Source organism: Bifidobacterium sp. (assembly GCF_022647885.1).
GTDB lineage: Bacteria > Actinomycetota > Actinomycetes > Actinomycetales > Bifidobacteriaceae > Bombiscardovia.
This window is the reverse complement of sequence record NZ_JALCLM010000001.1, coordinates 346,030-403,700: the sequence shown is the minus strand read 5'-3', so window position 1 is coordinate 403,700 and position 57,671 is coordinate 346,030. Positions and strand designations below refer to the sequence as shown.

Below are 57,671 nucleotides of genomic sequence, written 5' to 3'. Positions count from 1 at the left end.
GACGAAATTTTATAGAATAAATCACCGAATATGGCATCTCGATTCAGATAGTATGCGGTCCTCATCAGATGTTTGTCATCTAGGCGCTCACCCCATGTGAAATCGTCGTTCAACACCGGCGCTTCAACGCAACGACTGTATACCCACCCAGGATTTACAAGATAAGCCACAGTTGCTATATCCCAAATCACTTTGCTCCATGCATAACGATCAGCATTGAATTCAACGTCGAAATCTTTGAGATCGAAGTCATCAATGCCACTAAGGTACTTATTAACAATCTCATTGTATGAATTGAAATCTTCAGCATCTCCCGAGAACCCTTCCACAGTGTGGGTGAGATAGGTGCCGATTTCATTCTTACCTTTCAGATGCACGGCGAGCTCAGTCGCAGTTGTCCCCAGAGCTGAAGCCACTGACATACATGGAATGGTTATCAGGGGAACGCCGCTATCGAAAAGGACCTTCGAACTGGGCATATCTTGCATCAGATTGAATTCCCAGGTTTGTGGCCAATACAGAGGGTGTCCTCCAAGCCACAGCACCACAATCTTTTCCGCAATTTCCGGATTGCTTAACAATGCCGAAGCGATGTTTGTTGGCGCACCGATAGCAATGATGTATAACGGTTCCCCATCTGGCATAGCGAGCGCCTGCTTCACAATATTTCGTGCTGCCTCGGAATCCACAGGGGAATCTGTTGACTCCATAAAGTGCTCAGAACCTCGGTAGGATGGGATCTCCTCGTGGTGAATGAGTTTGAGAATCGTTTGGATCTCTTGATAGCTTCGCTCCATACCCTCCTGCTCAGTCGCAACTCGTGCATTAAGGAATGGCGCAGCATTAACGCCAATCAGCTTGATTCGATCAGGAGAAGATGCCGCATAGGCCAGCGCAAATTGATCGTCCACCTCGTTATACGTGTCGGAATCCAATATTGCGGTAACCCGTCCTTTTGGCGGAGCCAGAAGTGAGCGCATCGTTTCATCGTTGAACATGATTTGCCTTTCTCGGGGCCCTTCAAACTCTTAGCCCCTAATGTGGTTGTTTAATTACACAGCTTGTATCTAGATATGAATACTTCTTATGCCGATTGTTTCTGGGATTTAACCGCAAATAGGGTATAACCGACAGCAATCAGCAATAGCACGATTGCATACAGCAAGAATGGAACGGTTAGGGAGTCGGAGCCCATAATCGCTGAAGATAGCTTTAATCCATAAGGAGCAAGGAACGCCCCAAGGTTGCAGCCAACAAGTACGACGGCTGTAGAGAGTGTGGATGAATCAGGCGCACAAACATCTGAAATTTTGTTGAACGTGTATGCCACCATCACTGGGTATGCAATGCCAGCAAGCAGCGCACCGATTGATAGGACGATGAATGACTGCGAACTGTAGACAAGTATGCTTCCAACTGCCATCAGCACAATGCCAACCGTCAGGGTATATTGCTTGAGCACTTTGTTAATAGCTCCAAACACGAATCCCATGAGCATTCCGCAGAAAGTCATAACGCTCAAGATTCTGCTGGATTGCTCCATTGATCCAAGACCATTGGTTGAAACAATTGACGAGAACCTCACAGTGATGCCAATGTAAGCCACGACTGCAATAAACAGGAAGCCAGCAATCAAGAGAATTGGAGCATTGATTTTTTGCTTAGCACTAGTTACAGGAGCCTCGCCCTCTGCAACTGGCTGAGTATGTGGCTTATGGACGAACACCATAAAGAGCACCAAAATAGGCACCGCGATGAGGTACACCAAGAATGTACCCTTCCAACTGAATACTAAGAGGAAACCTGCAACAAGCGTCATCAGCGATTGTCCCAAGGATTCAAAGGAACTTCTGAATCCCATCAGGGTAGCCTTTTTATCACCCGAGAAGAATTCACCGATTAGGCTTACGGCCAGCGAGTTGATTAAACCGAAACCGATACCAAGGCAGATTCGTGAACCCATAATGACCCAGAAATTCTCTGTGAAGAAGGGCACGATACCGAATACTGCAGCAATGGCCAGACCAAGAACGACGGTAGTTTTTTCGCCAATTTTCTTGGCAATAAAACCACTTGCTAACACCATAACCATTACCGAAAATGATGGAATTGTTGACAACAGCTCGACGTTGGCTCTGGATTGTTCCGGAAACGCACTCACCATCGCTGGTAGGGCAGGAGAAATCGCATACGCCGAAGTGAGAACTAATGATATTGAGAGCAGAGAGAATTTCATCATGAAACCTCTGTCTTTGGTGCCCATCTTTGCCACCTTTCATGTTGAGTCAGCTTCATTGCTTGAACTCGAGATACAGCTCCGAACAGTGTCGGAAGCCTCTTTGATAAATCGTTTAATCTATCATCAGGTAAAACGATACATCACTTCTGATTAGTGTGCAAGCTTGCTAAATGAAAACTATTAAACGAAATCGAGGCTCCCGACAATAACTTCGGTACGAATGCCCACGAACTGTAGAGCACACACCCCGTAACAAGCGCATACAAGTGCGACACACGAGCTCAACAAACAGTAAAAATGCCATGCCACAACTCCGTGACAACCACCAGCTCGGTTACAAATTCTTAAACGGCGCTGTGGGTCGACGTAAGCATTAACGTCGACCCACAGCGCCGTTTAAGACATACTTCTCAACTTCAACTACCTGCCGGAATCTGCTTTCCGATATGTTTGCCTCTGCCCGACTGTTGCAGAGCGCGTTTTAACCAGATGAGGTCCATCGCCACCACGGCAAGCAGCGCAAAGAGCCACCATGGAACACCAGGTACGTCTGGTGTATCTGTTGCTGCGGCAATGGCAGATTGCGGCGTAGGAGTGATACGTTCTCCCGTCACGAAAATTCGCTGCGTATTAATGCCCAAAGGAGTGCAGGTAACCAACGTCACCAAATCTTTTCCTTCAACGGCTTGTAAAGAACGAGTTTGATCAGGGTCAACTACTTGGATGCGAGTGACACGGTATGTCAGCACCTGTCCGAAAGTCGATACAGTAAAAAGATCCCCGTCCTTAACTTTATCCAAATTGGTAAACATAGTAGCTTGAGCAAGACCACGATGCCCTGTTAATACAGCATGCGTTCCTTTGCCACCAACTGGCAAAGATGTACCTTCAAGATGTCCCACTCCCTCAAGCAAGGTGTCATCAGCTGTGCCATGATAAATGGGCAAATCCAAGCCGATACTAGGTATCTGCACGCGGGCCATCAGGCCATTGCCAGCGTCTAAGGCTTGCTCATAGAGCGTGTGCAAATCTTTGCCTTGATTGCTGCTCGGTGTATTGGTATTAGCTCTGTATAAGGCGTCGGAAGTCAACTGCTCGTTATATTCGTGTGCCAGTGATAACGCCTTTGCATTCTTTTCAGCATCGGATTGACGCGTGTCTGGCACTCCATGCGCCACTATCGATGACTGATTGTATTGAGAGACCCAAGATGCCGCTGATGGATACAGTAATATTGCCGCGCCTGCTAATACCATCAGGGCAGTAAGTGCTGATAACAGCGTATTGCTTGTTCGGTTTTTCAGAACGTCCCCCTTATATCAAGACAGAGCTGGCCCCTCGCAACGAGGAGACCAGCTCTGCATGATCATTGTGTGAGCTACGAGTCACGAATGACCACTAGATACCACTTACTTATTCAGTGAGCGGCGACGTGAAACTGTCAAAGCTCCTGCGCCTGAAATCAACGCAAGTCCTACAACAACCATCACAGCAATGCCTGTTGAACCAGTCATAGGCAGGTTTGGTACATTCTGCTTAGTGTTCTTAACGGTGACATCGACACCGGCTGTCTGGCCAGTCTTCACAGTCACAGCGGTTAGGGCAGCATCTCCGTCAGGAAGAACAAAGCCCGCAGGAGCCTTGGTCTCCTTGATGACGTAGCAACGCTGTGAGGCATCAATTGGGGCATTCTTCGAATCTGAAACGAATAGGCCTGCAACGGTGATTTTTCCGTTCGCATCTGATGTGAAGGTGCTCTTCCCATCAACAGTGATTGGATCGCCTGTTGTTGCAGTTGCTGTGCAGCTATCCGCATATGCATCTTTGGCAGCATAAACTTCGAACTCAGCACCCGACAGACCCGCATTATCCTTGTCTGCATCAACCTTGCTAATGACCAAATCACCCCAATTTTGATGTACTTCAGGAGAGACAGGAGGCGTCACGGGAGGATTAACTGGGGGAACGACCGGCGGGACAGGAGGCTCATCAGAAACCTCAGTATCGGCGTAGAGACTGGCCTTGTTCGGAATGACACCATTACCGAGGGAGTTAACAGTACCCTTGAATGTGGTCACTACGCTCTTGTTTGGAATGGTTTTCAACCAAGCAAGACCATCTTTCGTGAAGGAAACGTCCACTGCTTGCCCTGTAACGGTGACGGTATAGAAGGACTTATCAACAGCCTGACCATCAACGGTCACAGACAGATCACTTGAAGGAGTTAAGCGCGAATCTAAATCATCATGAATGATGTAGTACTTATAGTTAGCGTTATCGGCAATCTTAGGAACGCGAGTAGTGACAGGGAATTGTGCTACAGAGCCGATTCCTAGACCTTCTTGGGAGAGCACAGTCTTGTCGACGGTGGTGCTACCGTTCTTTGGATAGACGTTAACGTCATACAACCAGCCCTTGGTGTTGTCATGGTCAGGGAATGGGATAGTGACAATGAAGGACTGTGCGATGTCTACCACAGTAGATGGGCGATTTGTCTCAACCACGACGTAAGCCGCAACAGGCAAGCTCGGAGCTGTAGCTTCACCTTGAGCATCGGTGGTAACCGAAGCGACTTTGGTGAAACCGTAGCTCTGCGAGCTCAAAGAAATAGTAGTGGTACCTGGTGTCACAGTCTGTGGTGCTTTAGCTTCAGACAAGCCGTTCCAAGAATCAGCGTTAGCAAGATCTAGACCGTCAATGCGATACACAGTAAATTCAACGCCTGCGATTCCAGGTGTGGTGATGTTAGAGGAGCCGTCAGGCTGAGCCGTTGCATCGGTTCCGTTCTGATGCTCGTGCTTATGAATAATAATCGATCCCTTTTTGGCAGTGTCAATATTGCCAAACTCGGGTGCAGTAGTAGCTGCATTTGCTACGACTCCGGTCATCCCCATCGCTAAAGCCCCAGCGAGGCCGACAGCAACTGAGAGAACCTTTTTGGTTCTATCCCAACTCATATTTCTCTCCTTATTAGTTGAAAATCCATACCGTATTGACGGTAAAAATTGCGCAATCCTGCTTCGAAGCCTTGTTTCAAACCTCAAAGCAGGGAGGTGTTATTGTTTGAGTTCTGAAGACTCTCGCATTCGTTTTCGAGTGGAAACGATGTGCCATGAACCAAGCGCAGCTGCAAGAATCAACACAACAGCGCCACTGATCATGAACAGGTCAGTGCTGGCCCCTCCAGTCATTGGCAGGTCAGGCACATGTTGTTTGTTGTTGACAACCGAACCAGACTGGGAATCAGCAACAGTGACACTCAAATGTGTGGCATCAATAGTGAAGGCGTGCTCAGTGCTATTTACCTGATAACCGGCGGGAGCTTCTTTCTCAACTAACTTGAATGCTCCCCACGGAAGATTTGCTACCGAGAAATGACCCTGATCATCTCCCGTGATGTCCTTCTTGCTTCCGTCCGGATACGTGAGGGTCCAGACTGAACCTTTCAAAGAATGGCCGTCATCAGCGGTCTTGCTCCATGACGCAGTGCCAGCAACTTGCTTATTGATCAAGTTGCAACGCACTGTGCTGCCTGGTGTAATACCCGCTACATCTCCCGATGTTCCCGCCAGTGGAATCGTTGTAGAAACGTTGCTTGTAGTAGTGACTACACAGGACCCTGAAGAAAATTCATATCCTTGTTGCTGAGTTTCTGCTACGGTCACGGCTGCGCTCTGTGAGGCATCAGTGAAAGTAATAGGCCATGCACTATCGACGGTACCGCTCGCATTAGTATTTTTTGTCAATGGTCCTTGGACTGCTGTGCCCAGAGGAGAGCGCGTAGATAGAGAGGCGCTCATCGCCCAACCAACACCAGGGGACTGATTGCCGGCGGTGCTGAGAATGGTCTTGCTGATAATCACCGATGCTTGTGGAATTGCTTTGTTGCTGATGGGCCCCACGCTAATTGTGGTCGCTTTGTTGACAGCCACTGGATACACCTGATCGCTAATCTCATACCCAGAAGGAGCAGATTTTTCCTTCAGCGTGTAGTTACCCCAGACCAATCCGTTAACGAGGAATTTGCCAGCAGCAGGGTCTTTATCGAGTCCTGTGCAATTCGCTGCAGCGGTGGCAACACAATCCTCAACCGTGCGTACAGATGAGTTGCCAGCTGTTGGGCCAGTCAGTTCCCATACAGAACCACCTAGCACTTTGCTTGAATCAGCACTGTCAACCTTTGACCACGAGATACTGCCGTTGCTTTTGGGCACATTAGTTATAGTGCAAGTCACAGCGGCGCCCTTCCCAGTAGTTTGTGGTATCAGAACCGTTCCAGATGAACCACTTCCTTGAGACACAGTGGAGCCGTCATTCGTATTTATACATTGCCAGCTCGCATCGTATCCACTCAGAGGAGTTCCTGAACCAGAAGCCATTGACTCACCAAACGAATAAGTTTGGTTAGACATCGCTGGGATTGGTCCAATTTGTGCAGATTGTATACCACTTGCTGAGCCGCTTGTAGATACAGTGGCAATTTGAGAATCTTGGGATAAAGTCAATGAAAATTGGTCACTGCTGGCAGCGCGCCCGTTCGGAATGTTTTTTCGCACGGTCACAGTCGAAGGCGAATTACAACTCGCCAAATCAGTACTTGAACCTAGCTGTTCCGATACAAGACCATTGTTAGAACCAATAGGTTCCCAACTGCTTGCTTTGTAGTGATAAAGACGAGTTCCAGTACCGAGATAAATGGTGCCATCCGTGTCAAAGGCAATACCGTTTACCGGGTTAGCGACACCAATATTACCCGTAATTTGAGATTGAGGACTGATTACGTGGCTTGTACTCGTTGCTTGCTGCGCTGTCAACAACTCCGCTGCAGAAATCGTAAAAAGAGTAGTATCTCCGCCTTGTACACTTCGAACAACATATAAATTACCTGCTGCATCGAATGCGATATCACCGTTGCTCGCGGTAGTGTCACCGTACGACGAAGCATTGAAATAACCCAGATTCACGTAGGTCTGAGACGAAACAATATATTCAAACATCATGAAGACAATGCGGTTATTCGATGTAGCATATGCGCCGAAAACGAAATTTCCGTTAGATAAATCCACGGCTCCTGCAACCTGCCCATTTGTTGTTGGCGGGTTGTTGGAAGAATTAGTAGCTGTCCAATTCGATGAAGAACCTGAATATTTGTAGAGGGTATCAAGGCTTGAATTACCTGTAGTTCCTCCCGACCTCGAATACGCAAATGCCGTGGCGCCATCTTGTCCTATTCCCAGCCCGTTGACATTTGAGTCTTGTATTGAATTCGAAAAACTTACGTTAGACGTAGTTCCAGCAGCATATTGCTTGATAGATCCATCTGATTGCTGCGAATACACATATCCAGGTGCACAAGTAAATGCGCTCGTGGAAGATGTTGCTGCGTTTGCAGAGTGGACTGCTAAACCACCGGTAACAATCAACACTGCACAAATGAGTAATGCTATGAGAGCACCATGTTTGCGAATACTAGCGGCAGACCCATCACTGCGGCCATGATTCTCCGTATAGTTCTGCAAGGAATCCCCCATCCCTGTCAAGACCGAATATCCGAAAGCTAATCAACGCATTCGCGAATCATCGCTAACCGAATTTCGGCCACTCCCCCAAAGCCCGCTCCCCAGCAGGCATAGCTCCGCTCCACCCTCTTAAGGGCTCAAACGAAACATTTCTGTGCGGCGGACTCTATCTGACCGCCAATGAAATCTAAAAACCTATTGTAACAAACATTTGGCTAAAATGTTGCACTGCTGTCTTTTTGTAATGATACTTTCAATATTCTCTTAGGTTTTCAAGGAACATTTCGCTGACAGCGGAATCTTTTATCTTTTCAGTGCTTTCTCGACTCCACTCCTGAGTGCTCCACACAACGGCAAGAACATTGCATGCGACTTTCCCTGAACAATCGTTAAGACGAAATTTTCTTGCATATACAACAGTTGTATATGCAAGCGTCTATACTATTCCCCTGATTCAACAGCAAAACAGCACACATCCGACGGTTCATAGCCTTGCGCAAAGCGTTACGAGCGGTCAGTCAGAGTCATGCGACAATGAGGTATCTCGGCCAATTAATCTTGGAATGGAAATTCGATCCCTAAACAATTTGATTAGCCGATATCTCGGTGCCACCATGCCAGAAAACGCACGAGCTGCAACAGGTGGAAATGCACGTATCATTATGTTTTTAGCGAAAAATGAGCATCGCGATATATTCCAATATGACATTGAAGAACGCTGCTCAATAACCCCATCAACTGCATCGCGTGTACTCAGCCTGATGGAGAAAAAAGGGTTGATTGAGCGTCAGGCAGTAGAACGTGATGCGCGATTACGCAGAATTGTTCTCACCGACGCAGCGCAAGAGATCGTTGATGCGCTAAGGCGAAATGCAGAAAAAATGGAAGATACCCTTTTCGCACAGTTCACGGAAGAAGATTTGGCACAGCTCTCGTCATATTTCGCGATGATGAGAAGCAACCTCACCAGCACAGGGCTCGTGGGCAATAACTGCGTCAATGCAAAAAACCTCGACAAATCATCAGGCAGTCCCTCGGACACTCCTGCAAACAACGGTTCCAGTAACACCAGCACCACAGACGGAAGAAGCAATTAATGACGGCGATCACCACGACTGCCTCTACAACAACTCAACAGCGCTCAGGAGGAAAACACACCATCAGGATACTTCTGCGAAGCTTGCGCGAATACCGCAAAGAAAGCTTGCTCGCACCTGCATTCGTAGCTGTTGAGAGTGTGTTAGAAATCGTAATCCCAACTATAATGGCTCTACTTATCGATAAGGGGATCTCAGGACGGAGCATTCCGAATATCTGGCGCTTCGGCCTAATTCTGCTTGCATGCTCAGCAGTTTCACTTATCTGCGGGTTTTTAGCTGGTAAATTTGCTGCGATTGCGTCATCTGGCATCGCAAAAAACCTTAGACATGATGTATTTGACAAAGTTCAATCATTCAGCTTTACCAATATTGATCGATTCTCGACCGGATCGATTATTACCAGGCTGACTACTGATGTAACGAATCTTCAGAATGCCTATCAAATGTTAATCCGTATGGGTGTTCGCGCTCCGATTATGGTCATCATCTCGTGGGTGTTTGCCTTCCGCATCAGCCCCTCGATTTCTATGGTCTTTGTGGCAACTATTCCTGTGCTAGGTATAGGTTTGTTCGCACTAACGGTTATCGTGCACCCAGTCTTTGAAAAAGTCTTTCACACCTACGACGAACTCAATAATGTTGTCGATGAAAACCTTCAAGGCATCCGCGTCGTAAAATCCTTTAACCGCGAGCAACATGAAGTTAGCAAATTCTCGGCAATCTCAGAACGTATCTACAAGTATTTTGTCAAGGCTGAGAAAACAATGAGCTTCAATATGCCCTTAATGCAACTATGCATGTATGTGTCAATGATTGCTATCGCTTGGTTTGGCGCTCAGCAAATCGTGGCATCCGGTAACAACAGCGCCAATGGACTCAGTACCGGCGATCTTACAGCCTTGGTGACTTATGCCATGCAAATTCTGATGAGCATGATGATGCTCTCAATGATTTTCGTCATGGTTATTATCTCAAGGGCATCAGCAGAACGTATTCGTGAAGTCCTCACCGAGGTCAGCACAGTCAGTAATCCGAGCTCCGCTTTAACTTCAGTCACTGATGGTTCCATCGACTTTGAAAATGTAAGCTTTCGCTACGCAGGCAGCTCAGAGAAGCCAGTGCTAGATGCAATATCACTCCACATTCAGTCCGGTCAGACCGTAGGTATCGTCGGCGGCACAGGGTCATCTAAATCTAGTCTCGTCCAACTCATACCGCGACTTTACGATGTCACTAGTGGCTCGTTACGAGTAGGGGGACATGACGTTCGTGAATATGATCTCGAAGTGTTACGAGACCAAGTAGCTATGGTTCTGCAAAAGAACGTGTTGTTCAGCGGAAGCATCAAAGACAATCTTCGTTGGGGTAACCCGCAAGCCAGTGATGCCGAGCTCATTCATGCTTGCAAGCTAGCTCAGGCCGACGGGTTTATTCGAGAATTCCCCGACGGATATGACACCTACATCGAGCAAGGCGGCAGCAATGTGTCTGGCGGGCAGCGTCAACGATTATGCATAGCGCGAGCATTACTCAAACGTCCACAAATATTAATTTTGGATGACTCCACTAGTGCTGTAGATACCAAAACTGATCAGCTCATCCGTGAAGCCTTCCATACCGAAATACCAGATACTACTAAGATCATCATCGCTCAGCGCATCGCCTCAGTTGAAGAGTCAGACGTCATCATCGTCATGCAAGAAGGGCGCATCCTTGATCACGGCACTCATCAAGAACTACTCGGCTCAAGCGAGGAATATCGAGAGATCTATGAATCGCAAACGCGAAACCCAGGAGATGAAGAGCGATGACCGACAGAAAACCACGACAAGCGCAGAAAGCTGCACCTGGAACTACCAAACGCATCTTCGCATATATCTTCACGTATAAATGGCGCGTGGCAGCCATCATTGTGTGCATATTACTGTCCGCAGCAGCACAGGCCGGATCTGCACTCTTCTTGCAGACTCTTATCGACACATATATTTTGCCTCTCGTTGGAGAACACAATCCAAATTGGGGGCCTCTGGTCGAAGCGTTGGTACTGATGGGCTGTTTGTATATCGTTGGAACCCTCAGTACTTGGTTGTATAACTGGCTATTAGTCGCTATTGAACAGGGCACACTGAAGCGTATTCGCGACGAAATGTTTGCACATCAACAACAACTATCAATTCGATACTTTGACACTCATGAACATGGCGATGTCATGAGCCGCTATACGAATGATACTGACACACTCCGTCAGGCTATTAGCCAATCCTTCCCACAAATGTTTTCCTCGGCAGTTTCAGCTTTGGCGGCTTTGGCCGCAATGCTCTGGCTCTCAATCCCATTCACCGTATTCACGTTGGTATTTACCGTGATCCTTATTGTGGTCGTTCGTGTCTTAGTTACCCGTAGCGGCATGTACTTCGTTCATCAACAACAATCGATCGGTGATGTCAACGGATTTGTGGAAGAAGCCGTAAATGGGCAGAAAGTCATCAAAATCTTTAACCATGAGCGGGCTTCAGCCACCACCTTTGCGCAGAAGAATGAAGAGCTCTTTGAAGCCAGCACACAGGCGAATATTTATGGCAATATCACCATGCCTGTTGTGGGCAATATGGGTTATCTGCTGTATGTGCTTCTGGCAATAGTCGGAGGTATCGCAGGAATATCAGGTTGGGGCAATGTTGGACTTTATGGCTCCGGAGCACTGACTCTGGGGGCCCTAATCTCCCTGCTCACACTCTCTCGCTCTTTTATCAACCCTATCGGCCAAGTCTCTATGCAGTTCAATATGGTCATGATGGCCCTCGCCGGCGCTTCACGCATCTTTGCTCTAATGGATGAGCCGATTGAGCAAGATAAAGGCACTGTCAGGTTGGTCAATGTCAGTATCGGTGCCAATGGAGAGCTCACCGAGTCCAACACCCCAACTCAACATTGGGCTTGGAAACGTGAAGCCAACGACGACGGCACCCGTTCTATGCAGGAAGCAGATAATCTCAGTCCTCGCGCTGCTGAGGTGGCGCTGAAGGCCAGAGAGAGTGCATTAACCTCATCAGATGGAAGACTGACATTATTGCGTGGTGATGTGCGTTTCACTGATGTCACTTTTGGCTACAATCCGGCAGAACCTGTGCTGCATGACATCACGTGGTTCGCTAAACCAGGTCAGAAGGTTGCTCTTGTCGGAGCAACAGGAGCAGGAAAGACCACAGTCACCAATCTCATCAATCGTTTCTATGACATTCAACAAGGTCAGATTCTTTATGATGGGATTGATGTCAGCCACATTCGTAAGCCCGATTTGAGGCATTCTTTAGGAATTGTCTTACAGGATGTCAATCTCTTCACAGGTAGTGTGATGGACAACATACGTTACGGACGCCTTGACGCAAGCGACGAAGAATGTATCGAAGCTGCCAAGCTCACCAATGCCGATGGATTCATCCGTATGTTGCCAGAGGGATATCAGACTGTTCTACAGGGGGACGGCAGCGGACTCTCTCAAGGTCAGCGTCAGCTAATTTCTATCGCACGAGCTGCTGTGGCAAATCCTCCTGCAATGATTCTCGACGAGGCAACGTCATCCATCGATACCCGCACCGAATCAGTGGTCCAACAGGGTATGGATGCTCTGATGAACAATCGCACCGTATTCGTGATTGCACACCGACTCTCAACAGTGCGCAACGCGGATGTCATTATGGTTCTCGACCACGGCAAAATCATTGAGCGTGGAACCCACGACGAACTCATCACACAACGCGGCCAGTACTACCAGCTGTACACAGGTGCTTTAGAGCTGGAATGATGTCGAACTTGCTTATCGCTGTTTCATCCCTCAAGCCTGCATTGCTGAGCTATCAGCACAGCAATGCAGGAGCACTTGATAACACTGATATGATGTAGCCGCAATGAGAGCACAATCAAGGGGGAGATTATGTTAGCTTTATTCATTATTCTTATGCTGCTGTGGATTATCGGTGGTATTGCAGGCCTAGCTGTTAAGGGTTTGGTTTGGTTGTTCTTCGTCTCACTCGTACTGTTCGTCATCACGGCAGTCTGGGGATTCGTAAAGGGTATTTTCTCCAAGAAGAGCTGAGCTTAATCTCTCAGATACGATAACTGCTTCAACGGGACAGCGTTTCACCATAATATTTGGTCAATAAGCTGTCCCTTTGAAGCAGTTATTGTATTTATAGAGAATTCAAAGCTTACAGATGCAGTGTGCGGTTGAAGAAATCAATAATGCCACCCACATAGCCAGACATCGCCGAATTAGGCATGCCAAAAAGCTCGTGTCTGCTGTTCTCAATATGCACGAGTTCTGCGTAGCAGCCACCCTCTTGTACCTGTTGCACAAATTGACTTTCTTGTCTCTCTAGCACGTAATCATCATTCGTTGCTTGGAAGAGCAGCAGTGGCGTCTCAATTCGATCGCATTGTGACTGTTTCAACACTGATCTAGACATACGAAGTGCTTCCCTCACCCACGCAAAAGTCGCTGCGCTGGTTTGATATTCCACATGATGCGAGCGCACAGACTGGAACCACTCAATACGCTGGGCACTGGCATGCCTGTAGTCACGCTCATTAATTTCTTGAACAAACGGCGCATGCCCTGGCACAATATGCCGAGCGAATCCAAATTTGCAAGCAGTCTCCACCACGGCAGGAGCAAGCCACAACGGCATTCCAGTTCGAGGAGCTATCATCGGCGAAGACAGCACGGCTTTGTCGAACAAGGTTGGGTAACGTTGTAACACAGCCGCACCAATTGCACCGCCCATTGAATGTCCAAACAGATACACGGGAAGTCCTCCTGCATATTCTTGAGCGACCTGCGAACAAAAGTGCGACAAGTCTTCAACGTAGCGGTGCCAATCGTCAATCCATACTAAATTGGGGTCAGATACATCTCTTACTGAGAAGCCATGCCCACGGTGCTCTAGAATGCAAACCGAGTAGCCAGCAAGCAAAAAATACCAAGCCATTTCATCATATTTCACCGCAAATTCAGTAAATCCGTGAGAGATTACCACCACACCGCGAAAGCGAGCAGACGCAGTGCTGCAATGCAAAGCATCGAATTGATCGGCACGATAACATACGTAATGCAACTTTCCTGGATTGACGTTTACCCGATTGTGGGTAGTGGGAGCGGCTTCCATCCATCCATCAACCCGACAGGATGATAAGGCAGGAAGAACGGATGTGCTCATGGTTTCGGCATAGTGGCGCTCATCGAGCAAATCAAATTGCATATGTCCAAACTACATCTGAGGGTGCTCTGGTGTGACTGCTACGACACTCTGAAGCCAGCGGAAGCCTGTATTCGTCCTTCGCACACACCATAAAGCAGAGCGTTACTTGACTTGTCTATTATCGCCATATACGCAAGCCAGGCATAAGTATTGTTCGTATGAGCCAATATCGACGTTGGAAGGGCAAGAGTGGGACAGCTACATCAATTTGGTGCTAGCTAAGTTCCTGTTTACCCAAGCATTGAAACGCACCATTGGTCGCCGTAAGACCAGTCCCAAGAACAGCGTAGGAATCAAAAACAGAGCGAGCATACCCATCGCCTGCCAATATTCAGAACCATAGGAATCCGTCATAGCGGCATGCATTGCGTCAATAGCATGCGGGAAAGGCAAAAATGGATAGACGGCCCTAAAGAAACCTGGAAGCATTTCAATTGGGAAGGTGCCGCCCGAACCGGCAACTTGCATAACCAGCAGCACTACACACAAGGCCTTACCTACGTCACCAAAGGAGAGCGTTAGGGTGTACATAATACTGGAAAATACCAATGCAGCAAGCCACGCAACGAGCATGAATTTGAATGCATGATTTGCTTGAACGCGTAGATAAAATAAATCTCCAAGTGCGGCTAAACCAGCCTGGAACAATGCAATGCTCAGAAATATCAGGTAACGGCCAAAGTATTGCTGATGTGCTTTGAGTGCCTTCTCTGGATTGCCACGGTGCGCTTTCTTGTCGTCAACGATGGTCTGCATGCCGAGTACAGCCGCACGCTGTCGATCCGAGATATTCACCGAAACCATTGCCACAAGAATGATGCTGCCCACCCATATGGAGAGCACCGTATAAAACGGGGTCATCGCTGAGCCATAATTCGCTATAGGGTATACAGCTGTGCGATGCAATGAGACAGGTGATGCCAACAATGTTGCGAGTGCATCCGGATCTGATGAGTTGAGCTCTTCGAGATTTTCTGGATTGCCATTGTTATAGGCCGCAGTCAGTTTATTCCCAAAATCTGTTAACTGATCGGAAGCGCTTTGTAATGAATCTGCCCCACTGCCAAGATCGCCACGGATCGCAGAGATATCGGTCAGTAAATTATCTGACAAGTGAGTTACTCCGCCGGCAGTTGTCCCAAGGTCTGAGAGGATTCCATCAGTTTGAGTAACCAGATCGCTCACTGAGCTATTAAGCGCCTGAAGTTTTGGTTTGAGGTTCTTGTCATAATCAGAGGATAGCGATGCTATTGATGACTGCGCATCAGCAATACGCTGCTTCACAGTTTGCTGCATCGTTGAAATTGAAGTATTTCCCTGTTTCACGCTTGAAGCTGCTTGGCCAAGACTGTTGGCAACGCTGCGTAGTGAACTTTCAGCGGAGGTAGCCCTACTCGCAGCATTCTCAAGCGCTTGCTTCAGATCTGCTTGGGATGCAGATTCAGCTTGCTCAGAGAGCTTATCGGCAAGATCCTTAAAACCATCTGCGTTTGTATTCACCTTCTTCTGTAATGCAGTCATCTGCCCAGCTGCAGCAGTGGATTGCTCTCCCACAGCAGAGAGAGCTTGATCGATTTGAGCAGATATCTGGTCGTATGCTTTACTGGCTTGTCCAAGTGCAGCACTCAGCGAATTGCTACTGGCGTTGAGCGTGCTTTCAAATGAATTCATGCCAGCAGAGCCCTGCTTAAGAGCAGCTGTCGCACCATCGGCACTCTTTGTACTTTGAAGCAACAAACTGTTGGTAGAGGTAATTATGGTTTGCGACGATTGCAACAAACTGGAATATGCGCGCAGCTGCTCACTCGCCGTATGGAGTTGGCTAGCCAAATCGCCGACGTGTCCTGTTGCCGTGGTCACATATTGCTTCATTTCAGGACTTTGAGCATATTTCAATAGGCTAGAAGCAATATCCAAACCAACTGTGCCAATGGTTTTCGCAAAGCTCTGATCGATAGTTGTAGTCAACGTGTCTGCGCCTTTACCTGTGATATGTGGCGCTATAGCATTCGTTTTTTCATTGATAACATATTCCAATTTAGCGTGAGTAACTTCGGACGAAAACAGAGTCATCATGTCGGCACTAAATTGCTTAGGAATGATAATGGCCGCGTAATACTCACCAGAGGACACGCCATCCATCGCTTCCTCTCTGTTGGTAAACTGCCAGTCCAAGGAATCATTGGCTCGTAATTTGTTGATTACAGTTTCTCCAACGTTGACACGAATCGGCATCAGATCTGATTTATAACCTGTATCTTGATTGGCGACAGCAACCTTTAACGACTTGGTATTGTCATATGGGTTCCAGCTGGCAGCAATATTGAACCAGGCGTAGAGAGCAGGCACCACAATCAGACCGATAAGAACGATAACGCCTATCACATTTTTGGTCAGGTTGCGCAAATCTCGGGTGTAAATTCTCCAAATATTGTTCATGCTGTGATGCCCCGCTGCTGAGTCGAATCATGTGCAGTCTGAGTGCTGTAATCCAGTTGCTTCGCGAAACTGTCTCGCATATATTCCACAACAATAAGATAAAAATCAATCAGGATAATAGATACAATCCACAAAATTAGCATCACAATTTTTGCTTCGACGCTGAACAGCAGCACCAGAAATACTAGCGGCAAAACCACCACCATCACCAAACCAGTACGAACCAATCTTGGGTATAACGATAGGAAACGGTGAGCTCGGTGAACAATGGTCTTGCGGTACTCCTGAGTATTGCCAAAGACCTGCAGCAGAGAACGCATGCCTATCGAATCACGCTCTGCATGACTTTGTTCAGTAATGAGCAAATCAGTGGCGGCAAGCCTTCGATCAAACACGGCGTTAAGGTTTACCAACATTTTGCGACCAACGATACCTATGAGTAATGCTAAGGGTAAGTACCAGAAGATAGCGAGCATATTGCCCCAGTAATGGCTGTGATACATGCCGCCAATGGTCTCCCTCATCGCATTAATGCCATAGGTGAATGGTAACCACGGGCTGAGATTGCGGAAGAATTGCGGCATGAGCTCAATCGGATACATACCCGATGAACCCGGAATCTGCAGAATGAGCACAATAACAGCAATGGCTTTCCCAATGTGTCTGAGAGCTGATGCCAAAGCATAAATAATATTCACGTACACCAGCGAGATAAATGTGCCAGCAAGTACGAAAAGCACTGGATGGTCATTTTGCACTCCGATAACCAAATCCCCCACTGTCACAATCACCGACTGCAATATGCCGATCAGTGTGAGTAGCAGCCCTCGACCAAGGTAAGCTTGCGCTGCATTCATCTTATCGAGGCCTTCTCGATCAACTTCAAGCTTGTATATAGCAATGATGACAAATCCGCCAACCCATAGAGCCAGATTCGTGTAAAACGGTGTGACCGCAGAACCATAATTGTTGATCGGATACACCACAGTGGTTTTCAACGACACAGGAGAAGCCATGAATTCTCCGATGCTAGCTGCATCCAAGTTAAGCAAACTCGACATTTTTTGTATTAACGCTGAGCTGTTCAATGCAGCAATGTCATCCCGCACTGAGATTAATCCAGTTGTTACCGATGACAGTGCTGCATCGGTTGAGGCCATTGTCGATCTGGTCTCATTGAAGGTGCTGATGAGCTGACCCATCAAGGCTTTGGATTGAGACACCGTGGAAGACAGAGCAGTGAGCGTGCCCGACAGCGTGCCCGTCATGGCCGAGAAGTTATCCATACCATTGAGCAGTCCGGGTATAACCGTCCCAGATAGAGTGGTGCTTGCAGTGTCGAGCGCAGCAATGCCACTATTCGTTGAAGTAGAAACCGCAGCACTAAGGCTGGTAGCTGCTGATTTTCCTGAATTGATGATTGTTGACGATGAGTTCCTAAAAGCATCTAACTGTTGCTGTTGCGTAGTATTAGCATCACGCAACTGCTGAATCTGCGCTTCTATCTGCTTATATAATTCGTCTTGAGAATCGAGTCCAGATTCATCCAAGGATGTTTGGAGCTTAGTAATCGCTTGATCATTAGCATCGATAACACTTCCTATCGCACTATTCACCCGATCGGTTGCTCGAGCAGCATCATTGAAACTGCCCACCACAGTTCCTGACAGTGCGTTCGCATCTACAGCGATCCCAGATAGTCCTGTTGACCCCTTGCTGAGTCCTGTAAGCAGGGAATTAGCAAATACCAGCGAGCTACTCCTGCTTTGTTGTAGTACAGCCTGTGTATCTTCTAGCGTTTGCTGCGCAGTGGCTATCTGTGATACGAGTTTGTCGGTATGTTGCTGAGCAGTACGAATATCTTGTTCTGCTTGTTGCATAGTTCCTGACACAGCAGAGAGCGTCGTTTGCACATGATTAATGTTGTCTATTGCGTCGTTGAGATCAGCAGCTACGGATGCCGTTGCACTGTGTTTCGAAGAATCAATCACTCCTGCGGCATTCACTATATGTTTGACCACAACATTGCTGACCGTCGAAACAAATGTGGAATCTATTTGCTCTTCGATTGCGCTGGCACCGGAGTCTGTAACTTTGGGAGCAACAGCATTCTTCTTCTCATTCACATAATATTGCAACGATGCTCGCGATGAGCTGCCATCAATAGAGTTAATCAGGCTACGGCTAAAATTCTTGGGAATCACGATTGCTGCATAATATTCACCAGAATCTACGCCTGTAATTGCATCATCGCGACTGACGAAGGTCCAACCTAAATCATGGTTGTTTTCAAGATTATCGACCACCTGCTTGCCAACATTGAGCTGTCCAGCGAGATCAGAGTCATATCCCTGATCCGCATTGGCCACAGCAACCTTGATGTTGCTGGTGTTGGAGTACGGGTCCCAATTAGCAATGATGTTGAACCACGCGTACAGCGAAGGAATAATAATAACGCCTAGAGTTATTACCACAGCCACAGGGTTGCGTAGCAGCCGGACGGCGTCACGAATGAAGATACAAAACACTGTCTTCACGCTTACGCCTCCTTATCCTGAGTCTGCTTAAGCCCAAAGCTGCTACCTGTTATTTCGTATAAGCCTCTGCCGTCACCGCATTCGCATCTGGGAGACCCTGACGAAACGACTCGCATAAGCCTCCCTCGATTGCTTTTCACGCGACAGCATAAGTTACTTTTCAGATGATGCAGGAGCACAGTTTAACGCCTGATACAGGAAATCGCGCTGTGCAATAAGCAGATTTTCCGCCACGGTCTCATCATTAGTCATATGCGTGATCCCATTGAGCGACAATACCACATGATCTTTGCCCGCAGCGAGCAATGCTTGCGAGAGGCGAAGCGTATTTGCCACCGATACATTATCGTCAGCAAATCCATGAATGAGCATGAGTGGACGCCGTAATCCAGCAGCGTCGTCTAGCAGTCCATTGGCCTTATAGATGTCAGGGTCAAGACCCAGATAGCGCTCGGTGTAATGAGTGTCATACAGCGTCCAGTCCGTTGGGGGAGCTCCTGCACACGCAGCATGCACTGAATCTGGTGCTCTGAGTACTGCGAGCGCCGAAAGAAAACCACCGTATGACCAGCCAATCATGGCTACGTGTTGTAGATCTGCTTCCTGAGCAAACTCTGGCAAGGCATGCAGTGCGTCAATCTGGTCACGGAGCGTTACCGCTGCCATATCTTTGAAAATTGCGCGATCCCATGCAGGCCCACGCCCTGTTGTTCCATGTCCGTCGGCAGTCAACACAATGAAGCCCTGATCTGCCCACCACTGCGATTCCCAATACATGGCTTGATTCGATGTCACCTGTTGAAATCCTGGTCCTCCATAGGGTTTAAGCAGCACTGGAAGGCTTTGCGCATGCTCATATGGACTACCTTGGGAAGGCCTGATAATAGCGGCTTGTAAGTGATTCTCACCAAGTTCCACAAACTGCACTCGAGGTACGAAACCGACCTCAGCAGCATTGTTTTCAATACTTGCTTGCCACACTTGGTCTCCGACAACCCAAGAATGGGTCATTTGACTGTGAGCAGAGTCCATATCTCTACCGCTAATTACTAAACCAGAACCCTTGCGTGAGGCTGTCCACACACCTGGATGATCGTTAAGCGTTCGCACGGAACCGTCAAAGCCGAGGATTACCACATCGAAACTTCGCGGATCTCGCGATACCACAGCAAGCACACCGGAATCATCGACATCAATCAACTCACGCAGCTGCAACCCTTCAGGAGAGAAAGCTTTACCATTGATTTCAAGACGATTAGTGTCACTATGCTGGTCAGACACAGCTGAAATTACCCGGCCGTCCGACGTTTTACAGGGGCAACCACCGAACAAATCAATCCACGCATCATTACTATGCTGCTGAAGAAGCTCAGCATCAATGTGTTGCATCGCTTTATCAGAATTCTTCTGTGGAATCTGTTGCGCTTCTAATGACTCCGAGGAGGAGAAAGGTATTGTCAGAATCTGTTCTTTATTTTGCAGTCGATTCTGAACTAATATGAGCGGATTATTGCCTTTCTGCCAATTTACAGCAGCTAAATATTCGAATTCCTTGTGATCCCATTGCACTGTTGCACGCGATTGGACCACGATGCCGCCGTTATCAGTATGCGTATCGAAATGTACAGCGATGAGGTCGACTTCCGCATTATTAGTGAGTGCGCGTGGGTACCTGCGACCTACAGCAGGGCGATCAGGATTCGCCGGATCACTGATATACCAGACTGTTTCTTGAGATTCATCAGCTCGTTCAACCAACATGGCATCAGAATCAGGAGACCACCAAAAACCGTCATAGCGGTCCATTTCTTCACCGGCTACGAATTCTGCTAGGCCAATAGTCGTATCTGGATATGCCGTAGGGTCTACATCCAGCACCACTTGCGCATCGCTGATTCTCTGCGAAGACACCACAACCATTTTGGTGCCTGTGCTATAGGCGATTTGGGAACCGTCAGGACTGATTCTCGGATTGAGTACTGGCCTCAAATCCGCTGTGCTCTGCTTTGATTCACCTGTCAGAGGCACTTCACGAGTCTGTATTTCGCCGCTTTCACTATTTAACTCACTCAGCCATAGACGCCCGTCAAGGGGGAACACAACGGTATCACCAGCGTCATCTACGCTGAACGACACAATGCCTTTAGCACCTTCGCGTGCGCGCTCGCGCCGTGCACGTTCTTCTGCTGGAATTTCTTCACGCTGATCACCAATAAGTAATGCCCGTGGGTCTGCTACTACACGTTCCTCATGGTTTCCCTGATTGTCAAACACGCTGAGCCACAAACTGGTACTCAAATCTTCTGGTCCGTCAGAACGCAGAAACAGTGCTCTGCTCCCGTCGCCGATCACCTGTGCAGATCGGGGTGCTCCGAGGCTAAAACGTAGCGTTCTGGCACGCTTTTTCGGAAAATCAGATATCACATCATTACTCACGGTATGCTTGGATTCGCCCATGTAACTCACGCTAGCACTATGTATGAAACGGTCAGAGAGCGACATCGCTTGAAGACTTTGCAAGTATTGCCTCCCCCAGCGATACCAAACGAGCGCACTGCGTAGGATGATGTGAGTATAAAGAAAGGGATGACTATGAGCGTTCTCGACCGTTTTGAGAAAAGCGTTGAAAGTGCCGTAAACGGCGTATTCTCAAAGTTCGGCTCAAAGGATCTTCAGCCTGTCGATCTGTCCAGCGCACTTGAGCGCGAAATCGACGCACAGGCGATGCCTATGGGTCGTGACCGCACAGTCGCACCCAACGAATATCGCTTCAAGCTGTCCACTCCGGACTTCGACCGTATTGAGCAGTGGGGTTCGGAAGCTCTGGCGAATGAGCTGGCTGATAACCTCACCAAATATGCCGAAAGCCAGCACTATGCGTTCGTCGGGCCCGTGGTCGTAATTTTTGAAGAGGATCTCAACCTCAGCAAGGGTGATTTCCATCTCACTTCAGAGTCTGTGCAAGGGAATGCGGCACCCGTAACTGCACCAAGCGAGACTAAAGATTGCCCCGTTCTGGAAATTAACGGTAGGCAGTACCTCCTAACAGCACCAAAAACAGTGTTAGGCAGAGGATCAAATAGCGATATTGTCATTGATGATCCAGGCATCTCTCGTAGACATCTTGAGATTGATATCACTGATAAAGGCGTGATTGCCCGCGATTTGGGTTCCACAAATGGCACCTATGTAGAAGGTCATCAGGTACCAGCTGCAACCCTGCTAGACGGCAACACTGTCACCATTGGACGTACCCGTATCCTGTACTGGGCTTCATCGCAGGAGCAGGGGTAGGTCCTGCATAGGCGTAAGGTCTAGAGTATGACGGAACTTACATTCGCCATCCTGAAGTATGGGTTTCTAGCCCTACTGTGGCTGTTCGTATGGCTAGCTATACGTTCACTACACAAGGAAATCACGGCCTTTTCGCCCCGCCCTTCACGGGCGCGAAGAAGGCGTGAAAAGGCGGCACGGGAAGCAGTATCGGTATCTGCACAGTCGGTACCAGCGCAAGATTCGGCACCTCGTAGCAGCTCTTCACAACACTCCGCACAGGATGCCGGCCCCACACTGTTGGTTGTTATTGACGGACCTATAGCAGGGGTATCAGTACCTCTTGGTCATCAGGCGATTACATTAGGCCGCGCAGCGTCAAACACTATGGTTCTTGATGATGAATTCGTCTCATCTCACCATGCCAGTGTGGCCCCTGACTCAAGTCGCGGCTGCTGGGTTATTCACGATTTACACAGCACCAACGGTACAGTTGTAGATGGCCAGCGCATTAGCGAACCTACTGTTTTGGAACCGAGAGTTCCTGTACGCATAGGCGCAACCACTTTCGAGTTGAGGTAACGCGGCATGAACGATAACCGGTCAGCTCCTTCACTCTTCCTCTATTCCACTGCAGTCTCAGATGTCGGCTATGTGCGCAGCAACAATCAAGATTCTGCATTTGCAGGAGAACGCTTAGTAGCAATCTGCGACGGTATGGGAGGCCATGCAGGGGGCGACACCGCATCGACTATTGCTATACGGTCTCTAGCGCATATTGAGCGTGATGATACTGATAACGACGTGCAAAATGTCGCAGAAATGATGGAAACCTCAGTTATGGCAGCTCATGATGCCATAGTGGGGAAAGCAAAACGTGAACGCAGACTGTCTGGAATGGGCACAACCGTTACCAGTGTGGCGTTAGTTGGCGGCTATTGGGTTCTTGCACATATAGGTGATTCTCGTGCATATTTGCTGCGTGATGGGCACATTATTCGCGTGACGCAAGACCACAGTTACGTTCAGCACCTGATTAATACCGGCAGAATTAGTGAAGCCGAAGCTAAAAATCATCCGCAACGCAATGTAGTAATGCGCGTCCTCGGCGATTTCGATATCGATCCGCATCCTGATATTTCTATTCGTGCTGCAAAACCGGCAGATCGTTGGCTATTATGCTCTGATGGTCTATGTGGAGTACTCGAGAGCTCCACAATAGAGGAAACCTTAGCTTCCATTTCAGATCAGGAAGAATGTGCACAACGTCTAGTAATGATGGCTTTGAAAGCTGGCAGTACTGACAACGTGACTGCCGTGGTAGCAGATGCCACATTGGCGTTGGACGCTAATGCCTTTGACATCCCGCATCAACATCCGATAATCGCCGGTGCTGCAAGCGCCAGCCTCGAACCTATAGCCGATATTGTTGGTACGCCCGTAACCACTGCTCCCAAACTACGAGAAGGTAATGGTTCGCCTGCCCAGCGAGCAGCTGCTCTTTCTGGTAATTCCAGCAAACCACGTTCACATCAACAAGGTGAAGAAGAAGGTGTCAGAACAGCACAGCCTTCATCCACACGCGAAGACCGTGGGGATCGCCAGGTTCCTGATACCGGCGAAATTCCTGTTGTTCACAAAAAGGACGGCAGCGCCAGTGCAGATCCCAATGATCCTGCCGTCGCCAGAGCCATACATCACAAGCATGTTGAACAACGTCAGCAGCACCGTTCTCGTAAACGTCGGATACAAATTATTCTTGCCTCATTCGTTGGCGTGGTCTTAGCAGTCGTCGCAATTGGGGTATTTGCTTCCTACCGTTGGAGCCAAACGCAATATTACTTAGGCGAGAGCGATAACGTCGTCACTATCTATCAGGGTGTGCCCACGAATGCCTTTGGGTTCAACCTCTCACATGAGGTCGAACGCACCACCATTACGGTAAGTTCTTTACCAAAGTCATGGCGAGAACAACTCAGTGAGGGCATCAGCGTGGAGAATCTGCAGGAGGCTCGTAAGCATGCTCGTTTGATTAAGAGCGAGGCAAGTAATCTCTCTGATGAAAACTCTTCGTCTTCAGCGAGCGCGTCAGCTTCATCCTCAACCTCTTCTTCAGGATCCGCTTCACCAAGCGGGGAGAAGACATCATGAGCATTCGGGTGAGACTGAGACAAATTGGATTATTACTATTTGCTATGGGTATTAGTGCAATAGGATTTTTCCAGTTATTGCGTAGAACTTCAGGAAATCTGTCATTCTCGTTCCTAGTGCTCTTACTCGTGGTTGCAGGGTTATTTGTGTTGTTGTGGGCACTTGCAGCGCGCTTCCAGCCCTATGCGAGTCAAACCATACTGCCTTGCGTGCTGTTACTGAGCTCAATAGGCATCATGCTGATCGCCAGAATTGATATAGCCAATACTGCCTTAGGTAAGGCCTCAGATGTAGCCACCAGACAGCTGGTTTGGCTTGCGATGGCTTTGATTCTAAGCTGTGTACTCATTGTCTGTTTACGCGATTACCGTGTGCTCAGACGCTTCTCTTATGTCAGCATGGTTATCGGCATCGCTTTACTGCTGTCTCCAATGTTGCCAGGCATCGGCAGAGAAATTGGTGGCGCTCGAATCTGGATTGGTATCGGTAGTCACAGTCTGCAGCCGGGGGAATTCGCAAAACTCTTCCTTGCATTCTTCTTCGCATCGTATCTCTTTGATCACCGTGACCAGCTTGCTGTTGGTGGGAGCAAATTCCTCGGTGTGCGATTGCCTCGAATCCGCGATCTCGGACCTATTATTGTGGTCTGGGTAGCTTCAATGGGTGTGTTGGTTCTTCAACACGACCTTGGTACTTCATTGATGTTCTTCGCTATGTTCGTGTCAATGCTGTATGTTGCAACCGGCCGCCGCAGCTGGATATTTCTCGGCGCGGTGTTCTTTGTCATTGGCGCAGTTGCTGCAACTGTGATGTTCAGCCATGTTAATGCCAGAGTTGATGCATGGCTCCATCCTTTCAGCGACGCTGAATACAACAAAGCATTTGGAGGATCAGGACAGCTAGTTCGTGGCGTGTTCGGTTTAGCAACTGGGGGCTTGCTAGGTACAGGTTTAGGCGAGGGACATCCGTGGTTCACTCCTCTGGCGAACTCAGATTTTATTTACTCTTCTGTTGGTGAGGAATTAGGTCTGGTTGGCTTGCTGGTGGTGTTGATGCTGTATCTTATTTTCATTGCTTCAGGAATGATTACTGCAATGAAAATTAAAGACGGTTTCGGCAAACTACTTGCCTCGGGTTTGGTTTTCACTATGGCTTTTCAGGTGTTCACTGTTGTCGGTGGTATCACGCTGGTCATACCACTAACAGGTCTGACGATGCCATTCATGGCAGCGGGCGGTTCGAGTATGGTGGCAAATTCTATACTTGCTTCACTATTAATTGTTATTTCCAACCAAGCCAATCGACCCGATCCCGAAGTGTCCTCCGAAACTTTTCAACACGAGGCATTGGCAGCGTTACGCGACCATGAGATAAAAAGCAGGCAGGCAGCCAAAAACTCCGAATCTGAGAGCCCAGACAATACATCACAATTCCCAGTAGCCAAAGAACACTCAGCAACAACACCAGCTCGCATCGCTAGAGGAGGGGCACAATGAATAAGTCTTTACGTCAGCTGTTCACCGCGGTCATCGTCCTCTTCGTTATTTTGGGTATGTCTACAACGATATTGATGACCTTCCGCGCTGGTGCGCTTAATGCTGATTCGCGCAACAGTCGCGCTCTATACCACGAATTCGGTATTCCTCGAGGTTCCATTCTTGCTTCGGACGGTACAGTCTTAGCAGAATCCGATCCTTCTAATGATTCTCTGGAATATCAGCGAAAATACTCCAATGGTGCCGTATACGCTCCAGTCACCGGATATTACTCCATTACGGCACGAGCGGATCGGGGTGTGGAAGCTTCACGCAATGAACTCCTTAGCGGGCAATCCGATAGCCTGTGGTGGAATAAGTTCAAATCGTTGATTTCTGGTAATCAAAATCGCGGTGCCTCGATAGAAACATCCATCAATCCAAAATTACAGTCGCTGGCATACTCCTTGCTTGGTAGCAAATCAGGGTCTGTGGTAGCCATTGAGCCGAGCAGTGGTCGAATCCTTGCCATGGCCAGCACGCCAAGCTATGACCCGAACACGCTTGCCGTGCATGATTCTACTAAGGCGAATTCCACCTATACATCGCTAGTGCAGGATTCCAATAACCCCATGCTCAACCGCGCTACATCCGAGCACTATCCGCCAGGATCAACCTTCAAAGTTGTGGTTGCAGCAGCCGCTCTTGAATCGGGCAAGTACAAAGAAGACACTCAACTCCCAGCAGGAAGCTCATATACGTTACCGGGTACTAATACGCAACTTACCAATACCACCACAGCGGCAAACGGCACGAATAACAAAATCTCTTTAAGTGATGCCTTGGCGTATTCCTCAAATACTGCATTCGCTCAACTTGGCGTGGCTCTTGGCAATAAAGCTATTAGTGACGAGGCCACTAAGCTCGGATTTGGCACATCCATAACTGTGGATGGCACGTCGACAACTGGCGTACCTATGAAAGCCACTGCTTCTAGCTTCCCCGACACAGCGACAGCAGACAAGCTTGCTCTCGCTTCAATCGGACAAGGTGACACCGTTGAGACACCGTTGCAAAACGCTATGATTGCCGCTGCAGTCGCCAATAACGGAAAGCTAATGCAGCCAACGATTGTTGATCGTGTGCGTTCCAGTGACTTGAGTGTAATCTCACAAACCAGCCCATCGGTATACTCTGAGGCATTCTCTTCTGATACAGCTAAGGCATTGACCAGCATGATGAAAAGCATGGTGGTGAAGGATGCCCCTGATTTGCAACTCTCAAATGCTACGGTAGCTGCTAAGAGCGGAACCGCACAAACAGGTGATAATTCCTCAATAGATGCTTGGATGATTGGTTTTGCACCGGCTGATAATCCCAAAATTGCTGTCGCCGTGGTCGTGCGTGACGCGGAATCAGCGGGAGTACTCACCGCCGGACCAATTATGAAAAAGATCATGCAGGAGGCGCTCAAATGAAACTTATCGAGGGCCAACTCATCCATCGAAGGTATCGACTCGACCAACGTCTAGCACAGGGCGGCATGGGTGAGGTGTGGAAGGGTTACGACATCGAGCTCAACCGAACTGTGGCTATCAAAGCTCTTCGTGGAGATATCACCAATGAAGAAGCAAAGCTACGTAGGTTACGCGCAGAAGCTCATAATTCCGCCAATCTAGCTCATCCCAACATTGCGGCCTTGTTTGAATATTATGAACATGACGGCATCGGATTCTTGATTATGGAATATGTTCCTAGCAAGTCTCTTGCAGAAATTTTCCAAGATACCGGGTCAATGGATGCCATTGATTTACTGCCTATTTTGATTCAAACCGCACGCGGACTCTTCGTAGCTCACTCGCATGGAGTTATTCATAGGGATGTGAAACCGGCGAATATTATGGTCTCAGACACGGGAGAGGTCAAGATCACTGATTTTGGCGTATCGTACTCAACCAATCAGGGGCAAATTACCCAAGATGGCATGGTTGTAGGTACGGCACAATACATCTCACCCGAACAAGCACAGGGTTTGAAAGCTACACCTCAATCTGACATATATTCTTTAGGAGTAGTGGCGTACGAAGGCTTATGCGGCCATAGGCCGTTCACAGGTGCCACTGCGGTAGATATTGCGGCAGCACATGTCAATGAAGCAGTTCCTCCGCTCCCCGATACGGTAGATGTCCAGTTAGCGGCTTTCATTATGTCAATGTTGGCAAAAGATCCTCTAGATCGCCCGCCCGATGCCATGATGGTGTCAAAAACTTTGGCTCGAATAGAACGGAGATTGCTGGATCAGCAAACTCACGACACCGAGCTCATTCTTGAGCCAAACCGACGGTTACCCAGACGTGTAGTTAGCGCTCCACATGCCGTTCAAAATATGCTACAAGCTGCTTGGCAGTCTTCGCGTAAGCTAACGACTGCAGATCTGGGCGCAGCCGCCAGAATTGTACAAAACTTGAACACCGAATCAGAGATGTTGAGCAGAGAGGATTCGATATGAGCAGCACGTTGCCTTCATCATTGGCGAATGGGCGCTATGAGCTGGGTCAACTCATAGGACGGGGAGGTATGGCTGAAGTCCATGTCGCTCAGGACGCACGCTTGGGGCGCACAGTCGCCATTAAGATTATGCGTTCGGACCTGACCAACGATGAGATCTTCTTGTCACGCTTCCGCCGTGAAGCTCATTCTGTCGCTCAGCTCAATAATCCGAATATCGTATCCATCTACGATTCCGGCGAAGAGACCCTCGAGGACGAAAATGGCAACCATGAGCGCGTGCCCTATTTGGTGATGGAGTACGTGAAGGGTCAAACTCTACGCGACATTATCAAATCGAATGGTCCGCTCAGTCAACGGGACGCTGAACAGGTGATGCTGGGCGTACTGAACGCTCTGGAATACTCACACAGAATGGGTATTATCCATCGCGATATCAAGCCAGGCAACATCATGATTAGCGATCAGGGCATGGTCAAGGTCATGGACTTCGGTATTGCTCGCGCCCTAGATGATTCCGCAGCTACTATGACGCAATCTCAGGGCGTAGTAGGCACCGCGCAATATCTAAGCCCAGAACAAGCTCGTGGCGAGAGCGTAGACATGCGTTCCGACTTGTACTCTGCCGGATGTGTACTCTACGAAATGCTTACAGGACGTCCCCCATTTAAGGGCGATTCTGCGGTAGCTATCGCTTACCAACATGTTTCTGAAGTAGCCACTCCTCCAAGCGCACTTATCCCAGGTTTGCCAAAAATGTGGGATTCGATTTGCGCGAAAGCCATGGCAAAAGACCGCCAAAACCGCTACGGTACCGCTGCAGATTTCAAAAATGATGTATTGACCTTCATGAATGGTGGCACGCCAATCGCTGCCGCATTCAACCCTCTCACTGACCTATCTAATATGAAGGCGAGAAAAGATGCAGAGCAAGATGCCACTACTGTGGCAATGAGCTCTCCGACAGAAACACTTGCCGCAACGCAAGCCTTCAATCCCAACGGAATGCAATCCTCTCCAGAAAACGGGAATCTTGCCACAGCCTCACGCACCGAACAACGTGCAGCGGATAAAAAACACAAACGTCGAAAAGCCATTATCCTCTGGTCGATTCTGGGAGTTGTAGCCCTACTCGCTGCAATCGGTGCCATTTGGTATCTCAACCAACCTGATTCGTCACAAACTGTTGCGGTTCCTGAGATCACGTCACAAATGTCAGCAGCCCGCGCACAAGAGAAGATTGAAAGTGCTGGACTGGTATTTCAAGAAAAGCAAGATACCAATTCAACGGAACCTCAAGGCACCTTCACCAAACAAAGCCCCAAGGCAGGCAATCAGGTTGAAAAAGGTTCGACGGTTACCGTTTGGTTCTCAGCTGGTCCGCAATCGGTCAAAGTCCCTGATGTCACTGGTAAATCACAAGATGAAGCTCGCCAAGAATTAGAAAGCGAAGGATTTACCGTAGGCTCAACTGCATCGGTCGAAGATAGTGGAACCGTGGAGAAAGACCATGTAACACGCACAGATCCTGCCGCAGGACAGTCCTTGGCAAAGGGCAGCAGCGTGCTGCTATATATTTCCTCCGGAATGACCAAAGTTCCTGATGTAGCTGGTAAATCACAGGCAGAAGCCTTACAAACTCTGAACGATCAAGGTTTCAATACCAACACTACCGAGGAAAATTCGGATTCTGTTGCTGCCGGTTCCGTGACTAGAACGAACCCTGGATCTGGCACATCTGTCGAACAGGGAACAGCTATTACTGTGTATATCTCTAAAGGAAAAGAGCAGGTAACTGTTCCTAGCTTGGTTGGTATGACTCTTAACGATGCGAAGAAGGCTCTGAGCAGTGCTTCCCTGACTCTCGGTACCATTAGTGGTTCGCAAGATGGTTCTTCAACCGTTACTCAGCAGAATCCTGCAGCAAATACATCTGTTGACAAGAGCGCGTCTGTTTCACTGACAACTGTTGCGCCTTCATCGTCGTATAGCCCAAGCAGCGTTGTAGGCATGACCCAAAGCGCTGCCACTACCGACCTAGAATCGCATAATTACACAGTCAAGCGGTCCAGCACTACCAGCCTAGATACCGATACGGTAACGAGAGTCACTGTCAATGGCACAGAAGTGACGTTGTACACCGATTCAGACTGACCGCTGCCTCGTTCAGTAGAACTATTCGTGCCTTACGTACATGAATAGTTCTACTGAGATACAGAGTTTGGTGTGTGAGAAATTCTTGGTGTGAGTACAACAGATTTCTGATACGAGAACACCATCGAGGCCAACGCTAACGCTTAACAACCTTAGGTTTCAGCCCCTCAGAAAGCTCTACAGCGTTGCTTTGTCCACACACAAGAAGCCAATTGGCAAGAAGGCGATATCCACCTTCGGTCATTACTGACTCAGGATGAAATTGCACTGCGTATAGCGGCAAATCTCGATGTTTCAGCCCCTGAATAATTCGATCCGTTTGCGTCCAAGCGGTCACCACCAGCTCATCTGAAACCGTTGCTGGCTCAACAGCGAGCGAATGATAACGAGTAGCGATCATCGGATCTGCTATACCAGCAAATATTTCGTCATCGATATGCTCCACCGCACTAGTTTTGCCGTGCATAATTGTCGGAGCGTGGTCCACCGTGCAACCGTATACTTCCGCAAGCGCTTGCAATCCTAGGCATACGCCAAACATTGGAGTCTTCGTTTGCGCGCACAATCTGATCATGCCTTCACTCACGCCTGAATCTGCAGGAGCTCCTGGACCAGGAGAAATTAACACACCATCAACATCAGCAAGCAACTCAGGATTATCGCTAGCAATAGCATCGTTACGCACAACTGTGACTGTTGCCCCTAAGGTTTTCAAATAACCCACGATGGTATATACAAACGAATCATAGTTGTCGATAACCAATATCTTCGCGCTATCCGTCATGCCACTCCCCGAACTATATTGCGATGTTCTTTACTGTGCCACAGCTTTCACTGCGGCAGCTTCTTGTCACATTATCGCGCATTTCCGCCATCAATGTGTCATAACGAAAGCGATACGAGATGCTACTCCACTGAGACATAATTAGACATCAACTGCAGATATGGCACGTTGGTAGCCAACCACGGGAAGACCCACTGGAAGAGCGCTGCAGTGGCAGCTAAGACTAGCAACAGCATTAGCAGCAGGCGAACAACTCTGATGCCAGGTTGGTGGCGGGTAAGCCAGCCATACATGCTTACTTCAGGACGTGGCCGCACTCCATTACGTATATCGCGCAAAACCGGATATCTCCAAGCGATTATCGCCGCCAAAGAAATCACCAGATAGGCGATGAGAAGCCACATAACCACCGGCGCCAACGAGGTCAGACGATCTAGCACAGATGGGTTGGTATCACTTGAGAAAGTTGCTGCCGCCGACGACGTTGATCCCGCAATTTCTTTCGGAACTCCGTCTGAAACCTTGGCCCAGTAATCAAATTCTCCCCAACTAATCCAGCGATGAGTTGCAGAAGTATATCGAGGCTCGCAAGTCGTCAGCGTGATCATCCGTTTTGTTGCTGAAGCAGAAGGATTTTCAGGATTCGCAGCAACAACATCAGTTTGGTTTGGAAGCACAATTGTATGACTCGTGTAGTGATAGACGTACCAGTAATCTTTGGTACGAACCACAATGGCGTCACCCTCTTGTAACTCATCCACATGGGCCAGTGGCTCGCCATATCCCGAACGATGCCCCGCCACAGCAAAATTGCCTAATTGCCCTGGCATCTGTGTCTCGTGATAATGCCCCAGACCATGTTTGGCGAGTTGTTCGTTGGATGTTCCTTCGACTATGTTGCGCTGCCACGCAGAACCAAAACGCGGCACATATAATTCGCCAACGAGATCTCCCTCGTTGGCGCTGCTTGGTTGTACTGGTGGATCACCAGCCTGAGCACTCGCAATAGAAACAGAGCCGTTTTTGCTGGCAGGTGCTGACCAAGATACCGATTGGCGCTGCTGCAGCTGGCTCTGCGAAGATTCAACACCTGTCCACCACAACTGCCAAACAATATATAAAGCACAGACAGCAGCTAGTGTGAGTAATATTTCACCTAAAATGCCTAACACACTAAACACAGCACTACGTTTAGTGGCTACAGACTGTCTTCTACGTGTACGTGCATGACGCGCCATTTGAGCTCAGTCTTTCTTGTATTCGGTCGCATAGTGTAGCGGTTGCAACACTGCTGTGGTTTTCGCAAATTGCAAATTATCTGAAGTCTCCACAGACCATCCCAAACCTATCGTTTTGACATATCCTTTGTAAATCTGTATCGCTTTGGAATTATCGAGAGCGGTCGTCATCTGGTCAGTTGGGCCAATTGCAGAAATTTTGTAGGGTGGGGAATATTTCTTTCCCTGTAGGAGCAAAACATTGCCTACGCAACGTACAGCAGTTGTTGGCAGCACGCGCTGACCTTGAATCTGCATAGATTCAGCGCCACCAGCCCACAGTGCATTAACAACACTCTCAATATCTTGTTGGTGCACTACGTAGTCGTTAATCGTTGCGGAAGACCCCGACTGATCAACCTGCTGCTCCCAGAGCGGGGAATCATCGAGCGTCACAGTCAATCCAGGACCTTCAACTGCGGGCAGCACCGTGCCGGAGCCTGCGTCTTCGGTATCACTGGTAGAGCTTGTAGAACTGGTGAGATCCTTAAGCGTATTGATTTGCTCACTGAGATTTGTAATCTGCGCACTGAGCTTGGTGACTAGCTGCTCTCGCTCTGCCACGAGTCCCGCCGTATCTGAAGTCACCGTCACGGTTCGGTTCACACGCAAGTTAGTAACCAGCAAAAAACCTGCTAATGCCATTATTAGGGCAACACAAAATAGTCCGGCCCTACTGTGCCGTGGTCTATGACGTTCGTTACGCCGAGTCATGAACACCCTTTCTCGACTACCGATGTGGTCGGTTTCGAGTCTAACCATTACTATGACTTATAGCCTATCGAAGGAGAACACACCCATGGCTGAGCAAGAGCTGCACGAAACCGACGCGCAAGCGCAGGAATCTAAGCAGGGCAACGAGTCCGGGGCAGATTTAGCAACCAAGTCATCGGAAAAATACGATACTGAGAGCGAAATCCAAGAAGACGCATCAACTGATGAAACATACGGCGTATCGATTGACAAGGTCGAAGCAGTATTAAATTCCACTGTTGACAAGTCTGCACTCACCCCACAGATGAAACGAATGATTCAGCGACAGGATGACAACACCAAACGTGTCGAAGAATCTATTAAAGGCACAAAAGCAAATCCTGGCTGGTTTGTTCCAGTATTTTGCGCTTTTATGATTTTGGGTCTGATTTGGTGTGCAACATACTACCTGACCGGAAAATACCCTATCCCCAACATCGACGCCTGGAACTTAGCAATCGGTTTCGGACTCGTCATGGTTGGTTTCATTATGACCATGTGGTGGAGATAACGTTGCCCACGATCGATGCACTATGCACAACGACAAGTTATCCCCAATGAAGTGGGTACTTATCCACATCGTTGTGCACAAAGTGTGGATAGATTACACGCGTGTAATTTAACTTTCGACCCCGTCGAATACCCCGAGGTCGAAAGTGTGCTAGAGCAACGATTGCAAGGGATTCTGGGTATTGCAGAGCAAGGCGATAGCTAGTAAGAGTGCCGCGACCACAGAACCATATATCCACATTCGTTGTGCAAAACTCCGCTTCCTCAGCGCAGGAACTCCCGAAACCAACAGCCAGGTCAACAAAGCTCCGGTAATGAATCCACCAACATGGGCTTGCCAGGCAATCCCCTTGATAACGAATGGCATCAAAAAGTTGATACCAATCCACACACTCATGGACCGAATATCAACTCCGATACGTCGAAACACGATGAGTACAGAGGCAAAAAGGCCAAACAACGCTCCAGAAGCACCATAAGACGCCGTTATCCAGCCTTGGTCATTGGCTGACAAGACACCCCAGACCATCATGCCAACACCTCCTCCGATGCCTGCTAAGAGGTATAACGCGAGAAAACGCCAATGCCCCATCATCTTTTCCAGTACAGGTCCGATAGACCAGAGAGTCAGCATGTTAAAGAGGATGTGCAAAAGATTCGTAGCATGGAGGAACATGGCCGAGAGGAAAATCCACGGGCGGGAAAAAGCGTAGACAGGAATGAACACTGTCTCACTGAGCACAGCATTGAAAACACTCGGCGCTAGCAAACTCAGCACAACTTCAACGAGCCAAACCAGTACACAAATGACGATAATTCCGCCAGTGATTACGGCTCCGCCATTGCGCCAAGATGAAGCAATTCGTCTGCGCGAAAACAGTGTTTTAAGCGATGGGCCCGAAGCAAAACCAAAACCACCACGATTGAAAGTGTTGTTCATGTCTTCCACTCTATCGAAGCTCGACAGTTGAATTCCGGAAATTAAGCTCGCTATCTGGAGATATTCAGGACTTTCCACAAGCAATTTACACGCAATCGCCACAAAATGAGAATTATGATAGTGAATAGCGGTGGCTTGGATGGGCAGGTCGCCTTAACACGGTGGAAGGAGCCAACATGAAGAACAAGTCTTCGAACGGCTGGAAGTTTTTCGCGTTGCTGTTCGGCGCGCTGCTTGCAGGAGTAGTTGGGCTGTATATTTACAAGCAACAGAACCCAGACTACGACCCTTGGGAAGAGCCTTGGGAGAACAGCTCGTCCCCTGTTGATTTAGGTATTGCCGAGAAGTCAGAAGCACAAAGCGATTCTGACGAGACCACGGATGAATCCGCTGAAGAAGCCACAGACGGAGAAGAGTCCGAAGCTGATAATGCAGCTGAAGAAAGCACTGACGAGAAGTAACTCTGAAAGCCTGCTTACGAAGGGCTAATAGTTTATAGCCCTCTTGCCGGTCAATAGTTTTATACGAAGCAGCTCTGCTGTTGAATATCGATGTATTGCATATTCAACAGCAGAGCTGCTTCGTATTGTTATAGCGTTCGTTGATGAAGAGCACTCCCCGAGCCTGCGGACAGCCAAGTGAGCTGTACGCAGGCTCAGTAGTTCAGCACTGGCTTAGCGAACTTGCGGCATGGGAGCAGTGTGCCAGATGCGATCGAGGTAATCCTTGATTGATCGGTCAGAGCTAAAGTAACCGCTGTTTGCCACATTGAGAATTGCGCTACGGTTCCACTTCTTCTGGTCGCGATATGCATCTTCAATCTCTTGCTGAATATCCATATAAGCGGTGAAATCAGCCATTGCCATGAAGTAGTCTTTCGTCAACCAGTCTGAAACAAGAGATGCGTAAACATCTCTATCACCATTCGAGAAGGTCCCGCCTGCGACCATATCAATAGCTTTCTTGAGTCTCGGATCTGCCTGAACATAAGACAGGGGGTTGTAGTGTTCCGCATAGAGACGATCTACATCCTCAACTTCAAGACCAAAGAGGAAGAAGTTGTCAGCTCCTACACGCTCACGAATTTCAACATTCGCACCATCCAAAGTGCCCACTGTCAAAGCGCCATTCAGTGCAAACTTCATATTGCCGGTGCCTGAGGCTTCCTTACCGGCCTGAGAAATCTGTTCATCCAAGTCAGTTGCGGGGATAAGATGTTCTGCCAACTCAATGTTGTAGTTCTCGGGGAAACGCACCTGGAGGCGGCCAGCAACATCAGGGTCCTGATCAATCACTCGTGCAACGTTATTAATAAGGCGGATAGTAAGTTTTGCCATTGCATAGCCAGGCGCTGCCTTCGCACCAAAGAACACAGTTCTAGGCAGCAAATTATCAGCTGTGCCGTCTTTAATTGCCGCGTACTGGGCTATGACTGCAAGAATTTTCAACGACTGACGCTTGTATTCGTGTAAACGCTTAACCATCGAGTCAAACATGGTATTTGGATCGACAGTGAAACCATATCGCGCAGCAGCAAAGTCGGCGAAGTCTCGTTTATTCGCTTTTTTCACCTCTGCAAAACGCTCAACGAAAGAGGCATCATCGGCCAGTGGTACAAGGCCCTGCAGCTGTTCCAGATCAGCCATCCAATTATCACTACCCAAACCTTCGGTAATGAGATCAGACAACCGTGGATTCGCTAAGCGTACAAAGCGTCGGGGTGTCACACCATTGGTCACATTAGTGAAACGCTCAGGGAACACATCGCTAAAATCTTTCAACGTAACATCGCGCAGCAGCTGAGAATGAAGCTCTGCAACACCGTTGACATGCGAACCACCGACTGTCGCTAAGAACGCCATACGTACTTGCGGATTGTCATCGCGAGTCAGGATACGCATACGGTCGATTGTCTCGCCCTCAACACCTTTCGTCTCCAAATCCTTCACGAATTGTGCATCGATACGATCAATAATCTGCAAATGTCTTGGTAGCAGCTCGCCTATCAACTCTGCAGACCACACCTCAAGCGCTTCGGGCAACAAGGTATGGCAGGTGTAATTAAAGGTCTTGGTAGTGATATCCCAGGCTGTATCCCAGTCATAGCCATACTCATCGAGAAGCACGCGCATCAATTCAGGGATGCCAATGACCGGATGGGTATCGTTTAACTGGAAGCAAATCTTTTGAGGGAAACTCCGCAGATCAGGATGATCCTGACCAGGATAAAACGTTGCAATGGCGTCGTGGATTGAGGCTGCGACGAAGAAATACTGCTGTTCCAAACGAAGGCGCTTGCCCTGTGGAGTGGAATCTTCTGGATACAGAATTTTGGTGATATTTTCGGCTTCAACCTGAGGTATCACAGCACCCATATAGTCTGAACGATTGAATGCTGCTAGATCAAATTCATCGTATGACCGTGATTCCCATAAACGCAAAGTGTTAACTCTGCCTGATTCATAGCCTGGAACCATATAGTCAACAGGTACCGCACGCACTGACCAAGCCGGCTTCCATACCTTGGCGCCATCCACATTCTCAACTTGTCCACCGAAGCCCACCTTCTGGGAGCGGTGATAATCAATATGGCCCCAAGGTTCTTCCTGTGTCAGCCAATAATCCGACTTTTCAACTTGTCGGCCCTCATCATCAAATTCTTGACGGAAAATGCCATAACGATAGCGAATTCCATAACCAAAGGCTGGCACACCTAACGATGCCAAAGAATCTACATAACATGCAGCGAGGCGTCCTAGACCGCCATTGCCTAGCCCAGGCTCTGGTTCAGCAGCTAGTATCTCGTCTTCAGAAAATCCGAGCTCCTTCGCAGCCTGGGAAAATTGCTCATTCAATCCAACATTCAGCAATGCATTTGACAGTTGCTTACCAATCAGAAACTCTGCGCTGAGATAACCAACAGCCTTTGTGCTGCCCTGCAACATATCTGCGCGAGTCTGCGACCAAGAGTCAACCAGATGATCACGCACCACACTTGCTACAGCGACATATATATCAGATGGCGAAGCAGTAGAAATATCAACTCCTTGCTGGTATTTCAATTTGTTCTGAATTTCGTAAGCAAACTCCGAACCCGATAGCGACGCTTTCGGTGCAGTAACTTCAGTCATGAAGAATCCTCTTTCCTGATCGAATCGTGCTTATCATTATGCCCGCTTTTATTAGCTAAGTCAGGCACGACAACATGAACATCAGGTTATCTTCAAACTGCTGCTTCTCAGCAGACCGTTCTCTATGACCAGCTTTCGAGCAAGAATAGGCTTATGAGTGTCATCAGAGAACAAGATATTGAAACTGGGAGGTTAGCCCTCGAACAGTGGAATAACCTTGCATTGGCCAACAAAGCAGCCGGTAACACAATCGATCATATTGATCTGCCTCGCCGAGACTATGCGATGGCTGTGCGATATTCTCTGTACCTGCTGTCATTACGCGCACCAGGGGGTGCCGTGGAAGTTCGTGTGGCACCTTGGTCAGCTGTCAAGATTCTCGACGGACCAAGCTCGGATCCACATAATCTCACGCCTCCCGACACCATCGAGTTAGATCCCGATGTCTGGCTGCGCGTCGCTTGCGGAATCACTAGCTGGGAATTTGAACGGCAAGCAGGCAGAATCACCGCTATCGGTGAGCGAGACGACCTCAGCCGCCTATTGCCATTGCTGTAAGTCTCAAAACGACAATAACTGCTCCATAAGTGCAATTCTGTGGCTAGCATTACTCTCAGCAACTGCACTTATGGAGCAGTTATCTCAATCTGCGTCTTTTTCAGTGGTCGTTTTACGCCTTGGAGCCGTCTTCTTGGCAGCAGAAGACCTCGTTGAAGAAGATACAGCTGTCTTCTTAGGAGTTGCAGTCTTGCTCGCTGCACTTTTGGCTGTGCTTCTCGCTTTGGCCTTCACCGTCGTCTTTGCAGAGCTAGTTGTTGACGACTTAGCAGCGGTTTTAGCAGCTGGCTTTCTCGTGGTGGTCTTTTTAGTGGCTGGCTTCTTCGCGGCAGCTGTTTTCTTCACAGTAACCTTCTGCGCAGCATTGACCCCAGGATCAGGGTTATCCAACCGAGCAGCACCTGCAGCAGCTCGCGCCGGCTTCGACTTAATGCTGCTGTCCTCACTGGAAGCAACAGAATCGTTCACTGTGGAGTTGACTTTATGCTTCTCCAACTTTGGTTTCAGCGCGCTAGGAACAGGTATCGGTATGTGACGACGTCGCGCTACCGGTGCTGAAGGAATTTCCGAAGCTGTAGCCTTTGCAGCCGCTTGAGCGGCCCATTTGGCATAGTCATCCAAATCATCGTCTGCTCCAGGAATCGAATTATCGGTTCCTTCTTGTGAGCTCACTGATTCGACTTGGCCGAACTCATCTCCCACAGTCGAAGATTCCTGTTCATCGGAAGCTTCTTGGCTGCTCAATTCTTTTGCGAGTTCGTCATAGTCGGTATCAGTTGTCAGATATTTGAGCTTACGGGCTATTTTCGTCTGTTTAGCCTTCTGACGTCCGCGGCCCATCTGACCCCCTTCGCCAGTCAAGTGCCCAAGCAATAGGCAATACGGTTCTAAATTTGCATCATATTAGAGGTTACCACCTGTTGTCTTGTCTGCTGAGACTTTTACGATAAAAGCAAGATTTCGACTCTTTATGCAGCTTTTTGCACACATACTCAAGGGATTACAGAATGACGGATGAACGGCAGCTGACAGCGGCAGGCAATGAAGTAAGCGCAAGCTTCCTTACAGCAAAAAAACTCTCCGACACCACCCTAAGCAAACTTGAACAAGCTCCCGGTAACTATACGATGCTTACCGGAGATCGACCGACCGGCAAATTGCACCTCGGGCACTACTTCGGTTCTTTGCTCGGCCGTGTGCAAATGCAAGAGCGTGGAGTGCACACCAATATCATCATCGCTGACTATCAAGTCATCACTGATCGAGATACTACGGCACATATTGGCGATAACGTGTTGAATCTAGTGCTCGACTATCTGGCTGCAGGCATTGACCCAACAAAAACCATGATCTACACGCATTCTGCAGTTCCTGCGGAAAATCAATTGTTGCTCCCCTTCTTGTCACTGGTGACTGAGGCCGAACTGCACCGCAATCCGACTGTGAAATCCGAGATGGAAGCTAGCGGTCACGCCCTCACAGGTTTGCTGCTCACATACCCTGTGCATCAGGCATGCGACATTTTGTTCTGCAAGGCAAACGTGGTGCCGATTGGTAAAGATAATCTGCCACACGTAGAAATCACACGCACCATCGCACGGCGTTTCAACGAACGTTACGCCCCCAAGCACCCCATCTTCCCTGAACCAGCGGCGATACTTTCTGATGCACCAGAGATTCCTGGTCTTGACGGTCGCAAAATGAGTAAATCTTATGGCAACTCCATCATGCTCGGGGCTGCTGCCGAGGAGACCACTAAGCTCATCAAAAAGTCTCCAACGGATTCCGAACGTCGAATCACTTTCGACCCCATCAACCGCCCACAAGTTTCTGCGTTGCTCACCACAGCAGGACTGGTCACCGGTCGTGATCCACAAGAAATCGCTGAGGAAATCGGCGAATCAGGTGCGGGCGCACTGAAGAAGTTTGTTACCAAAGCTGTCAATGAATTCCTAGCGCCACACCGCGAGCGCCGTGCTGAGCTGGCCAAAGACATGGATGCTGTGCGCGATGTGCTGCGTGATGGCAACGCACGTGCCAATGCCATTGCTGAAGAGACACTGGATGAGGTTCGTGCTGCGATGGGCATGAAGTACTGAGGCGAACGAAAGCACAGAGTTAAAATCTGTGATGAATACTATTCCACTTGTGTCAGAACCGGAACTGTGCATGGGAGCACGTTGCAGCCTTGTTTTGTGGCTGTTAGCGTGCCTTCATGCACAGTTCTAGGTTGATTTCTACGAAGAGCAATTACACGTCGTAACGCCACGATTTATCAGTGACTACACGTGCCATTGCGAGACCGACCGGTAAACAGATAATTACCATGAAGGCTCGGAAGGCCCAATCAAGGGCATTCAACGTTGAGAACTGCCCTAAATAGAACATTGCCCGATACATATACAGCCCTGGAACCATGATGACTATGGACGGAACAGTCAGGCAGATTCGAGGGTATCCCAAGTACGAGGGTAGCCAACCTTTGCGTACTGAAGAGCGCCAAGCTGTTGCCAACAGTCCTGCAGCGAAAGCACCAAAAAAGGCCGCGGCTTCAGGTGGCACATTCAGTAAATCTTGAATTTCGAGGCGCATGGTATCGGTAATCGCACCAATCATTGCTGCAACGAATGCCATGCGTTGAGGTGAGTTGAAGAGCACAGAGAATCCCCATACTCCGGCAAATGCAGCAGCAAATCTCAATAAACCATTAACCAAAGGATCAAGCCCCAAAGGTTCAAATCCTTGTGGATTAAGTGAAACCGCACGTGCAACAGCCCAGCCTGCAAAAGTCGCCATCAAGATAATTGACAGAGCATATGTCAAACGCTGCAATCCAGAGGGGAAATCGATTTTGGCAATATCTAAGCCACCGGTCACTAGTGGAAAGCCTGGAATAACAAACAACATAGCCCCGATATACGCGGTGTCATGAGCCAAAGCAATCGGATTGAATATCCCGATAAATCGCAACATACCTACACATGCCAAAGCTGCAACTGCCACTGATACAAAGGTGACAAAGAACTGATTGAGATGTTTGGCAAACATGAGTCTTCGCACAAAGTGCCCAATTCCAGCACCAACGAATGCTCCTGCCATGTCGAAAGGTCCCCCACCCAATAGGAACACGAAGGCGGCGCATGCCACTGCAGATCCGATTGCTGCAAACCATGCTGGATATAGGGGCTTACGTTTCTCGATCACGTCTAACCTTGCGTGAGCCTTTCGCACAGTCAGACCTTGGAACTTACCATCCTCGTCCTTCTTTTGGGAGATAACCTGCTTCACTCTGCCAAGTGCCCGTAACGCTGATAATGCTGCTGCAGGTGTGCCGAGCTTATTTACTAAAGCTTTCGAAATCGCTGCCTCATGATGATACACACTGCTGAGGCCGCAACTGACGCTAAACCAATCAGCAAAATGCTCTAAGAGCCAAATGCGTTCGGTATTGACACCGGTGGTGGGAAGGTCAACCACTTCGGTGATGCGATCTTTGCCGTCTGTGCAAGTGGCCTCGATATCAGTGAGATTGACATCTGCGCGCACATGAACTCCAAGAGGATACGCTATGCGATGCATCATCTCACGAACTCTAAAACTGCCCGTTCCAGACGATAAATCCAGTGCACCCACACGTACAATAAGGCTAGCTTTCGCTGCAATACCGGCCTCTGTGACTGGTTTATCTAAATCCCTGACGATATCTTCCATATCGAGTGGAATTGAGTGAGTGTGAAAAGCGGAGATCTTCTCTTGGCTAGACTCACTCTCCTCAGTAGCGCGTTGCGCCTGATGACTGTTATCTCTGAAACGTTTTGCGAAGCCCACGACTTCTTTTCTACTCCACACCCTGCACCGAAACGTAACTGAAGGCTTTCTATTCCATCCATTTGGCAACATACGTCGGCTATTTCACAGACCGCGGATGGACCCGTGTAATACAACTGCCCATAAGAGGACTTACAATGTTGCACGCAAGCGCTGAACAGAAGGCTGTGGGCTTGGAACGATCAGCTATACACAACCGCGGAGGAGCCGCGGAAAGCTGGTAGATCGAGCAACCGGACGTTTGGCAAAGGAGGCCACATGGCAGATAATACCGACCAGATCAAAGCTGCAGATGCCGGAATAGTGAGTTCCGGCACAGGGACCAAAGGTCCCGAGGAGCGTGATCTTCCAGAATCACTGAAGTATGACATGGACTTGTGCCTACGTATACTTCGCGACGTTTTAGGAGAATTTAATCCGCAACTGTTGGAATCATTCGATGAGCTTCGGCAGAATGCAGTTGAGGCGAGTGCAGAACATTTTAGCGACGTACTCACTGACCCGCATCCCGATGAGGACGGACTTGCAAAAGCCGTTTCCCTTATTGATGAAATTCCGATGCACGATTCTCAGCTCTTAGCTCGAGCATTCACCACATACTTCCACCTCGCTAATTTGTGTGAAGAAAATTACCGTGTGGCAGCTCTGCATAAGCGAGAGGCTGCAGTCGACCTTAATGGCGCAACAGACCCTGTGAACGAGATGACCGGCGCATTTCATCAACTGATTGATGAAATGGGACCTGCTAAAGCACAGGAGCTGCTCGAAAAGCTTGAATTCCATCCAGTATTCACCGCTCATCCAACTGAAGCTCGCCGCAAGGCTGTTGAAGGAAAAATCAGAAGAGTGGCTGAGCTGTTGGAGGAACGCCCCAAGCTTGGCGGTTCGGATTTGGAAGAGAATGAGCGTCGTCTGTATAACGAAATCGATGCCTTGTTCCGCACCTCCCCAATCGGTCTTAAAAAACCGACACCAGTCGAGGAATCAGACACCATTATCGATATCTTCGATAACACTCTTTTCGATACCATTCCCAAGGTGTATCGCCGTTTTGATGACTGGATTCTGGGCAAGAAAGCAGGAAGAGTCCAGCCGGTTTGCCCAGCCTTCTTCCACCCCGGAAGCTGGATTGGTTCCGATCGAGATGGCAATCCGAATGTGACCGCCAAGGTCAGCCGTATGGTTGCCCGTAAATTCACCGACCATGTGCTCTTCAAGTTAGAGCAAGCCACTAGAACTGTGGGCAAGAACCTCACTGTGGAGAGTGAAACTACTCCTCCAAGTGCAGAGCTACTCAATCTGTGGAGTCATCAGAAAGAGATGAGCGAGCGACTGACTGATAAAGCTTCAGTTATTTCCAGACGCGAACCGCACCGCTCTGTAGTTCTCGTTATTGCAGACCGCCTGCACGCTTCTATCCTGCGTGATGCCGATTTGATGTATAAGAGCTGTGATGAATTCATAGAAGACCTCAAGGTTGTTCAACGTTCACTAGCTGAAGCCAATGCATCCCGTCACGCTTATGGGCCATTACAAGACTTAATCTGGCAAGCTCAAACCTTTGGCTTCCACATGGTTGAGATGGAATTCCGTCAACACTCTGTTGTGCATGCCCGCGCTCTTGAAGATATCCGTGAGCATGGTTTGCACGGCGAACGTGGCGATCTCCAACCAATGACCCATGAGGTGCTAGACACGTTCCGCGCTCTAGGCTCGATTCAGCGCCGCAATGGCATCAAAGCTGCAAGGCGATACATCATTTCCTTCACGAAGTCAGCTCAGCATGTCAAAGACGTATTCGAGCTGAATCGCTTAGCATTCGCTCATCCTCAGGACGTTCCCACCATCGATGTAATTCCTCTCTTCGAGCAACTTGAAGACTTGGAGAATTCCGTCGATACTCTCGAAGAGATTATCAAGATTCCAGAGGTTCAGGCACGTCTAAAAGCCACTGGCAACAAGATGGAAGTTATGCTTGGCTACTCCGATTCTTCGAAGGATGCCGGTCCAACCTCTGCTACCTTGGCCTTGCACTCCGCTCAGGAACGAATAGCGCAATGGGCTTTGCAGCACAACATTGATCTGACGCTTTTCCACGGTCGTGGCGGAGCAGTTGGACGCGGCGGTGGCCCTGCCAACCGCGCTGTGTTGGCTCAGCCTGTCGGTTCAGTGAATTGCCGATTTAAGCTCACTGAACAGGGCGAGGTTATCTTCGCTCGTTACGGCAACCCGATTCTGGCTATCCGCCATATTGAATCTGTTGCTGCAGCAACGTTGTTGCAATCTGCCCCGAGCGTCGAAAAGCGTAATACTGAGATGACGCGCAAGTACGCAACGATGGCAGCAGCGCTCAATGAGGCTTCGCATAACCGCTTCCTTGACTTGCTAGGAACGCCGGACTTTGCACCGTGGTTCTCTATTGTGACGCCTCTTACCGAGGTCGGTTTGCTACCGATAGGTTCCAGACCTGCCAAACGCGGTATTGGAGCTAAATCCTTGGACGATTTGCGAACAATCCCATGGGTCTTCTCTTGGGCTCAAGCACGTATCAACCTTGCCGCTTGGTACGGTCTTGGCACTGCTTGTGAACAGTTCAATGATCTCAACACCATGCGTCAGGCATATGAAGAGTGGCCACTGTTCAGCACCTTCATAGACAATATCGAGATGTCCATCGCTAAAACCGATGAACGTATTGCCAAGATGTACCTTGCTCTTGGCGACCGCGACGATTTGTCGAAGAAGGTTCTCGACGAAATGGAGCTTACTCGTAAATGGGTGCTCAAGATTGTCGGAGACAAATGGCCATTGCAACATCGTCATGTGCTTGGTCAGGCCATTCGTATTCGTTCTCCTTACGTGGATGCGCTATCAGTTACCCAAGTTCGGGCGCTCCGCTCTTTGCGCCGTCGCTACGACAAAGAAGAACTCAGTACCAGCCAGCAAGCTGAGTTTATCTATCTGATTCTCTGCACTGTTTCAGGAGTTGCCGCAGGCCTTCAGAACACCGGATGATTTGGGTCCCGGACTTTACAAAACGATAACTGCGATAAAAGTTGGGATATTCGACGTATTTTCAGCAAATTATCTCGACTTTTATCGCAGTTATCTCCCAACACCAGCAGGCTGTTGCAGATTGAGTTCCTCAGCCATACCCAGAAAGTATTAATCACGCGGTTCTTGAAGCCGTGATTGCCAATTTGAACCTTATTACGACGTGGAAGAACTGCGTCTCTTCCATACTGGAGAGACGCATGATCCTCTGGTGCGTCAATATTTCACCATTCTGCAGCACAGCGACGGTCTGATCTTCATCAATAAGATATTAAAACAAATCGGCGTCAGGCGAGGCACATGGATTAATCTCGGTGGCATTAGCAATTCGTCAAACCAGAAATGACTGAGGCATCTCGACCGTATCCAATCCATGCGTTTTACGTTCTAGATAAGATGAGCTCGCTCTCACCCCGCACCAGAAATTTGATGCTGAATACTGAGTTGCGACGCTTAGCTGTGACACTCGGATTGACATTGACATTGACGTTGCGTCAACTTGTATCTTGAAAACATGAAGCAATCAAGTACACCGGAAATCGACCGGTCAATATATATAATGCCCATGTTCGTCACCTTTCCGACCAGTGACTTTGCTCTGGCGCAACAGATTTATGGCGCCGCAGGCTTTGTGACACTTGCTACTATCCCAGGTCCAGACGGTGCCCCTTCGCTGATACATCTGCGCCGCGAACAATATCAGGACATTCTGCTGGTTCCTCGGAACAGCGAAACACCACAAGGATATAGGGTGTCCATTGCTGCGAAGGGTGTAGATTTCAATGTCATTGCCGCGAAATTGAAAGCTCTTGAAGTAGATCTCAGCGGCCCGAGTGATACCCCATGGTTCACCACCGATTTGTCCTTCACCGATCCAGATGGCAACACCGTGACTTTGACTTCACCCCGTGCATCCGAATATCAGGAGGCCACAGAGTGGGTAGACGAACACATCTCAGGAAACTTCGAAACAGGCGTTGAACCGCGAATTAGCTCAACAATCACTGTGGATGAAAGGAAGAGAGCTGAGTGATGGATATAACGGAACAATGGTCCATCGCCGAAGTATCTAAGTCGGTAGGAGTGACCAGCAGAACACTGCGATACTACGAAAGCATCGCTTTGCTACAGCCCTCTCACATTGGTGCCAATGGTCTGCGCTTCTACGGAGTCGCTGAACTGGCCCGTCTAGAATCCTATCCCTTCGCGAGCTGGGCTTATCTTTGGATGCTATCAAGGCGACCCTTAATGATGAGTTGACACTTGAGGACGCGATTCGGGCACATCTGGCATTGCTCGAGGAAGACCAGCAACGCATCACACGATGTATTAACGCAGCCAAGCACACACTGACCTCAATGAGGAATGGAGAGACCATGAGTGTGAAGGAACTATTTGCGGCATTCGATCCTAACAAGCACGAGCGGGAAGTCAGACAGCGCTGGGGTGATGATGCATGGGAGCATAGCGTCGCTGGCGATGAGTCGTTAAGCGAGAGCGAGAAAAACGCTAGGCACCAGCATGATGTGCGCATCAACCAAGCTTTGCGCAACGCTGCAGAATCTGGTATTACCCCAGATACGGAAGCATTTCAACAACTTATCGCGGAACATTACCTCTGGGTGAAAGATTATTGGGGAGGCCGCGCGCCCACATCCGATGAGTATCGAGGCCTTGCAGAACTCTATGTCGCAGACCCGAGGTTTTCCGATGTCTACGGCGGGCAAACAAATGCGAAAACCCTTCGCACCGCAATGGTCCTATGGGCTCAGAGTCATCTCACCTGAACACCCAACATAAATTTGACGCACCACACCGGATACTGCGTAGGATGAGATGACGTTCGAACACAGGAGGACAGTCGTGCGCTCTTTCAAATCGGTGCCCAAAGCCAACCGGGGCGATCGCGTTGCGGTCATATCACCAGCATTCGCCGCCCCAGCCGTTTCACCCTCCGTGCATGAGCAGGCCTTACGTCGACTTTCCGAGTCAACCGGTCTGATTCCGGTGGAATATCCCACCACACGACAGCTTGGTGCCAGCGCGGAAGCGCGTGCCGCCGATATCGAAGCGGCATTCGCGGACCCAGATATTCGCGCGGTGATGGCTACTATCGGCGGCGATGACCAGATTACCGTCATTCCGCACATTGACCCCTCCGTCATAGCTGCCAATCCAAAACCCTTCTTCGGTTACAGCGACAACACCAATCTCCATAACCTGCTTTGGAATTTGGGAGTCCCAAGTTTCTATGGCGGTTCGACTCAGGTGCATCTTGGCGCCGGGCCACGAGTGGATGACATTCATCTGCGCTCCTTGCGAGCCGCGCTCATCGAGGGCGGCAGCATCGAACTCACCCAAACGGCTGAATCCGAGGATTTCGGGATCGCGTGGGAGGATCCAAGAGCGCTAACTGAATTCGGCAGTCGCGAAGCCACTGAGCCGTGGGATTGGGCCGGCCCACAGAAGACCGTCACAGCTCGCACTTGGGGCGGCTGCATCGAGGTGATAGATGAGATCGCGATGGCCGGGCGAATGCCTTCGCTCACCGATCTTGAAGGAGTGATCCTTCTGCTGGAAAGCAGCGAAGAGCTACCCTCCGCCTTAGCGGTGAAACGTTGGATTCGATCCCTTGGCGAACGCGGTCTGCTTCAAGCGGCTGCTGGTGTTCTCGTAGCTCGGCCACCGGTTAGCGAGTTATCCGTACCGGTGCCCTCAACCGAGGAACGGGCAGCCTTGCGTCACGCGCAGCGCGACGCGATCATCGGTCAAATTGCCTTGTATAACTCCCAAGCCGTGGTGTGCGTCGGAGTGCCATTCGGTCACACCCGACCGCAGTGGATTATCCCTCACGGTGGGATCATGACGCTCGACGGTGCGAACCGGACCGTGATCGCCGATTACGACGCATAAGACGGTATCACCTCCTTCATGCCCGAAGGCTTTTGAAGAGCAACATGCGGTTTATATTGGTCATGGTGTATAAATATCTAAGCGAGGCAGATGGCCATGTTCTGCGATGGAGCTGAATGTGGCCACCTGCTTCGTACACACACATTCATCTCGACAGGAGTTCCTTCGCGCCGTGACCGTCTCTGATACGATGAAGCCCCCTACCGAGGCTGCAGACAACAAAACACGCCGAAGCAAACATTGCAAATGTTATCTATCTCATAATCATCCTTTGCATTTCAACAGACTTTACGAAGGAATGATGTTACTTTGAACAGGCAGAGGACCACAGTCGCCGTGATTCCCATGTGCACAACCCTCTGCGGAGAGGGAAAACCCGAATGACATTGTTGCCGGATAATCGCTGGGTTCGTGCCGTCGCACCCGCATTGCTGCTCCACATTTCCATAGGTACCGTCTATTGCTGGAGTGTCTTCAAACAGTCCATAGCAGATGAACTTCACGTCTCCTCCGGAAGCATCGAGTGGGGATTCTCGTTGGCGATCTTCTTCCTGGGCATGTCCGCAGCGTTCCTGGGCCCCATGGTCGAACGCGACATCAAGAAATCCGCGCTGATCTCCACCATCTGCTTCGTCATCGGTTTCGCAGGAACCGGTGTCAGCATCGCCCTGCACTTCGTGCCGGGAGTATTCATCTTCTACGGTGTGGTCATGGGCATCGGTCTCGGCATCGGATATCTGACCCCTGTGAAGAACCTCATGCTGTGGTTCTCAAGCAACAAAGGCATGGCCACCGGCATCGCGGTCGCCGGATTCGGCCTGGCCAAAGCCATCGCCAGCCCCATCATGGAATTCCTGATCGAATCCGTCGGGCTGGTCAACATGTTCTACATACTCGCGATCGTGTATGCCATCATGATGCTCGGCGGGTTTGCACTCATCAAACGCCCGCAGGGTTACGTCTATGAGAAGCCGTCCTCGGCCGCAAGCCGACGAGTGCTGCTGAAAAAGCCGCTGTTCTGGGGAATCTGGATCGCCTTCTATCTCAACATCACCTGCGGTCTTGCACTGATCTCGCAGGAGAAGGATATTCTGAAGGACCTGCTGCACCAGTTGCCCCAGTACGCGGGCATGTCGGCAAGCCAGTTCTCGCTCGCCATCACCGGCATCATCGGTACGGTTCTGGCAATCGACGCGATATTCAACGCCGTGGGACGCTTAGGCTTCGCTACGCTCTCCGATCATATGAAGCGTCGCGAGAGCAGTTACAAGATCATCTTCATCATGTCGATCGCGGTGTGCGCACTGCAGCTGGTCACCAACAGCATCGACAATGCCTTGCTCTGGGCGGTGCTGGCCATGCTGTTCCTGGTCAATGCCGGGTACGGCGGCGGTTTCTCCACCCTGCCGGTGTTGTTGGACCAGCATTTCGGCATCAAGGCGGTCTCCACCACCCACGGGCTGACATTGAGCGCCTGGGCATTCGCCGGACTGTCGGGAAACCAGCTGGCGTCTTTCGTGGTGTCCCATACATCGGACCAGGCTCACCGCTATGCGGCGGTCATTCCGGTAATCACCGTGCTCTATGCGGTCGCGCTGCTGTCCATATGGCTGGTTTCCCGAGCCAAAGTGCCTCAGAAGACGGTCGCATAGCGGTTAGCGAGGCGGTCTACTTTCCAATCCCTACACAAACGAAGCGCCTACGGAAAAGCCAATTAAAGCGACGCCCTGAAATCGTTGCCATTGTTGACATTGCGGGCTTCCCGTGGAATGTCCAAGAAATCTGTCAACCGGTTGTGTAGGGATTGCAATATATACAGTGCCTGTGTCGGCGCCGTGAGCATATCACGGCGCCGACACAGGCACTTGAACCAACCAATAGGAAAACCGATGCTTCCAGGCCTCGGCCTTATTCCACTAGTCTCCGATCAGATCATGTTCAGATCAGATCATGCTCCGATTAGGTCAAGCATTTGTGGAACGCTCTTCTTACCGAACTCCACCGTCTGCGTACCATCATCGCGATTGATGACGATGCATGGCACACTCATTACCCCATACTGCTCTTTGAGCTCTGGGAAGTGAGAGACATCGTATGCCTCAGCTCGCACCTTGGAATTAGCTGCAGCAATGCGCTGAGAGGACAGTACCGTTTCGGGGCACATCGTGCAGGTTAACGACACCAGAAGCATCACATCGACCGGCTTAGTAAGCTCAGCTATACGAGTTTTGATGTCATCCTCAAGTGGCTGCCCTGGACCGGCTGCATTGTATATACCCAGCACAAATGAATTGAACTCATGTCCACTTGGCACTCCATGGAAAGCCAAACCTGTAGGCACTAACTTGCCGTCGGCATCAGAGGTACAAATCCGCACGCACGGTCTTGCCACAGGAAGTGCATCTGCAGGGTCGAAGCTTGCTTTGCCTTCGCCGTCTACCTCAGCTGAATCATCGCTGACCACACTACTGATTTTGCCACCACTAATTGCCACGACCTCGCCGATAAATCCACGAAGCTCCTTAGACAGCGGCGTACCGTCCAACTCCAACTGCAGCACTGCAGGTTTTACTAAGCGCGAGAACACCATGCTGAGCTGTGCCTTAACATCATCTGAGAACACGGCAGAAGCACCTTGAGCTGCTTTCGCAGAATCTGTAGCCTGTGGCGTCGGAGCAGGAGCTGGTGATGTACCTGCTGGTGTGGAAGTGGTCTCCTTATTGCTCTTGGAACCTGTTGGTCGTACAGGGAGCAGGCCTGTACGATCCGAAAGCTGAGATGCATACCGTTCCAATTCCACTGCTGCAGAAGCACCATCAGCAGTTGCTGTAACAACCTGACGAAGATGCTTTTGGCAGAGATCGCCGGCTGCATAAATACCTTCAACAGAGGTTTGGAGATGGGCGTCGGTTATCACGTACCCGTAGTCATCAAGATCAACGAGACCCTTAACCACTGCTGTCTGTGGCACATAGCCAGCGAAGACAAATACACCGAAGGTATCGCTGGTTGTTGGCTTCCAAAGCTGCGACTCACCGGTATTCACATCGTGAATCGTTGCTTCCGTCAGTCCACCTTGGCCTGCTGAAACCTCATCAAGCTCAGTATGATAATGGATCTCGATATTCGGATCATCCTTAGCTTCCTGAGCTACTCCAGCATCGCATGTGAAGTCCTCTTCACGAACCAACAAAGTCACTTTGCTGGCGTATTTTGTGAGGAACACAGACTCTTCAGCCGCCGCGAAACCACCACCGACGACCAGAACTTCCTTGCCAGTGAAGAATTCACCGTCGCATGTGGCACAGTATGCCACGCCACGACCAGCATATTCGTTCTCTCCTTGGAAGCCCAGCTTGCGGGGGCTTGCGCCGCTGGCAACCAGCACACCGAATGTTCGAATATCTCCGCGGTTGGTATGCACAATTTTGATATCGCCGTCGATATCAATCCCCGTAGCGTCAGCACTTTTGAACTCAGCGCCAAAATCCTTTGCCTGAGCGTGCATCGTATCAGTAAGCGCTTTTCCTGTAGTTTTGGCGATACCAGGATAATTTACTACTTCTGCAGTAATAGTTATTTGTCCACCGAAATCTTCTTTTTCAAGAATTAATGTGCGATAACGAGCACGCGCAAGATATAGTCCAGCAGTCAAACCTGCAGGGCCTCCTCCAATAACCACTACGTCGTAGAGATCTGGATCAGTTGTTTTCGCCGCTGTAGTCGCAGCACTTCCTTGTGTCATCAACGCTCCTTCAACGCTTCAACATGTACTTCTAAGAACCATATGTGATTCTTACTCACGCTTGGAATATCGGTGCATATACCTTGGCCGCGGGAAACTTTATGGGAATCTCGCGGCCAAACGTACACTGCTACCTTCATCTACGCTCTGTAAGAGCTAGCGTGACGTGAGTGGAATCAGAGCTGACCTACAAGGTCGAGACTTGGAGCGATGGTTTCATCGCCAGGTTCCCACTTGGCTGGGCAAACCTGATCACCATGCGCATACACAAACTGTGAAGCCTGAACACGACGCAAAATCTCTTCGGCGTTGCGGCCTACGTTTGAAGAAATCACTTCGTAGGCGACGACTTTGCCTTCAGGGCTGACAATGAAATCGCCACGCTCTGCTGTTCCATCAGCCTCGTTATAGGTATCGAGATCCTTGGCCAAAGTTGCAGTCGGATCAGCGAGCATTGGGTATGCAATCTTGGCAATCTTCTCATTGGCATCATGCCAAGCCTTGTGCACGAAGTGTGTGTCACAGGAAACTGAGTAGACCTCACAACCTGCCTTTTGGAAGTCTGCATACTTCTCGGCGAGATCTTCCAGCTCAGTCGGGCAAACAAAGGTGAAGTCTGCAGGATAGAAGAAGAATACAGACCAGTGGCCGAGCACATCTTCCTTGGTGACCTCATGGAATTCGTTGTTCTGGTAAGACTGCACAGTAAAATCTGTCAGCTCATGCTGCAGCAGCGTCATTGCTATCCCCTTTCGACGGATGATTTTTACTTGTCCCTTGGCAAACGCTCGTTACCGAGCACTCGACGGAACACCTAGTGCAATCAATGCTAGCCCGTTGCATCGGATTGGGACATGGTCTCTCGCCCATAGCGGTGTGAGTTTGCACACATCCGAAGATTTCACGCCTCTATGCGAGTGATAATGCTGGTGGTGCTTTGGGACAACAGATTTTCTCAGAGTAGGATGAGGTGACCGTTAATAGGGGGCAAGCATTATGGAGCAGAACGATAAGACTTCAGCAATAGACCGTCCAGATAGTGATTTGGCGACAAGTACCTGGAGTCGCATGCTGGCAGGCAACAGACGATTCTCTCAAGGTGAAGCAGAGCACCCTTGGCAGGATGCAGAAACCCGTGAACAGCTTATCGATGGTCAACATCCTTTCGCAACAGTTCTTTCTTGTTCTGACTCGCGAGTGCCACCCGAAATTATCTACGACCAAGGCCTAGGTGATTTGTTCACCATTCGAACCGCAGGTGAAATACTTGATGAGGCAGTTGTCGCTTCACTTGAGTTCTCAGTTCAGGCGCTACATGTGAATCTCATTGTCGTAATGGGTCATGAGCACTGTGGTGCAGTTGAATCAGCAGTCCAGGGGCTAAAGCTCGGCAATGCTGAGGATTCAGACTCTATTGTTGTGCGCCAGGTTGGTGCTTCTGTTCTCGCTGCCCGCGATTCCGACTTAGACAGCACAGACGATTATGAACGCGTCCACGTAGCTCGCACTATCGAACGCTTGGTTGATCAATCCTCGGTGCTCCGCAATGCGGTAGCTTCCGAGCAGATTATGATCGTCGGGGCCCGATATCTGCTGAGTACCGGCAAGGTTGAGGTGCTGTCTTTCTGACACAAGCTTGGCAAGCCATTACACGAAACTGTGTGGAATAGCACGTACAGGACTCATTGATGAGTGCTTAACATGCTATTCCACACAGTTTTGAGAAGAGTGAGCAATCCCTCTTCTCGAGTGGCCCATCTTAGGGGGATAGGCTACTTCCGCCCGACTTCTTCGGGTGCTGGTGAAATACGTGATCATAGGGGCAGTTGCATCGCACTTTTGAGCGTATCGCTGCTGTATAGCAAGTCATTAGACGTTTGTGTAGGGATTTTCGTTCAGCCTCTTACTAGAAAGTCAATGAAATGGCGGTTTTCTGCGGCCGGATATACGCGTGCTCAGCAAAAATCACTACACAAACGACTAATAAGGCCATAAATACGGCAACAAGACGCTTGTAGCTCACAAATCAGTAATAATTTGGCATGTCATGTGCGAGTTTGCACACTTTCAGCGCAATGAGCTGCACCTCACGTATGTTAGAGGTATGTCACTATGGCTTAATGTTGTTCTGATCATCGTCTTTTTACTCATTGGTGCGGTGTTCTCTGGCACCGAGCTCGCTCTGGTTTCGCTGCGTAGTTCACAGGTGGAGCGCATGGAGCAGGAGGATGCGCGAGGCGCACGCGTTGGGAAAATTGCTAGGGACCCCAACACCTTTCTCTCTACTGTGCAGATAGGCGTCACGCTTTCCGGCTTTCTTTCGTCATCAGTTGGCGCCTCATCGATTTCCCCATTTTTAATTCCGGTATTCGAAGATTGGGGAGTCCCTGTCAATTTTGCATCACCTTTGGTGATGGTGGTGCTCACTATTGTGATTGCCTACTTCTCCATTGTGATTTCCGAAATGGTACCAAAACGCATTGCTATGCAACGAGGTGAACAGATAGCGCGCGCTGCCGTGCCAGCAATAGATATCTTCTCACGTATTTGCCGCCCACTCATCTGGCTCATCGGTAAAAATACCAACGGTTTGGTTCGTATGCTTGGCTTCGACCCTCAACAAGCAGAAACGCAGGTCAGCGATGACGAGCTACGTGTGCTGGTCTCTTCGAATACACGACTCAGCAAAGACGAACGCACTATTCTCGATGATGTCTTTGATGCTTCGGCCACAATTGTGGCCGAAGTCATGAGACCGCGCGCAGATGTAGTGTTTCTTGATGGCGATATGCCATTAGATCAAGCCGCAGCTTTCGTGCGAAATGAGCCGTATTCCAGATATCCAGTTAGTGGTAAAGACTTCGACGACGTGTTGGGCTTTGTACATGTGCGAGATCTACTCGATATTCGTGATCCAGAGGCCACGACCGTTCGTGACGTTGTACGCGAAGGGATCTCCTTGCCTGGCACATCCAAATTGCTGCCCAGTTTAGAGTTACTGCGCAAGCGTGGCATTCATCTCGCTGTGGTTATTGATGAATACGGTGGCACCGACGGCATTGTGACCCTCGAAGACATGACCGAAGAGCTAGTGGGCGATATACGCGATGAATATGATTTGCCCGACGATCAACTCTCTAAACAAGAGCCTCAGCAAGCATTCGTCAACGGTGCAGTAACCGTCGAGGGTGGCATGACGCTCGAGGATTTCGCTGATCTTACCGGTATTGAACTTGAAGACGGCCCATACGAAACCGTCGCCGGCTACTTCCTTGCTCATACAGGTCGTATGGGAGAAGTCGGTGAGGTACTTCATTCTGATGGTGGATATGACATGACGGTCACTAAAGTCGACGGACGGCGCATTGGTTGTATTGAAGTCAAACGTCGTGAAAACCCACAACAGTTAGAGGGCATCACCGTATCGGCCTGATAACGCTTATAGAACAAGTCGTATTTTGCGATAGGCCATATGACACCTACAGTTGGAGTCAAGGCCCGTTAACAGATGCGTGCATCAGGTCTCGCAGCTCAGGGCAGAACGAATGCAGTCAGCAATGAGGGAGAGCAACATGGCATTGAAATTCACCGTTCCAGGACTGGATGAAGCAGCTTCGGAAAAAATTATTTCCATTCTCCAGAATCGTTTGAGTCAAGAGCAAGAGGCTGCTCTAGTACTCAAGCATGCCCACTGGAATGTCACCGGGCCAAACTTTATCGGCGTTCATGAAATGATTGATCCTGAAGTTGAGGCAGTTCTTGCACAGGCTGATGAGACTGCAGAGCGCATTTCCACACTCGGTGGGTCACCAGACGGACGCCCAGATGCAATTCTTCGCAACCGTTCATGGAAGGGTATCGACCTGACCGGTCGTCAATCCACCGAAAGCTTCCTGAAGGCTCTCGTCGAGTATTATGATTCCTTCATTGCGGATGATCGCAAGGCGATTGCCGAACTGGATGAATTGGACGTCATCAGCTCAAACATCGTTCAGGATCATGTACAGGAGCTAGAGAAGTTCCAGTGGTTCATGCGTTCACATCTCGTATGAGATTGAGCTACTGAGCGTTATATAGTTTGGGGTTCGGCATACCAGATGTATGCCGAACCCCAAACTATATGCAATTGCGTGTATGCAATCACCAATGCCGTTTCCTGCTTCGTAAAACTGTGCTAGCGGGTCAAGACACCGTGCCTACATCAGTTGTTGTAAGCTACCCACTACACAGTCTTAACGGTTACGTGCAAAGAAGCACTCAGGAAAGATGCACGCGAATAGCTTCGCTTAGGTCATGACTGTTAGGACCTACCATCACATCAAAGTCGCCTGAATCGCTTTCCAAACGCTCATCGAGATGCACATAGCGTACATCCTCTTCTGAGAGTGTGAAGGTGACCGTTTTCGTTTCTTGCGCAGCAAGTTCAACGCGCTGGAAGCCCTTCAGTTGTTTGAGTGGCCTTGACACCTCTCCAACCAGATCACGCACATAGAGCTGCACAATTTCGGTGCCAGCAACATCCGAAATATTAGTGATATCAACACTAATTTCAAGTGCTTGCTCAGCATCGAATGTATCCGCGGAAACATTAGGCTGACCATATTCGAAGTCGCTGTAGCTCATCCCAAAGCCAAAGGGGTAGGCTGCGTAATTCGACACGTCTAGATAACGCGACACATACTTGCCCTGTGGGTCGTTCTCATAAGGGCGTCCTGTGTTATCGACGTTGTAATACACTGGCACTTGTCCAACATTCACAGGGAAGGACATCGTTAACTTTGCAGAGGGGTTGACTTCTCCAAGCAGAATTGAAGCCAATGCCTTGCCACCCTCAGTACCTGGGAACCAAGCCTCAACGATGACCTTTGCACCTTCGATAGCTTGCAAGTCCAATGGTCGGCCGTTAAACAATGTCACAACAATATGAGGATTGACCTTGGCTATCTCGTTGAATAATGCGATTTGTGCTTCTGGAAGTCGTATATCAGACCTGCTGGATGCCTCACCACTCATATATGAGGGTTCACCAAGGGCAAGTACTACAACATCAGCATCCTTCGCCAAGCTCACAGCCTCAGCAACAGCTTGTTGAGAAGGATCGAGATAGTCGAATTCCTCTTGGCCGACGGCAATACTCACTCCTTTGTCCTGTAAGGCTTGAGCAAGAGGCGTAACATCCGACAGCTCGCCCTTGAACGACCACGCACCGAGAATATCCTGGGATGTTGCGCCAGGCCCAAGCACTGCGATGTTCTGAGAGGTTTTCAGCGGCAATGTTGAATCATCATTCTTCAGCAGCACTATGGATTCTTCTGCAGCCGTGCGCGCAGCATCGCGATGAGATTGACTTAATACCACATCACGTTCAGCCTGTACATCAGCTGCTCGCATAGGATTCTCGAACAATCCCAGATCATTCTTCAGCTGAAGAATTCTCATCACAGCTTCGTCCAATACCTGCATCGGAACCTCACCTGATTCGATGAGTTCCTTGAGATTGCGCAGATAACAAATCGTCATCATCT

The 57,671-nt window shown here is 49.3% G+C and carries 42 protein-coding genes and 1 pseudogene (2 of these 43 only partly in view); 24 read left to right on the top strand and 19 right to left on the bottom strand.

Annotated features, from left to right (window positions below; translation table 11 throughout):
• The 5 genes from LKI20_RS01635 to LKI20_RS01615 all read right to left on the bottom strand — a co-directional run.
• Positions 1-998 carry the 5' portion of a nucleoside hydrolase gene (locus LKI20_RS01635; RefSeq protein ID WP_291768972.1) on the bottom strand. 13 nt of this gene lie to the left of the window's left edge, so only the first 998 of its 1,011 coding nucleotides appear in the window; its start codon is at positions 996-998; the stop codon falls past the left edge of the window.
• 86 nt (positions 999-1,084) lie between these two features.
• Positions 1,085-2,263 (bottom strand): MFS transporter, encoded by a 1,179-nt coding sequence (locus tag LKI20_RS01630; RefSeq protein WP_291768970.1) that lies wholly within the window; start codon positions 2,261-2,263, stop codon positions 1,085-1,087.
• 392 nt (positions 2,264-2,655) lie between these two features.
• Positions 2,656-3,495, bottom strand: a complete 840-nt coding sequence (locus LKI20_RS01625) for a class C sortase (protein ID WP_291768968.1) — start codon at positions 3,493-3,495, stop codon at positions 2,656-2,658.
• Positions 3,496-3,648: 153 nt separating this feature from the next.
• Positions 3,649-5,196: a SpaH/EbpB family LPXTG-anchored major pilin gene (locus tag LKI20_RS01620; protein ID WP_291768966.1), complete on the bottom strand. Its 1,548-nt coding sequence runs from the start codon at positions 5,194-5,196 to the stop codon at positions 3,649-3,651.
• Between the two features lie 99 nt (positions 5,197-5,295).
• Positions 5,296-7,758, bottom strand: coding sequence for a SpaA isopeptide-forming pilin-related protein (locus tag LKI20_RS01615; RefSeq protein ID WP_291768963.1), 2,463 nt, complete (start codon positions 7,756-7,758; stop codon positions 5,296-5,298).
• 614 nt (positions 7,759-8,372) lie between these two features.
• Here LKI20_RS01615 and LKI20_RS01610 point away from each other — a divergent pair.
• From LKI20_RS01610 to LKI20_RS01595, 4 genes are all read left to right on the top strand, one after another.
• Positions 8,373-8,855, top strand: coding sequence for a MarR family winged helix-turn-helix transcriptional regulator (locus tag LKI20_RS01610; protein ID WP_291768958.1), 483 nt, complete (start codon positions 8,373-8,375; stop codon positions 8,853-8,855).
• A complete protein-coding gene (locus LKI20_RS01605) occupies positions 8,855-10,669 on the top strand; it encodes an ABC transporter ATP-binding protein (RefSeq protein ID WP_291768955.1) in 1,815 nt (604 codons plus the stop codon). The genes LKI20_RS01610 and LKI20_RS01605 overlap by 1 nt, the downstream gene beginning before the upstream one ends.
• Positions 10,666-12,663 (top strand): ABC transporter ATP-binding protein, encoded by a 1,998-nt coding sequence (locus LKI20_RS01600; protein ID WP_291768952.1) that lies wholly within the window; start codon positions 10,666-10,668, stop codon positions 12,661-12,663. Before LKI20_RS01605 ends, LKI20_RS01600 begins: the two co-directional genes overlap by 4 nt.
• Positions 12,664-12,792: 129 nt before the next feature.
• Positions 12,793-12,954, top strand: a complete 162-nt coding sequence (locus LKI20_RS01595; protein ID WP_291768949.1) for a hypothetical protein — start codon at positions 12,793-12,795, stop codon at positions 12,952-12,954.
• Between the two features lie 112 nt (positions 12,955-13,066).
• Here LKI20_RS01595 and LKI20_RS01590 read toward each other — a convergent pair whose 3' ends face one another.
• The 4 genes from LKI20_RS01590 to LKI20_RS01575 form a co-directional block, all read right to left on the bottom strand.
• Complete coding sequence (locus LKI20_RS01590; protein ID WP_291768947.1) at positions 13,067-14,116, bottom strand: alpha/beta fold hydrolase; 1,050 nt, start codon at positions 14,114-14,116, stop codon at positions 13,067-13,069.
• A gap of 198 nt (positions 14,117-14,314) precedes the next feature.
• Positions 14,315-16,555 carry a YhgE/Pip domain-containing protein gene (locus LKI20_RS01585; protein ID WP_291768946.1) on the bottom strand — a complete coding sequence of 747 codons (2,241 nt, stop codon included), beginning with the start codon at positions 16,553-16,555 and terminating at the stop codon, positions 14,315-14,317.
• Positions 16,552-19,092 carry a YhgE/Pip domain-containing protein gene (locus LKI20_RS01580; protein WP_291768943.1) on the bottom strand — a complete coding sequence of 847 codons (2,541 nt, stop codon included), beginning with the start codon at positions 19,090-19,092 and terminating at the stop codon, positions 16,552-16,554. Before LKI20_RS01580 ends, LKI20_RS01585 begins: the two co-directional genes overlap by 4 nt.
• A 153-nt stretch (positions 19,093-19,245) precedes the next feature.
• Positions 19,246-21,549: a S9 family peptidase gene (locus tag LKI20_RS01575; RefSeq protein WP_291768941.1), complete on the bottom strand. Its 2,304-nt coding sequence runs from the start codon at positions 21,547-21,549 to the stop codon at positions 19,246-19,248.
• A gap of 135 nt (positions 21,550-21,684) precedes the next feature.
• Here LKI20_RS01575 and LKI20_RS01570 point away from each other — a divergent pair, with 135 nt between their 5' ends.
• Genes LKI20_RS01570 through pknB form a run of 7 tightly spaced genes read left to right on the top strand, consistent with a single transcriptional unit; the run spans position 21,685 to position 30,653 of the window.
• Positions 21,685-22,386: an FhaA domain-containing protein gene (locus LKI20_RS01570; protein ID WP_291768938.1), complete on the top strand. Its 702-nt coding sequence runs from the start codon at positions 21,685-21,687 to the stop codon at positions 22,384-22,386.
• A 27-nt stretch (positions 22,387-22,413) separates the two neighbouring features.
• Positions 22,414-22,947, top strand: a complete 534-nt coding sequence (locus LKI20_RS01565) for an FHA domain-containing protein FhaB/FipA (RefSeq protein WP_291768935.1) — start codon at positions 22,414-22,416, stop codon at positions 22,945-22,947.
• Between the two features lie 6 nt (positions 22,948-22,953).
• Positions 22,954-24,516, top strand: coding sequence for a PP2C family protein-serine/threonine phosphatase (locus LKI20_RS01560; RefSeq protein WP_291768932.1), 1,563 nt, complete (start codon positions 22,954-22,956; stop codon positions 24,514-24,516).
• A complete protein-coding gene (locus LKI20_RS01555) occupies positions 24,513-26,012 on the top strand; it encodes an FtsW/RodA/SpoVE family cell cycle protein (RefSeq protein ID WP_291768929.1) in 1,500 nt (499 codons plus the stop codon). Before LKI20_RS01560 ends, LKI20_RS01555 begins: the two co-directional genes overlap by 4 nt.
• On the top strand, positions 26,009-27,469 hold the full coding sequence (locus LKI20_RS01550; RefSeq protein WP_291768924.1) for a peptidoglycan D,D-transpeptidase FtsI family protein: 1,461 nt from the start codon (positions 26,009-26,011) through the stop codon (positions 27,467-27,469). The genes LKI20_RS01555 and LKI20_RS01550 overlap by 4 nt, the downstream gene beginning before the upstream one ends.
• Positions 27,466-28,500, top strand: coding sequence for a serine/threonine-protein kinase (locus LKI20_RS01545; RefSeq protein WP_291768921.1), 1,035 nt, complete (start codon positions 27,466-27,468; stop codon positions 28,498-28,500). The genes LKI20_RS01550 and LKI20_RS01545 overlap by 4 nt, the downstream gene beginning before the upstream one ends.
• A complete protein-coding gene (gene pknB / locus LKI20_RS01540) occupies positions 28,497-30,653 on the top strand; it encodes a Stk1 family PASTA domain-containing Ser/Thr kinase (RefSeq protein WP_291768918.1) in 2,157 nt (718 codons plus the stop codon). The genes LKI20_RS01545 and pknB overlap by 4 nt, the downstream gene beginning before the upstream one ends.
• 136 nt (positions 30,654-30,789) lie before the next feature.
• Here the strand turns inward: pknB and LKI20_RS01535 are convergent, their stop codons facing one another.
• The 3 genes from LKI20_RS01535 to LKI20_RS01525 form a co-directional block, all read right to left on the bottom strand.
• On the bottom strand, positions 30,790-31,437 hold the full coding sequence (locus LKI20_RS01535; RefSeq protein ID WP_291768915.1) for an anthranilate synthase component II: 648 nt from the start codon (positions 31,435-31,437) through the stop codon (positions 30,790-30,792).
• Between the two features lie 122 nt (positions 31,438-31,559).
• Positions 31,560-32,675, bottom strand: coding sequence for a class E sortase (locus LKI20_RS01530; protein WP_291768912.1), 1,116 nt, complete (start codon positions 32,673-32,675; stop codon positions 31,560-31,562).
• A 6-nt stretch (positions 32,676-32,681) separates the two neighbouring features.
• On the bottom strand, positions 32,682-33,428 hold the full coding sequence (locus LKI20_RS01525) for a DUF881 domain-containing protein (RefSeq protein WP_291768909.1): 747 nt from the start codon (positions 33,426-33,428) through the stop codon (positions 32,682-32,684).
• A gap of 85 nt (positions 33,429-33,513) precedes the next feature.
• On the opposite strand from LKI20_RS01525, the gene crgA reads away from it, so the two are divergent.
• Positions 33,514-33,978 (top strand): cell division protein CrgA, encoded by a 465-nt coding sequence (crgA, locus tag LKI20_RS01520; protein ID WP_291768906.1) that lies wholly within the window; start codon positions 33,514-33,516, stop codon positions 33,976-33,978.
• Between the two features lie 150 nt (positions 33,979-34,128).
• Here the strand turns inward: crgA and LKI20_RS01515 are convergent, their stop codons facing one another.
• Positions 34,129-34,917 carry a rhomboid family intramembrane serine protease gene (locus LKI20_RS01515; RefSeq protein ID WP_291768902.1) on the bottom strand — a complete coding sequence of 263 codons (789 nt, stop codon included), beginning with the start codon at positions 34,915-34,917 and terminating at the stop codon, positions 34,129-34,131.
• 176 nt (positions 34,918-35,093) lie between these two features.
• Here LKI20_RS01515 and LKI20_RS01510 point away from each other — a divergent pair, with 176 nt between their 5' ends.
• Entirely contained in the window at positions 35,094-35,378 is a 285-nt protein-coding gene (locus LKI20_RS01510) for a hypothetical protein (RefSeq protein WP_291768900.1), read from the top strand.
• Between the two features lie 213 nt (positions 35,379-35,591).
• Here the strand turns inward: LKI20_RS01510 and LKI20_RS01505 are convergent, their stop codons facing one another.
• Positions 35,592-38,048 (bottom strand): glycogen/starch/alpha-glucan phosphorylase, encoded by a 2,457-nt coding sequence (locus tag LKI20_RS01505; protein WP_291768897.1) that lies wholly within the window; start codon positions 38,046-38,048, stop codon positions 35,592-35,594.
• A gap of 153 nt (positions 38,049-38,201) precedes the next feature.
• Here LKI20_RS01505 and LKI20_RS01500 point away from each other — a divergent pair, with 153 nt between their 5' ends.
• The gene (locus tag LKI20_RS01500; protein ID WP_291768894.1) at positions 38,202-38,606 is read left to right on the top strand and encodes a sterol carrier family protein; all 405 of its coding nucleotides are present in this window, start codon (positions 38,202-38,204) and stop codon (positions 38,604-38,606) included.
• 495 nt (positions 38,607-39,101) lie between these two features.
• Here the strand turns inward: LKI20_RS01500 and LKI20_RS01495 are convergent.
• A pseudogene (locus LKI20_RS01495) lies at positions 39,102-39,446 on the bottom strand (DUF3073 domain-containing protein); the annotation flags it as partial.
• A gap of 167 nt (positions 39,447-39,613) precedes the next feature.
• Here LKI20_RS01495 and trpS point away from each other — a divergent pair.
• Positions 39,614-40,705 carry a tryptophan--tRNA ligase gene (gene trpS / locus LKI20_RS01490; protein ID WP_291768892.1) on the top strand — a complete coding sequence of 364 codons (1,092 nt, stop codon included), beginning with the start codon at positions 39,614-39,616 and terminating at the stop codon, positions 40,703-40,705.
• A 151-nt stretch (positions 40,706-40,856) separates the two neighbouring features.
• Here the strand turns inward: trpS and LKI20_RS01485 are convergent, their stop codons facing one another.
• Positions 40,857-42,353, bottom strand: coding sequence for a threonine/serine ThrE exporter family protein (locus LKI20_RS01485; protein ID WP_291773296.1), 1,497 nt, complete (start codon positions 42,351-42,353; stop codon positions 40,857-40,859).
• A 339-nt stretch (positions 42,354-42,692) separates the two neighbouring features.
• On the opposite strand from LKI20_RS01485, the gene LKI20_RS01480 reads away from it, so the two are divergent.
• From LKI20_RS01480 to LKI20_RS01455, 6 genes are all read left to right on the top strand, one after another.
• Positions 42,693-45,449, top strand: a complete 2,757-nt coding sequence (locus LKI20_RS01480; RefSeq protein ID WP_291768889.1) for a phosphoenolpyruvate carboxylase — start codon at positions 42,693-42,695, stop codon at positions 45,447-45,449.
• A gap of 604 nt (positions 45,450-46,053) precedes the next feature.
• Entirely contained in the window at positions 46,054-46,521 is a 468-nt protein-coding gene (locus LKI20_RS01475; RefSeq protein WP_291768887.1) for a VOC family protein, read from the top strand.
• Positions 46,521-46,748: a MerR family DNA-binding transcriptional regulator gene (locus LKI20_RS01470; protein ID WP_291768884.1), complete on the top strand. Its 228-nt coding sequence runs from the start codon at positions 46,521-46,523 to the stop codon at positions 46,746-46,748. The genes LKI20_RS01475 and LKI20_RS01470 overlap by 1 nt, the downstream gene beginning before the upstream one ends.
• A gap of 116 nt (positions 46,749-46,864) precedes the next feature.
• On the top strand, positions 46,865-47,275 hold the full coding sequence (locus LKI20_RS01465; RefSeq protein WP_291768881.1) for a TipAS antibiotic-recognition domain-containing protein: 411 nt from the start codon (positions 46,865-46,867) through the stop codon (positions 47,273-47,275).
• A 49-nt stretch (positions 47,276-47,324) separates the two neighbouring features.
• The gene (locus LKI20_RS01460) at positions 47,325-48,401 is read left to right on the top strand and encodes a S66 family peptidase (protein WP_291768878.1); all 1,077 of its coding nucleotides are present in this window, start codon (positions 47,325-47,327) and stop codon (positions 48,399-48,401) included.
• A 380-nt stretch (positions 48,402-48,781) separates the two neighbouring features.
• Complete coding sequence (locus LKI20_RS01455) at positions 48,782-50,053, top strand: OFA family MFS transporter (protein WP_291768875.1); 1,272 nt, start codon at positions 48,782-48,784, stop codon at positions 50,051-50,053.
• 296 nt (positions 50,054-50,349) lie between these two features.
• On the opposite strand, the gene LKI20_RS01450 is transcribed toward LKI20_RS01455, so the two are convergent.
• Positions 50,350-52,146, bottom strand: a complete 1,797-nt coding sequence (locus LKI20_RS01450) for an FAD-dependent oxidoreductase (RefSeq protein ID WP_291768872.1) — start codon at positions 52,144-52,146, stop codon at positions 50,350-50,352.
• A gap of 176 nt (positions 52,147-52,322) precedes the next feature.
• Positions 52,323-52,886 (bottom strand): alkyl hydroperoxide reductase subunit C, encoded by a 564-nt coding sequence (ahpC, locus tag LKI20_RS01445; protein WP_034250738.1) that lies wholly within the window; start codon positions 52,884-52,886, stop codon positions 52,323-52,325.
• A 328-nt stretch (positions 52,887-53,214) separates the two neighbouring features.
• On the opposite strand from ahpC, the gene LKI20_RS01440 reads away from it, so the two are divergent.
• From LKI20_RS01440 to LKI20_RS01430, 3 genes are all read left to right on the top strand, one after another.
• Entirely contained in the window at positions 53,215-53,775 is a 561-nt protein-coding gene (locus LKI20_RS01440) for a carbonic anhydrase (protein ID WP_291773294.1), read from the top strand.
• 475 nt (positions 53,776-54,250) lie between these two features.
• Positions 54,251-55,579: a hemolysin family protein gene (locus LKI20_RS01435; RefSeq protein WP_291768867.1), complete on the top strand. Its 1,329-nt coding sequence runs from the start codon at positions 54,251-54,253 to the stop codon at positions 55,577-55,579.
• A gap of 139 nt (positions 55,580-55,718) precedes the next feature.
• The gene (locus LKI20_RS01430) at positions 55,719-56,198 is read left to right on the top strand and encodes a Dps family protein (RefSeq protein WP_291768865.1); all 480 of its coding nucleotides are present in this window, start codon (positions 55,719-55,721) and stop codon (positions 56,196-56,198) included.
• Positions 56,199-56,403: 205 nt separating this feature from the next.
• Here LKI20_RS01430 and bglX read toward each other — a convergent pair whose 3' ends face one another.
• Positions 56,404-57,671: the 3' portion of a beta-glucosidase BglX gene (gene bglX, locus LKI20_RS01425; protein ID WP_291768863.1), read on the bottom strand. The gene runs 886 nt beyond the window's last position; 1,268 of the gene's 2,154 nt are visible here — the last part of the coding sequence; its start codon lies beyond the right edge, outside the window — the gene reads right to left on this strand; the stop codon is at positions 56,404-56,406.

Excerpts from the sequence above, each read along its gene's own strand:
- LKI20_RS01570 (WP_291768938.1), top strand. The coding sequence starts at position 21,685 with ATGAGCGTTCTCGACCGTTTTGAGAAAAGCGTTGAAAGTGCCGTAAAC.
- LKI20_RS01435 (WP_291768867.1), top strand. The coding sequence starts at position 54,251 with ATGTCACTATGGCTTAATGTTGTTCTGATCATCGTCTTTTTACTCATT.
- LKI20_RS01625 (WP_291768968.1), bottom strand. The coding sequence starts at position 3,495 with ATGGTATTAGCAGGCGCGGCAATATTACTGTATCCATCAGCGGCATCT.
- crgA (WP_291768906.1), top strand. The coding sequence starts at position 33,514 with ATGGCTGAGCAAGAGCTGCACGAAACCGACGCGCAAGCGCAGGAATCT.
- LKI20_RS01605 (WP_291768955.1), top strand. The coding sequence starts at position 8,855 with ATGACGGCGATCACCACGACTGCCTCTACAACAACTCAACAGCGCTCA.
- LKI20_RS01600 (WP_291768952.1), top strand. The coding sequence starts at position 10,666 with ATGACCGACAGAAAACCACGACAAGCGCAGAAAGCTGCACCTGGAACT.
- LKI20_RS01560 (WP_291768932.1), top strand. The coding sequence starts at position 22,954 with ATGAACGATAACCGGTCAGCTCCTTCACTCTTCCTCTATTCCACTGCA.
- LKI20_RS01535 (WP_291768915.1), bottom strand. The coding sequence starts at position 31,437 with ATGACGGATAGCGCGAAGATATTGGTTATCGACAACTATGATTCGTTT.
- trpS (WP_291768892.1), top strand. The coding sequence starts at position 39,614 with ATGACGGATGAACGGCAGCTGACAGCGGCAGGCAATGAAGTAAGCGCA.
- LKI20_RS01595 (WP_291768949.1), top strand. The coding sequence starts at position 12,793 with ATGTTAGCTTTATTCATTATTCTTATGCTGCTGTGGATTATCGGTGGT.
- pknB (WP_291768918.1), top strand. The coding sequence starts at position 28,497 with ATGAGCAGCACGTTGCCTTCATCATTGGCGAATGGGCGCTATGAGCTG.
- ahpC (WP_034250738.1), bottom strand. The coding sequence starts at position 52,886 with ATGACGCTGCTGCAGCATGAGCTGACAGATTTTACTGTGCAGTCTTAC.
- LKI20_RS01630 (WP_291768970.1), bottom strand. The coding sequence starts at position 2,263 with ATGGGCACCAAAGACAGAGGTTTCATGATGAAATTCTCTCTGCTCTCA.
- LKI20_RS01475 (WP_291768887.1), top strand. The coding sequence starts at position 46,054 with ATGTTCGTCACCTTTCCGACCAGTGACTTTGCTCTGGCGCAACAGATT.
- LKI20_RS01585 (WP_291768946.1), bottom strand. The coding sequence starts at position 16,555 with ATGAACAATATTTGGAGAATTTACACCCGAGATTTGCGCAACCTGACC.
- LKI20_RS01480 (WP_291768889.1), top strand. The coding sequence starts at position 42,693 with ATGGCAGATAATACCGACCAGATCAAAGCTGCAGATGCCGGAATAGTG.
- LKI20_RS01545 (WP_291768921.1), top strand. The coding sequence starts at position 27,466 with ATGAAACTTATCGAGGGCCAACTCATCCATCGAAGGTATCGACTCGAC.
- LKI20_RS01550 (WP_291768924.1), top strand. The coding sequence starts at position 26,009 with ATGAATAAGTCTTTACGTCAGCTGTTCACCGCGGTCATCGTCCTCTTC.
- LKI20_RS01575 (WP_291768941.1), bottom strand. The coding sequence starts at position 21,549 with ATGGGCGAATCCAAGCATACCGTGAGTAATGATGTGATATCTGATTTT.
- LKI20_RS01440 (WP_291773294.1), top strand. The coding sequence starts at position 53,215 with ATGCTGGCAGGCAACAGACGATTCTCTCAAGGTGAAGCAGAGCACCCT.
- LKI20_RS01590 (WP_291768947.1), bottom strand. The coding sequence starts at position 14,116 with ATGCAATTTGATTTGCTCGATGAGCGCCACTATGCCGAAACCATGAGC.
- LKI20_RS01610 (WP_291768958.1), top strand. The coding sequence starts at position 8,373 with ATGCCAGAAAACGCACGAGCTGCAACAGGTGGAAATGCACGTATCATT.
- LKI20_RS01525 (WP_291768909.1), bottom strand. The coding sequence starts at position 33,428 with ATGACTCGGCGTAACGAACGTCATAGACCACGGCACAGTAGGGCCGGA.
- LKI20_RS01430 (WP_291768865.1), top strand. The coding sequence starts at position 55,719 with ATGGCATTGAAATTCACCGTTCCAGGACTGGATGAAGCAGCTTCGGAA.
- LKI20_RS01620 (WP_291768966.1), bottom strand. The coding sequence starts at position 5,196 with ATGAGTTGGGATAGAACCAAAAAGGTTCTCTCAGTTGCTGTCGGCCTC.
- LKI20_RS01450 (WP_291768872.1), bottom strand. The coding sequence starts at position 52,146 with ATGACACAAGGAAGTGCTGCGACTACAGCGGCGAAAACAACTGATCCA.
- LKI20_RS01510 (WP_291768900.1), top strand. The coding sequence starts at position 35,094 with ATGAAGAACAAGTCTTCGAACGGCTGGAAGTTTTTCGCGTTGCTGTTC.
- LKI20_RS01455 (WP_291768875.1), top strand. The coding sequence starts at position 48,782 with ATGACATTGTTGCCGGATAATCGCTGGGTTCGTGCCGTCGCACCCGCA.
- LKI20_RS01555 (WP_291768929.1), top strand. The coding sequence starts at position 24,513 with ATGAGCATTCGGGTGAGACTGAGACAAATTGGATTATTACTATTTGCT.
- LKI20_RS01500 (WP_291768894.1), top strand. The coding sequence starts at position 38,202 with ATGAGTGTCATCAGAGAACAAGATATTGAAACTGGGAGGTTAGCCCTC.
- LKI20_RS01515 (WP_291768902.1), bottom strand. The coding sequence starts at position 34,917 with ATGAACAACACTTTCAATCGTGGTGGTTTTGGTTTTGCTTCGGGCCCA.
- LKI20_RS01470 (WP_291768884.1), top strand. The coding sequence starts at position 46,521 with ATGGATATAACGGAACAATGGTCCATCGCCGAAGTATCTAAGTCGGTA.
- LKI20_RS01565 (WP_291768935.1), top strand. The coding sequence starts at position 22,414 with ATGACGGAACTTACATTCGCCATCCTGAAGTATGGGTTTCTAGCCCTA.
- LKI20_RS01505 (WP_291768897.1), bottom strand. The coding sequence starts at position 38,048 with ATGACTGAAGTTACTGCACCGAAAGCGTCGCTATCGGGTTCGGAGTTT.
- LKI20_RS01530 (WP_291768912.1), bottom strand. The coding sequence starts at position 32,675 with ATGGCGCGTCATGCACGTACACGTAGAAGACAGTCTGTAGCCACTAAA.
- LKI20_RS01465 (WP_291768881.1), top strand. The coding sequence starts at position 46,865 with ATGAGTGTGAAGGAACTATTTGCGGCATTCGATCCTAACAAGCACGAG.
- LKI20_RS01460 (WP_291768878.1), top strand. The coding sequence starts at position 47,325 with ATGACGTTCGAACACAGGAGGACAGTCGTGCGCTCTTTCAAATCGGTG.